Below are 55,806 nucleotides of genomic sequence, written 5' to 3' on the forward strand. Positions count from 1 at the left end.
CCGAGGCTGTCCAGCACCGCGCGCTCAGGCGAAGCGCACGCAGTAGATCGGCGGCAGGTTGGCGGAGAGCTGCTGCCAGTCCTCCCCGCCGTTCTCGCTGAGCCACAGGCCGCCGGTGGTCGAGCCCATGGCCAGGCGCTCGCCGCTGGGGTCGATGTCCAGGCCGTGGCGGTAGACCAGGTCGTAGGCCGGGCCATCGGGCAGGCCGCGCTCGAGGGTCTCGAAGCTGTGGCCACCGTCGCGGGTGCGGGTGACCACGAAACGGGCGTCCCTGGGAATGCGGCATTCGTCCTTGGTCGCCGGGACGAACCAGGCCGTGTCCGGCTGCCGCGGATGCACGGCGACGGCGAAGCCGAAGCTGGACGGCTCGGCGACCACGCCCTGCCAATGCAGGCCGCCGTCGCGGGAACGGAAGATGCCGTTGTGGTGCTGCACCCAGAGGAACTCCGGGCGCGCCTGGCACTGCACCAGGCGGTGCGGGTCCTGGATCGCCGCCTCCTCGCTCTGCTCCGGCGGCATGTAGTCGGCGCGCATGCCTCTGGTGGTGCAGGTCCAGCTGCGGCCGTCGTCGTGGCTCTGCCAGACGCCGCCGCAAGACACCGCGACGGTGAGGTGGCGACTGTCGCGTGGGTCGACGCAGATGGAATGGATGCCGGGATGGTCGTAGCCGCCGCCGAACCACTGGGCGCGTTCGGGTCGTTCCCAGAGTTCGCGGTTGAGGCGCCAGCTGGCGCCACGGTCGTCAGAGCGGAACAGGCCGCCGGGGATGGTCCCGGCCCACAGCGTGCCGGGCCGGTCGGCGCCGCCTGGCTCGAGGATCCACAACTGCTGTAGCGACCAGGGTGGCTCCGCCGCCTGGCCTTCCAGCGGTTCGGCCGCTGGCGGCTGCGGCGGATAGACCGGCACCGCGCATTCCTTCCAGTCCGTCGCGCCGGCGTCGCGACGCCACAGCTTGACGCCGAAATGGCCGAGATTCAGCGCCGCGTAGAGCGCGCCGTCGCGCGGGTCGGCGAGGAGCATGCTCAGCGGCTCGCCGAGGAAGTGGCTGGCCATCGGCAGCCACTGGCCCGCCGCGTTGCGCCGCAGCTCGAACAGGCCCTTGCGGGTGCCGACATAGAGTCGCTCGCTCACCGGATGTCCTCCTCTGTTGGTCAACCGCCGCTCAGCGCCTGCACCACGTAGATCTCGCTATCGTCTTGGAGCGGATCGCCCAATCCCCGGCGATCGCGGACCTGCACGCCATCGACGAACAGCGCCACATGCCGGCGCAGACTGCCCTGGTCGTCGAGCAGGTAGCCGCGCAAGCGCGGCTCGCGGACGAAGGCCGCCTGCAAGGCGGAGGCGACGGTGGCGGCGCCGACGTCCAGCGCGGGCATGGCGACGTGCCGCTGGATGGCCGGGGCGAAGACGATACGGGGCATGCCGAGGCTCGCGGAAATGGCTCTGCCGGAACAGTGTAGAAGCCCTGCAGGCCACGGCTGGCGCGGCCCGCCCAGCGGTCGGCACACTCCGCAGCGACGCTCGTCGGCCATCCCGGCCGCTCGGCGCGGGCCTCCTATACTGCCCCGGCCAGCGAAAAAACCGCCGTCGCCTGTCGATCCGCCGGCCTGCCGTTCGACCAGTTCGGGAGGCGGGCCAGAACGGGCCGTCATTGCGCAGAACAACAAGGAGAACGCAGATGAGATTCATGGTGATCGTCAAGGCCACCCAGGCTTCCGAAGCCGGCGAGATGCCCAGCGAGGAACTGCTCGCGGCGATGGGCCGCTATAACGAGGAACTGGTCAAGGCCGGGGTGATGCTCGCCGGCGAAGGGCTACAGCCCAGCGCCAAGGGCGCCCGGGTGCGTTTCTCCGGCAACGCGCGGACGGTGATCGACGGCCCCTTCGCCGAGACCCGCGAGCTGATCGCCGGTTTCTGGATGTTCCAGGTGGCCTCCCTGGAAGAGGCCATCGAGTGGGTCAAGCGATGCCCGAACCCATTCGACGGCGAATCCGAGATCGAGATCCGCCAGGTCTTCGAGGCCGAGGACTTCGGCGAGGAGTTCACCCCGGAACTGCGCGAGCGCGAGGAGCGCCTGCGCGCCGAGCTGGAAAAACGCAACTGAACCGCCCCGCACTCCGCCAAGAACGAGGAAAGCGCCATGCAAATCGTCCCCTACCTGATCTTCAACGGTAATTGCCGGGAGGCCTTCAGCTGCTACCACCAGCACCTGGGCGGCACCCTGGAGGCCATGCTGCCGTTCGGCGACAGCCCCGAGTGCGGCGACATCCCGGCCGACTGGAAGGACAAGATCATGCACGCACGGCTGGTGGTCGGCAGCTTCGCCCTGATGGCCTCGGACAATCACCCGGCCTATCCCTACGAAGGCATCAAGGGCTGTTCCATCAGCCTTAACGTCGACAGCAAGGCCGAGGCCGAGCGCCTGTTCAACGCCCTCGCCGAGGGCGGCTCGGTCCAGATGCCGCTGGGCCCGACCTTCTGGGCGGCGAGCTTCGGCATGTTCACCGACCGCTTCGGCGTGGCCTGGATGGTCAACTGCGAGCAGGACCGGTAGCGTCCGCTACGCGGGCCCGCCGCCAGGTGAATCAGCGGCGGGCCCGCGTTCCACTGTGCGCGAGTCGCGATCGATAGACGCACTGCTGCGATAATATAGGTTGCATTTTAAAACCAAAATTCCTAGCCTCCGCTTTAGTTTCATATTGAAACCTTACGGAGCGCTTCGCATGCCATCCTCGCCATCCTCCCTCCCCTCCGCGCTGGTGCTGCTGTTCGCCGTCGCCTGCGGTCTCAGCGTGGCCAACGTCTATTACGCCCAGCCGCTGCTGGACGTCCTCGGTGCCGAGTTCGCCATCGGCCAGGCCGGGGTCGGCCTGCTGTTCGGCGCGACCCAGGCCGGTTGCGCCCTGGCGCTGCTGCTGGTGGTGCCGCTGGGCGACCTGCTGGAGCGGCGCCGGCTGATGTTCGTCCAGCTCCTGCTGCTGGTGCTGTCGCTGCTGCTGGTGGGCTTCGCCGGCGATACCCTCGGCCTGGCGCTGGGGCTGCTCGGACTGGGCCTGCTCGGCACCGCCATGACCCAGGGACTGCTGGCCTACGCCGCGGCGCTGGCGGCGCCTGGCGAGCGCGGGCGGGTGGTCGGCGCGGCGCAGGGCGGCGTGGTGATCGGCCTGCTGCTGGCACGCAGCCTGGCCGGGCTGCTCGCCGACCTCGGCGGCTGGCGCAGCGTCTACCTGGTCTCGGCAGCGAGCATGGGCGGGCTCGGCCTGCTGCTCTGGCGGGTACTGCCGGCGGCGCCGAGCAACGAACTGGGGCTGACCTACCGGCAACTGCTCGGCTCGATGTTCGGCCTGCTGGCGAGCCAGCGCGTGCTGCAGGTGCGCGGCCTGCTCGGGCTGTTGATGTTCGCCGCCTTCGGGGTGTTCTGGAGCAGCCTGGTATTGCTGCTCGGCGCGCCGCCGCATTCGCTGTCGCACAGCGCCATCGGCGCCTTCGGCCTGGTCGGCGCGCTCGGCGCGCTGGGCGCGGCGCGGGCCGGCAGCCTGGCCGATCGCGGCCACGCCCAGGCGCTCAGCGGCGGCGCCCTGCTGCTGTTGCTGCTGTCCTGGCTGCCGCTCGCCCTCGGCGCGCATTCGCTGGCGGCGCTGATTCTCGGCGTGCTGCTGCTCGATCTCGCCGGCCAGGCGATCCATGTGCTCAACCAGAGCCTGGTCTTCGCCATCGACCCGCGCGCCCACAGCCGCCTGGTGGGTTGCTACATGCTGTTCTACGCCGCCGGCAGCGGCCTCGGCGCCAGCGCCGGCACCGCCATGTACGCCTGGGCCGGCTGGGACGCGGTGAGCCTGCTCGGCGCGGCAATCAGCCTGGCGGCCCTGGCGTTCTGGTGGTTCACCCGTGGCGTTGGCGGCGAAGCGCGTACGGCCTGCGCCAACGGCGCCTGAGCCGGCTTCAATCGAGTTCGCGCAGGCGCTGCTCGATGAAGCGCCGCTCCGGCTCCTGGCGCGCCAGGGCCAGCGCCGCGCGGTAGGCCTCGCGGGCCTCGCGGCGGCGACCGAGACGGCGGCAGAAGTCGGCACGCGCCGAGTGCGCCAGGTGGTAATCGGCCAGTTCACCTCGCGCCAGCAACGCATCGACCACGGCCAGCCCGACCTCGACGCCATCGCGCATGGCCAAGGCCACGGCGCGGTTGAGTTCGACCACCGGCGACGGCGCCAGGTACAGCAGCGCGTCGTAGAGGGCGACGATCCGTGCCCAGTCGGTGTCCTCGGCGCGCGGCGCCTGGGCATGCACCGCAACGATCGCCGCCTGCAGGGTGTAGGGCCCGACGCGGCGGCTGGCCAGGGCCCGCTCGACCAGGCCGAGCCCCTCGACGATCAGTCCACGATCCCACAGAGCGCGGTCCTGCTCGTCGAGCCGCACCAGTTCGCCGCTGGCCGAGATCCGCGCCTGGCGCCGCGAGTCGTGCAGCAACATCAGGGCGAGCAGGCCGAGGGCCTCGGGGTCGGGCAGCAGCTCGACCAGCAGGCGGCCGACGCGGATCGCCTCGCCGCTGAGATCGGCGCGGGTCAGGCTGGCGCCGGTGGAGGCCGAGTAGCCCTCGTTGAACACCAGGTAGATCACTTGCAGGACGTTGCCCAGCCGCTCGGGGAGTTCCTCCAGGGTCGGTACCTGGTAGGGAATCCGGGCCTCGCGGATCTTGTTCTTGGCCCGCACGATGCGTTGGGCGATGGCGCTGGGCGCGGCGAGGAAGGCGCGGGCGATCTCCTCGGTGCGCAGGTCGCAGACCTCGCGCAGGGTCAGCGCCACCTGTGCCTCGGGGGTCAGCGCCGGGTGGCAGCAGGTGAAGATCAGGCGTAGCCGGTCGTCTTCCACCGCATCGCCCTCCTCCGCCGGCGCCTCGGCCTGCTCTTCCAGTTGCTCGGCGAGCAGTCGCTGCGAGGCGTCGAAACGCGCTCGCCGGCGCAGGTTGTCGATGGCCTTGAAGCGCCCAGCGGAAACCAGCCAGGCGCGCGGGTTGCGCGGGATACCGTCGCGCGGCCACTGCTCGACGGCGGCGATGAAGGCGTCGTGCAAGGCCTCCTCGGCCAGCTCGAAATCGCCGAGCAGGCGGATAAGGGTCGCCAGCACGCGCCGCGACTCCTCGCGGTACAGCGCCTCGATGCGGCTGCGCAACGGCTCGCCGTGCTCCCTCAATGGCTGGCCTGCGCATGGCAGCAGGCGCTTTTCGGCGCCTCGTCGTAGCGGTCGTGGTGACGCAGCCAGTCCATGATCGCGTCCTCGTTGCGCCCCCTGGGCGTCAGGTCGAGGAAGTTGTAGGTGGTGAGCAGGATGTCGAGGCCGCGCGCATAGGCCGAATAGGTGTGGAACACCTCGCCCGCCGGATTGCGCAGGAACACGCTGGCACCCGGCATTTCCTCGCCGGCGTCGGGGGTCGGCTGGTAGTTGTAGTCGACGCTGCCGGCGGCCAGTTGCGCCTTGTCGAAGGACACCCCGAAGTCACGGTTGAAATCGCTGCCGTACGAGGAGTACCAGTCGAAACGCCAGCCCATGCGCCGGCGGAACGCCTGGAACTCTTCCAGGGGCGCGCGCGATACCGCCACCAGGCTGACGTCGTGGTGCGCCAGGTGCCGGTTGGCGCCGTCGATGTGGTCGGCGAGGAACGAACAGCCGACGCAGCCTTCGCTCCAGCCCGGCGCGAACATGAAGTGGTAGACGATTAGCTGGCTATTGCCGCCGAACAACTCGGCCAGCGAACGCTCACCGCGCTCGCCCTGGAAGCGGTAGTCCTTGTCCACCCTGACCCAGGGCAGTTCGCGTCGTTCGGCGGCGACGGGCGTCCAGCCATTGTTCCCGGTTGCTCACCGGGTGGTCCTGCAAAGAAGGATTCATTGCCGATTCTCCACGGAAATTCTCGGTTTTCCAGCCTGCCCGGGGTCGTTCCGCCAGCGGCGCCGGCGCCCGGTCGCCAGGGCGAAGCCGGCCAGCGAAGCGCCGCCGGCGCACACCAGGGACAGGGATGCGATGCACAGGGGGCACATGCTTCACCTCCGGCGCCGGGCGCCCTCACTCCCATTCCTTGACCGGTCGCACCTCGACGCAGCCGAGCCGTCCCGGCGGAATCTTCGCGGCGATCTGCAGGGCCTGGTTGAGGTCACGCGCCTCGATCAGGTAGAAGCCGCCGAGTTGCTCCTTGGTCTCGGCGAACGGCCCGTCGGTCATCGCCAGCCGCCCGCCCTGGTGGCGCAGGGTGGTGGCGGTCTGCACCGACTGCAGGGCGTGCGAGGCGATGTAGTGGCCGGCCTTGCCCAACTGGTCGGAGTAGGTCATGCACTCGTCGACGATGGCGGCAAGCTCCTCGGCCGGCACGGCGGCCAGCTTCGCTTCGTCGAAATAGATCAGGCAGAGGTATTTCATGGCGGTGGGCTCCTGGTGCGGATCGACGATCCGTTCGTTCGGTAGTCGCCCGGCGAGGGCGCCTTTCGACAGTGGCGGGGAAAAAAGCCCGCGGCGCGGACGAACGGTCGGCGCTCGCCGTGGAACGCCGCCGACCGCAGCACAAGCCTAGACCCGCCCGACCACCGGGCGCGGGCCGTCGGTCAGGGCTGACGCGGTGCGTAGGGATTCAGGCGGGGATCGCGCAGCGGGCTTTCCCGGGTCGGCCCGGGATCGTCCTGGCGCAGGCGGAGACTGCCGTTGCCGATCTTCAAGCCGTCCTTGGTCGTCGCCTCCCCGTCGGCGCTGGCCGCGTCGCTACCCGGCAGGTCCGGCTCGGCGGCCTCCGGTTGCGGCTGTGGCGCGCTGCCCATGGGCAACGGCGCGACCGGCGGCGCGGCGGGCAACGCTGCCGGCAGCTCGTCCGGCAGGGGCGCGGCGAGGGTCGGTTGGCCCAGGCCGGCGAGCACCATGGCCAGGAGCAGGAAAAGCACACGCGACATGACAAAGCCTCGATAGGCCTCGGGACTTCCACCATAGCCGCGCAACGGCCCCGGCGAGCGAAGTACGGACCGGTGGCATCGCGCATTGGAAAAAGGGAATTCCTGGAATTGTTCGATAGGACCCTGGCCACCTCCGTCAGCTGTCAATCGACTTTTCGAACAACGCGCCCGCCCCTATTAGAACAGCGCAAAAAAACTCGATCAAAAGTACAGCCTGGGCATGAGGTCGCGGATATAACCTGAAATCGAATTGCGCCCCGGCGTAGTTGCTCCGGTAACACTTCGCAGACGCAGGAGTCGAACGCCACCGAAAAGAAGATAGCACTTGCCAGAGAAACTTCCGCAGGTCCCAACGAACATCCCGGCACGCACTCGCCTCGCCATCTTTCTTCCATTCAAAGACCCGCCCACATGTAAATGAGTGGAGTAGCCAATGACGCTATTGGATATCGAAAAGCTGCTGGACATGACTCACCACATGTCGGTGCACATTCCCATCGAACTGATCATTTCCTGGGAGCAGAGCGAAGAGGCCTGGAGTGTGAAAGACAACTGTCTCAACTTCGTCTATGTCAATCGTCGCTATACCGAACTGATCACCCCGCGGTTCGGCCAGAAGAACTCCCTGCTGTCCCCCTTCAGTGCCAGCATCGAAGAGCACGACAAGCTGGTCATCCAGACCGGCAAGCGCATCGAGGCCCTGGCGCTGCTCAGGCCGGACGACCATCCGGCGCCCTGCTGCCTGTACTTCGAGCGCATGCCGCTGTATGACCGGCGCGGCAACCGCACCGGGGTGATCGCCCATGCCAAGACCCTGACCTCGGTCGCCCCGCGCGGCTTCATCGCCACCGACGGCATCGGTACCTTCACCTTCACGCCCCCCTCGGAGTTGTTCACCTCGCGCGAATGGGACGTGATCTACCTGCTGCTTTCCGGTCTCTCGGAAAAAGAAATAGCCGAACAGATCAGCCGCTCCCTGAGTACCGTCAAGTTTCACAAGAGCAACATCTTCCAGAAGGTCGGTTGCAGTTGCATCGGCGCCTTCAAGGCACTCGCCCGGCAAAAGAAGTGGAACTTCTATATCCCGCCGACCTTCGCCAGCGCCAAGTACATCATCAATCACTAGTCGCGCCTCGCGAGAGCCTTCGGCGTGCCGGGCGACGCTTTTGCCGGCGAAACCGAGCGGTTCGAATGGACAAGGACAACAGCATGTCTCGAAACAATCCTTCGCGTCATTCAATACTCGTCACTTCCAACATAAACGCGGCCAATGATGCGAATCGTCTTTCCGAGCTTTGTCGACAACTGGAAATACGCGGCTATCGGCTCTTCCAGGCGCCAAGCCGCAAGGTCGCCCTGGATTTTCTCGGCAACGCCGCGCACCCCGCCGGCATCCTCCTGCTCGTCGCGGAGCCGACAGGCGAGAACGAAGCCGCACAATTGGCGGCGCTCGATGAACTCCGCCAGGTCGCGCCGTCCATCCCGCTGTTCCTGTTGTTTCGTCAACTGCGCATCGAGCAGTTGTCCAGCCAGCTACTGGACGAGGTCCAGGGATGCTTCAACCTGGCCGCCGGCCCCGCACGCTTCATCGCCGAGCGCATCGACAGCGACCTGCGCGAATGGCGCGCCCCGGCGGGCCCCAGGCGGCTGCGCGACTATGCCCCGCCGGTCCCGCGCACGCCGGTGAGCGCCCGCTACAACGGCCGCGCACGCCTCGACCTGGCGCCGGCCAAGCAGTGGCGGATCGGCTCGGGGAGCACCGCGGAGCGCCTGGCGACACCGCTGAACGACCTCTCCACGGCCTACCGCAAGACGTCCGCGGGAGCCCCGGCGGCGCACGCCGGCGACATCGCCGAGGCCTTTCGCCGGGCGCTCTGGGAAGCCGCCGCGCGGCTCGCCAGGGAGGATGGCGATACGTGGTTCTTCGAGATACTGCGGGGCAACCCGGGGCCTGGCATCGAGGCCGGCCGGGAGACGCCGGCGAAGCGCTGGCACGGGCTCGCCGAGACACTCGACAGCAGTCCTCGGCTGGACCCGCTGCGCGTCGCCCTGAGCGCCCCCGGCCTCGATTCGCGCGGTCGCCCGGCCAGCTTCGGAGTACCCGCCGCGGTGGTCTGCCGCTACCTGCGCCGGCACGGCATCGCCCCGTTGCGCACCGGCGACTATCGCTTCCTGCTGCTGTTTCCCCAGGGCGCCAGGGCGGAACACGCGCAGCCGCTGGTGGACAGGCTGTGCGAATTCAAACGCCGGCACGACGACGATGCGCCGCTGAAGCAGGTGTTGCCGGAGTTGCTCGACAGCTCGCCGCTGTACCGCTACATCGGCCTGCGCGAACTCTGCGCGATGATCCACGAAGCCAGCCTGCGGCTGCACCTGACCGCCCTCGCCGACGCCGCCGCCAGGACTGCCGGCCACGCCGCGCTGGCGCCGGCCACGGTCTATGGGCACCTGGTCAGGGACGAAACCGAAGCGGTGGCGATCGACAGGCTCGGCGGCCGTGTGGTCGCCAGCCTGGTCGGCGTCCATCCGGCGGCCACGCCGCTGCTATTGCCCGGCGAACGGGTGGCCGAGGAATCGCCGGCGCTGATCGACTACCTGCTGGCCTTGCAGGCCTTCGGCGAGCACTTTCCCGGTTTCGCTCCCGAGTTGCAGGGCATCGAGATCGATGAGCGCGGCCGCTACCGGGTCCGTTGCGTCAGGCCGGCCGCCCTCGCCCGCGGCTCCGGCCTGCGCCTGGCCACGCGCCGGCCGGACTGAGGCGCGCCGTTCAGCGCAGCGCCTTGCTCAACTGGCCACGGTGCTTGAGTTCCAGGCGCTGGACGAAGGCCTGGAGGATGCGCCGGTAGAGTTCGTCGCCAAGCTGGCCGTCCTCGACGCCGGCATCGATATTCGGGTTGTCGTTGACCTCGATGACCAGCACCTTGTCGCCGGCCTGCTTCAGGTCCACCCCGTAGAGGCCGTCGCCGATCCGCCCGGCGGCCTCCAGGGCCAGCTCCAGCACCGCCGGCGGCACCTGCTCCAGCGGCACGGCGCGGCACTCGCCGTTGACGTCCTGGCCGTCGGCCTTGTGGTTGTAGATCTGCCAGTGGCCGCGCGACATGAAGTACTGGCAGGCGTACAGCGGTTGGCGGTCGAGCACGCCGATGCGCCAGTCGTACTCGGTGTAGAAGAACTCCTGGGCCAGCAACAGGACCGAGCGCTCGAACAGCTCGCTCGCCGCCGCCAGCAGTTCGCTGTCGTCGTTGACCTTGACCACGCCACGGGAGAAGCAGCCATCGGGAATCTTCAGCACCAGCGGGAAGCCCAGGCGCCGGGCCACCCGCTGCCAGTCCTGCGGGCGTTCCTTGTAGAGGATCTCGGTGAGCGGCATGCCCAGTTGCCGGCAACCAAGCAGGTCGGCCAGGTAAACCTTGTTGGTGCAGCGCAGGATCGATGCCGGGTCGTCCATCACCACCAGGCCTTCGCGCTCGGCCTTCTCGGCGAAGCGATAGGTATGGTGGTCGACCCGGGTGGTCTCGCGGATCAGCAGGGCGTCGAACTCGGCCAGGCGCGCGTAGTCCTTGCGTCCGATCAGTTCGACGTCGATGCCGAGGCTGGCGCCGACCCGTACGAAGTTGGCCAGCGCCTGCGGGTTGGACGGCGGCAGCGCTTCGTCGGGATCGTGGAGGATCGCCATGTCGTAGCGTGCCACCCGCCGCGAACGCGGCATGCGCCAGGCGCGCCGGCTGAAACCGTCGAGGGCGTCGGCGAAAACGTCCTCCTGGTCGCTGCGCAGGCGGTTCAGCACGCCAGGGCGCACGCCCTCGATATGCCAGCCCTGCTGGCGACGGAACTCCACCAGCAGGATCGGACAGGGAAAGGCTTCGAACAACTGGCGGGCGAGGTCGGCCAGCGGCTCGAACTCGGTATGGCCGAAATACAGGGTCAGGGTGAAGCCGTCGGTGGCGCCATAGGGCGTACGGCACAGCGCCTTGTCCAGGGCCTTGTCGAGGCCACCCAGGGCCAGCCCGTACACCGACTTGCGAGCCAGTTCGCTGATGCAGCGCAGCGACGGGATCACCCGGTGGCCACGGGCCTCGGCCAGCAGCGAACAGTAGTAGCCGAGGCCGAGGTACTTGTAGCCGCGGCACAGGTTGATCACCTGCACGCGGCGGCCGCCGTGGTCGCGCGCCGATTGCTCGAGGTATTCCTGGGCGGTGAGTACTTCCTCGCTGGGCAGGTAGGAGGCCCAGTCCTCGCGTCGCTCGACGACGATCATCAGGCGGCTGCCGAGGTCGGCGAGAGCCGGCGGTCGGGGTTGCTCGACGAGGGTCATGCGGAGCGACCCGTCGAGGGTGGCTAACGAGGCTGCTGACATGAGTGGCGGTATCCTCTGAATGACGGTACCTGCCGTTCTAGACCTGCCGGCGCCTCCTGTCGCGCCTCGTTACGCAAGCTTTACGAGCGCCGCCGCCAGACGCCGGCGCGGCAACCGGCCAGGGCCCCCGGGCACCGCGCCGCGAGTGCCGAGGAGCATTTTTACGCTGGCGTTGCGCGCTCGTCAGGCCAGGCTGTCGAGCACCCCGCCGTCGACCCGCAGGGCCGCGCCGGTGGTCGCCGAGGCCTGGGTCGAGCAGGTGTAGACCACCAGGTTGGCGACTTCCTCGGGCGTCGCCAGGCGCTGGATGATCGAACTGGAACGGTGCTGCCGGACAAAGGCGGTGCCGGCCTCTTCTATGCTCTGCCCGGCCTTCTGCGCATCCTCGCGGAGCATCTCGGCGACGCCTTCGGTGAGGGTTGGTCCGGGCAGCACCGCATTCACCGTCACCCCGGTGCCGGCCAGGCGCTTGGCCAGGCCGCGCGACACCGAGAGGTTGGCGGTCTTGCTGAAGCCGTAGTGGATCATGTCCGCCGGGATGTTCAACGCCGATTCCGAAGACAGGAACACCACTCGCCCCCAACCGCGCTCGACCATTCCCGGGACGTAGGCGCGGGCCAGGCGCACCCCGGACATCACGTTGACCTCAAAGAAGCGGCTCCACTCGGCGTCCTCGATGTCGAAGAAGTCCTTCAGCTCGAAGATGCCCAGGTTGTTGACCAGGATGTCCGCCTTCGGCTCGGCCGCAACGAAAGCCGCGCAGCCTTCCGCCGTGCCCAGGTCGCCGGCGACGCCGCGCACCCTGGCATCCGGCTGGCCGTTCCGGATCGCCGCGATCGCACGGTCCACCGCCGCCTGGCTACGTCCGTTGACCACCACGGTGGCGCCGGCGGCGGCGAGGCCGCTGGCGATGGCGAAGCCGATGCCGGCGGTGGAACCGCTGACGATTGCCAGTTTGTCGCTCAGATCGATCTGCATGGGAGTCTCCTGTCGAGTGACGAACCGCTCAGGAACGCGGCTCGGGGAACAGACGACAGCCTAGACCAGCCAGCGTTCCGTGCCCGTTCCTGGCCTCAGAGACGCAGGCCGAGGTTGATCATCGCCGCCGAATTGCCGAGCAGCACCAGCTCGCTGCCCAGCGGGCCGAAGCGAACGCCCACCGAGGGGATGATCGCCGGCGCGACGCCGAAGCGGTTCAGCGGGATCTTGTCGCGGTATTCGCCGCGATAGCCCTGCAACAGGCCGCCGGTGAGCTTCAGGTAGACCGGGTAGCTGTCACTGTCGAAACGCTTGCCCAGGTAGGCGTAGTTGGAGCGCTGGCTGAACGAGTTGCGGAAGGTCGCACCGCCGGCCAGCACGCCATCGGCGCGGTTGTATTCGAGGCCGAGCAGGTCCTGGTGATTGTTGTGTTCAGGGTCCGGGTTGAAATGCCGGGTGTAGACGCTGGTCTGCAGGTACCAGAAGTCGCCGTCGTCGGCAGCCCAGGCAGGTGCGGCGAGCACGGCCAGCAGGCTGAGGATGAGATAGCGCATGGGGACTCCAGGCGGCCGTCGCCAGGGAAGGAAGGCAAGACGTGACGGCTTGCGCCTCGCAGCGTGAATTCTGCTGAACCCGGCCTGAATCGGGCCTGAACGAAGCCTGAACAATTTCTGAACGAACCGTCAGAAAACCCCGGAATGGCTCAAGAACGGACCTCGGCGAAACGTTCGGAAAACCGAACGCCATGCCCCGAAAATATTCGGAAGAGCGGACGAAAGGCCATTTCGGGGCATTTTCATCCAAATTTAATTTCTTTTACTTTCAAACGGTTAGGCTAAAAAAAACCGGATTTCATAAGCTGGCATGCATCCTGCCACTACACTGTTCGGCAAGCACGATACTCTCGTGGCTTCCCCCGCCGGGGAAAACCGCGAAACACCCTGTCCCGGAGAGGCCAGGCGCTCGCGGCTCAATAAAAATCAAAACAAGTCGAGGAAGAAATTCATGCGTATCGCTCCCAGTCTGCTGAGCACCGCCATCGTGGCCGCTCTGTTGTCCGCTCCGGTCGTCGCTGACGAGCTCACCGGCACGCTGAAGAAGATCAAGGAAACCGGCACCATCACCCTCGGTCACCGTGACGCTTCGATTCCCTTCTCCTACCTCGGCACCGAGCCGGGCAAGCCGATCGGCTACTCCCACGACCTGCAACTGAAAGTGGTCGAGGCGGTGAAGAAGGAACTCAACCTCCCCGAGCTGAAGGTCCGCTATAACCTGGTCACCTCGCAGACCCGCATCCCGCTGGTGCAGAACGGCACCGTGGACATCGAGTGCGGCTCCACCACCAACAACGAAGAGCGCCAGAAGCAGGTCGACTTCTCCGTCGGCATCTTCGAGGTCGGCACCCGCCTGCTGTCGAAGAAGACCGCCAACATCAAGGACTTCGACGACCTCAAGGGCAAGAACGTGGTGACCACCGCCGGCACCACCTCCGAGCGCCTGCTCAAGGCCATGAACGCGGACAAGAAGATGGGCATGAACATCATCTCCGCCAAGGACCACGGCGAGTCCTTCATGATGCTCGAATCCGGCCGCGCGGTGGCCTTCATGATGGACGACGCGCTGCTCTACGGCGAAATGGCCAAGGCCAAGAAGCCGGACGACTGGGTCGTCGGCGGCACCCCGCAGTCCTTCGAGATCTACGGCTGCATGGTGCGCAAGGGCGACGCGGCGTTCAAGAAAGTGGTCGACAAGGCCATCACCGATACCTACGCCTCCGGCGAGGTCAACAAGATCTACGACAAGTGGTTCACCCAGCCGATCCCGCCGAAGGGCCTGAACCTCAACTTCCCCATGAGCGAAGAGCTGAAGAAGCTGATCGCCAGCCCGACCGACAAGGCCGCCGAGCAGATGTAACGAGCGCCTGGCGTTCCTCCCGGAGCGCCAGCGCTTCGCGCGTCGCCCCCGCCTCGCGGCGGGGCCTCGGGGACGCGGGAGGGGCCTGCCCCTCCCCAGCCGTCTCCCCCGGAAGAGCAGCGCCGCCGGCCCGCACGGCCGCGCCGGCGCCTGCCTTCCCCGCCAGTGTCTGCAACCGATTGAACCGAGGGGAAACCCCAACATGAATTACAACTGGGACTGGGGCGTGTTCTTCAAGTCCACCGGGATCGGCAGCGAAACCTACCTCGACTGGTACATCGCCGGTCTGGGCTGGACCATCGCCATCGCCCTGGTCGGCTGGATCATCGCCCTGGCGCTGGGCTCGCTGCTCGGCGTCATGCGCACCGTGCCGAACCGCCTGGTATCGGGGATCGCCACCGCCTACGTGGAAATCTTCCGCAACGTGCCGCTGCTGGTGCAGCTGTTCATCTGGTACTTCCTGGTACCCGACCTGCTGCCCGAGGGCCTGCAGACCTGGTTCAAGCAGGACCTCAACCCGACTACCTCGGCCTACCTCAGCGTGGTCGTCTGCCTCGGCCTGTTCACCGCCGCGCGGGTCTGCGAGCAGGTGCGCACCGGCATCCAGGCGCTGCCCTACGGGCAGACCTCGGCGGCCCGCGCGATGGGCTTCCGCCTGCCGCAGATCTACCGCCACGTGCTGCTGCCGCAGGCCTTCCGGATCATCATCCCGCCGCTGACCTCGGAGTTCCTCAACATCTTCAAGAACTCCTCGGTGGCGTCGCTGATCGGCCTGATGGAGCTGCTGGCGCAGACCAAGCAGACCGCCGAGTTCTCCGCCAACCTGTTCGAGGCCTTCACCCTGGCCACGCTGATCTACTTCACGCTGAACATGAGCCTGATGCTGATCATGCGCCTGGTGGAGAGAAAGGTCGCCGTACCGGGCCTGATCTCCGTAGGAGGTAAATGATGGACTTCAGTGGAATCGTTCCCGCCCTGCCGAGCCTCTGGGAAGGCATGCTGATGACCCTCAAGCTGATGGTCCTCGGCGTCCTCGGCGGCGTCGCGCTGGGTACCGTGCTGGCGCTGATGCGGCTGTCGCACAGCAAGTTGCTGTCGAACATCGCCGGCTTCTACGTCAACTACTTCCGCTCGATCCCGCTGCTGCTGGTGATCACCTGGTTCTACTTCGCGGTGCCCTTCATCCTGCGCTGGATCACCGGCGAGGACACCCCGGTGGGGGCGTTCACCTCCTGCCTGGTGGCCTTCATGATGTTCGAGGCGGCCTACTACTGCGAGATCGTCCGCGCCGGCATCCAGGCCATCCCGAAAGGCCAGATGGGCGCCGCCCAGGCACTGGGCATGACCTACGGGCAGACCATGCGCCTGGTGATCCTGCCGCAGGCGTTCCGCAAGATGACCCCGCTGCTGCTGCAACAGAGCATCATCCTGTTCCAGGACACCTCGCTGGTCTATACCGTCGGCCTGATGGACTTCCTCAATTCGGCCCGTTCGCGCGGCGACATCATCGGCCAGGCCAACGAGTTCCTGATTTTCGCCGGCCTGGTCTACTTCGTCGTAAGCTTCACCGCCTCGTTCGCCGTCAAACGTCTGCAGAAAAGGTTAACCGTATGATTTCCATCAAGAATGTCAGCAAGTGGTATGGCGACTTCCAGGTCCTGACCGACTGCTCCACCGAGGTTGCGAAAGGCGAAGTGGTGGTGGTCTGCGGGCCGTCGGGCTCGGGCAAGTCGACCCTGATCAAGTGCGTCAACGCACTGGAACCCTTCCAGAAGGGCGACATCGTCGTCGACGGCACCTCCATCGCCGATCCGAAGACCAACCTGCCCAAGCTGCGCTCGCGGGTCGGCATGGTGTTCCAGCATTTCGAGCTGTTTCCCCACCTGAGCATCACCGAGAACCTGACCATCGCGCAGATCAAGGTACTCGGCCGCAGCAAGGAAGAAGCCACCAAGAAGGGCCTGGCCCTGCTCGAGCGCGTCGGTCTCAAGGAGCACGCGCACAAGCACCCCGGCCAGCTCTCCGGCGGCCAGCAGCAGCGCGTGGCGATCGCCCGCGCGCTGGCGATGGACCCGGTGGTGATGCTGTTCGACGAGCCGACCTCGGCGCTCGACCCGGAAATGGTCAACGAAGTGCTCGACGTGATGGTCCAGCTGGCCCACGAAGGCATGACCATGATGTGCGTGACCCACGAGATGGGCTTCGCGCGCAAGGTCGCCAACCGGGTGATCTTCATGGACCGCGGGCAGATCGTGGAAGACTGCGAGAAGGAGGAGTTCTTCGGCGACGTCAGCGCCCGCTCCGAACGTGCCCAGCAGTTCCTCGCCAAGATCCTCCCGCACTGATGTACCCGCCCTCGCCGGCCCGCCCGGCGGGGGCCTGCTCCACCCTCGCCTGCGATAACAATAAATAGGGAAAGCCCATGCAACCTGTGCTCTTCAGAACCCTGTCCCTCGGCGTCGCCATTGCCGCCGCATCCTCCTCGGCCTTCGCCGCCACGCTCGACGGCGGCGCCGTCGCCGCGCCCGACGAGTACGGCGCCAAGGTCGCCGCGCAGATCCTCAAGGCCGGCGGCAACGCGGTGGACGCCGCGGTGGCCACCGCCTTCACCCTGGCGGTCACCTACCCCGAGGCCGGCAACATCGGCGGCGGCGGCTTCATGACCCTGTACATGGACGGCAAGCCGTACTTCCTCGACTACCGCGAGGTGGCGCCGAAGGCCGCGAGCAAGACCATGTACCTGGACGACAAGGGCGAGGTGATCGAGAACCTCAGCCTGGTCGGCGCCAAGGCCGCCGGCGTGCCGGGCACCGTGATGGGCCTCTGGGAAGCCCACAAGCGGTTCGGCAAGCTGCCCTGGAGCGAGCTGCTGACCCCGGCCATCGGCTACGCGCAAAAGGGCTTCAAGGTCGCCGACAAGCAGTTCCAGTACCGCCAGGACGCCGTCGCCCTGTTCAACGGCAAGACCAACTTCGGCGACTACTTCGGCCACATGAAGGCCGGCGAGGCGTTCCTCCAGCCGGACCTGGCGAAGACCCTGGAGCGTATCGCCGACAAGGGCCCGGACGAGTTCTACAAAGGCCATACCGCCGACCTGCTGGTGGCACAGATGCAGCAGGACAAGGGACTGATCACCCACCAGGACCTCGCCGACTACAAGGTCAGGTGGCGCGAACCGATGCGCGTCGACTGGCAGGGCAACACGCTCTATACCGCGCCGCTGCCAAGCTCCGGCGGGATCGCCCTGGCCCAGTTGCTGGGCATCAAGGAAAACCGTGCCGCCGACTTCAAGGGCGTCGAGCTGAACTCCGCGCGCTACATCCACCTGCTGGCGGAGATCGAGAAACGCGTGTTCGCCGACCGCGCCGACTACCTCGGCGACCCGGACTTCTCCAAGGTCCCGGAGGCGCGCCTGACCGATCCGGCATACCTGAAGCAGCGTGCCGCCGAGGTCAATCCGACGGCGATCTCGCCGACCGAGAAGGTCCGTCCCGGCCTGGAGCCGCACCAGACCACGCACTTCTCCATCGTCGACGCCGACGGCAACGCGGTGAGCAACACCTACACCCTCAACTGGGACTTCGGCAGCGGCGTGGTGGTCAAGGGCGCTGGCTTCCTGCTCAACGACGAGATGGACGACTTCAGCGCCAAACCGGGCGTGGCCAACGCCTTCGGCGTGGTCGGCAGCGACGCCAACGCCATCGAGCCGGGCAAGCGCATGCTCTCCTCGATGAGCCCGAGCATCGTCACCCGCGACGGCAAGGTCAGCCTGGTGGTCGGCACTCCCGGCGGCTCGCGGATCTTCACCTCGATCTTCCAGGTGCTGAACAACATCTACGACTTCCACCTGCCGCTGGAGAAGGCCGTGGCCGCGCAGCGCGTGCACCACCAGTTGCTGCCCAAGGACACGATCTACTACGACGCCTACGCGCCGCTCGCCGGCAAGGTCGCCGAGGAGCTGAAGGCGATGGGCTACACCCTGGAGGACCAGGGCTGGAACATGGGCGATATCCAGGCCATCCGCGTCGACGGCAAGGCCCTGGAGACCGCCTCCGATCCCCGTGGCCGCGGCGTCGGCCTGGTGGTGAAACCCTGACAGGACGGCGGGCGGCCGACGCCGCCCGCGCCTGATTGCGTGCAACGACGATAACCCTACCAACCTACCGACACGAGATATCGCCATGAAGCCATTGCTCCACGCGTTCGCCCCCGGTGTTATGGCCCTGATGCTCCTGCTGCCGCAGGCCGCCCAGGCCAAGGAAGTCGCACCGCAACAGAAACTGTCCAACGTGGTCATCCTGGCCACCGGCGGCACCATCGCCGGCGCCGGCGCCAGCGCCGCCAACAGCGCCACCTACACCGCCGCCAAGGTGCCGGTCGACCAGTTGCTGGCCAGCGTGCCGCAGCTCAAGGACATCGCCAACGTCCGCGGCGAACAGGTGTTCCAGATCGCCTCGGAAAGCTTCACCAACGAGAACCTGCTGGAACTGGGCAAGACCGTCGCCAAGCTGGCCGATAGCGACGACGTCGACGGCATCGTGATCACCCACGGTACCGACACCCTGGAAGAGACCGCCTACTTCCTGACCCTGGTCGAGCACACCGAGAAGCCTATCGTGGTGGTCGGCTCGATGCGCCCGGGCACCGCGATGTCCGCCGACGGCATGCTCAACCTGTACAACGCCGTGGCGGTGGCCGGCGACAAGTCGGCACGCGGCAAGGGCGTGCTGATCACCATGAACGACGAGATCCTCTCCGGCCGCGACGCGAGCAAGATGGTCAACATCAAGACCGAAGCGTTCAAGAGCCCGTGGGGCCCGCTGGGCATGGTGGTCGAGGGCAAGAGCTACTGGTTCCGCGCACCGGTGAAGCGGCACACGGTGAACTCCGAGTTCGACATCAAGCAGATCTCCGCGCTGGCTCCGGTGGAAATCGCCTACAGCTACGGCAACGTCAGCGACACCGCCTACAAGGCCCTGGCCCAGGCCGGCGCCAAGGCGATCATCCATGCCGGCACCGGCAACGGCTCGGTGCCCGCGCGCGTGGTGCCGACCCTGCAGGAACTGCGCAAGCAGGGCGTGCAGATCATCCGCTCCTCGCACGTCAATGCCGGCGGCTTCGTCCTGCGCAACGCCGAGCAGCCGGACGACAAGAACGACTGGATCGTCGCCCACGACCTGAACCCGCAGAAGGCGCGCATCCTGGCCGCGGTCGCGATGACCAAGACCCAGGACAGCAAGGAGCTGCAACGGATCTTCTGGGAATACTGAGTGAACCCTTCCGGCGCCGCCTGCCGGCCGTGCCGGAAAACCGCCCGCTCCGCCGCCCATCGTGGCGGCGGGCTGGCCTAGCCGCGACGACTGTGATGGAATCCCCCGACCCGCCCTGCAGCGTACCTCCGTCACTGACCGTGAAGCCCCGCCTCGTCCGCCAGTTGCTGCTCCCCATTCCCCTGCTCCTGCTGATGCTCGGCTTCGGCTACGGCGGCTACCGGATCAGCGAGAGCGCCGGCATCCGTGCCCTCGCCGAGAATGGCGAACGCCAGCTGGAGCTGCATGCACGGACGGTCGAGAGCGAGATCAGCAAGTACACCTACCTGCCCAGCCTGCTGGAGCTGGAGCGCAGCGTCAGTCACCTGCTCACCGACCCGACGCCATACCGGCGCAACCAGGTCAACGCCTACCTCGAAGGCCTCAACCGCCGCGCCGGCAGCCGCGCGGTGTACCTGCTGGACACCAACGGCCGGGTCCTGGCCACCAGCAACTGGAGCGACCCGGACAGCTACCTCGGCGAGGACCTGTCGTTCCGCGCCTACTGGCAGGACGCGATGAAGGGCAAGCCGGGCCGCTTCTACGGCATCGGCAGCACCCGCGGCGAGCCGGGCTACTACCTGGCCCACGGCCTGGTCCACGGCGGCCGGATCATCGGCGTGGCGGTGGTCAAGGTGAAGATGGACGCCCTCGAGGAACGCTGGGAGAAGGCGCGCCTGGAAGCCTTCGTCAGCGACGAGAACGGCATCATCATCCTCTCCAGCAACCCCGCCCTGCGCCTGAAGGCGGTGCGCTCCCTGAGCGCCGACGACAAGGAGCGCCTGGCGCGCAGCATGCAGTACTACTGGTGGGCGCTGAACGAGTGGCAACCGCTGCAGCGCGAGCCGCTGGCCGCCGGTGTGGAGAAGCTCAGCTTCCCCGCCGATGAGCAGCATCCGCGCGGCGAAGCGGTCACCTACCTGGCGCAGACCCGCGCGCTGAACGACACACCGTGGAACCTGACCCTGCTCAGCCCGCTGGAAGACCTGCGCCGCGACGCGGTACGCAACGGCATGCTGGCCGCCATCGGTTTCGCCCTCCTGGCATTCCTGCTGATCGCCTGGAACGAGCGGCGCAAGGTACTCGCCACCCGCCTCGCCGCGCGCGAGGCGCTGCAACGGGCCAACGGCGAGCTGGAAGTGAAGATCGCCGAACGTACCGCCGACCTGCAGGCCAGCAACGCACGCCTGACCGCCGAGATCCACGAGCGCCAGCAGGCCGAGGACACCCTGCGCAAGGCCCAGGACGAACTGGTCCAGGCCGGCAAGCTGGCGGTGATCGGGCAGATGTCCACCAGCATCGCCCACGAACTCAACCAACCGCTGGCGGCGCTGCGTACGCTGTCCGGCAACACCGTGCGCTTCCTCCAGCGCGGCAAGCTGGAGACCGCCAGCACCAACCTCGCCACCATCAACGAACTGGTCGACCGCATGGGCCGCATCACCGCCAGCCTGCGTGCCTTCGCCCGGCGCAGCGACGACGCCGGCCAGGCCAGCCTGGCCAAGGCGGTGGACGCGGCGCTGCTGATCCTGCACGGGCGCCTGGAGCAGGACCCGCCGACCCTGCACCGGCATTTCGACGACGTGCGCCTGGGCATCGACCAGACCCGCCTGGAACAGATCCTGGTCAACCTGCTGGCCAACGCCCTCGACGCCATGAGCGGGCAGGCCGACCGCCAGCTCTGGCTGGAAGGCCGGCGCGAGGAGGAGCGCTACGTCCTGCGCGTGCGCGACAACGGCCCCGGTATCCCGCCGGCGGCGCGCGTCCACCTGTTCGAACCCTTCTTCACCACCAAGCCCGGCGAACATGGCCTGGGCCTCGGCCTGACCCTCTCGGCCAGCCTGGCCACCGCCGCCGGCGGCAGCCTCAGCGTGCAGCACCCCGAAAGCGGCGGAACCGCCTTCGAGCTGAGCCTGTCCCTGGTTCCCGCTTCCCCGACTGCGAGTCCCGCCCGATGAACGAGCCGCTTTCCGTCCTGATCGTCGAAGACGATCCGCATGTCTTGCTCGGCTGCCAGCAGGCGCTGGAGCTGGAGGACATCCCCTGCATCGGCGTCGGCAGCGCCGAGGAGGCGCTGCAACGGGTCGACCGCGACTTCGCCGGCATCGTCGTCAGCGACATCCGCCTGCCCGGCATCGACGGCCTGACCCTGCTGGAGCGTCTCAAGTCCCTCGACCCGAGCCTGCCGGTGGTGCTGATCACCGGTCACGGCGACATCTCCATGGCGGTACAGGCGATGCACGCCGGCGCCTACGACTTCATGGAGAAGCCCTTCTCTCCGGAACGCCTGGTCGAGGTCGCCCGCCGCGCCCTGGAGCAGCGCGGGCTGGCCCGCGAGGTCAGCGCGCTGCGTCGCCAGTTGGCCGGCCGCCAGGACCTGGCGCAACGGATCATCGGCCGCTCGCCGGCGATCCAGGCGTTGCGCGAGCTGATCGCCAACGTCGGCGACACCTCGGCCAACGTGCTGATCCTCGGCGAGACCGGCACCGGCAAGGAGCTGGTGGCGCGTTGCCTCCACGACTATAGCCGGCGCCACCAGCATGCCTTCGTCGCGCTGAACTGCGGCGGCCTGCCGGAGAACCTGTTCGACAGCGAGATATTCGGCCACGAGGCGCACGCCTTCACCGGTGCCAACAAGCGGCGGATCGGCAAGATCGAGCATGCCAACGGCGGCACGCTGTTCCTCGACGAGATCGAGAGCATGCCGGTCAACCTGCAGATCAAGCTGCTGCGGGTGTTGCAGGAACACACCCTGGAACGCCTCGGCTCGAACCAGTCGATCCCGGTGGACTGCCGGGTGATCGCGGCGACCAAGGCAGACCTCGCCGCCATGGGCAAGAGCGGCCAGTTCCGCAGCGACCTCTACTACCGGCTCAACGTGGTGAGCCTGGAACTGCCGGCGCTGCGCGACCGCCGCGAGGACATCCTGCTGCTCTTCGAACACTTCCTCCAGCAGTCCTCGCTGCGCTTCGACCGCCCCGCGCCGGAACTCGACCGTGCCACCGTGGCCAGCCTGATGGCCCACGACTGGCCGGGCAACGTACGCGAACTGCGCAACGTCGCCGAACGCTTCGCCCTCGGCCTGCCGGTGTTCAACAAGGGCGGCCAGGCCGTACAGACCGGCGGCCCGCGCTTCGCCGAAGCGGTGGAGGCATTCGAGAAGGCCCTGCTCGGCGACGCCCTGGCTCGCCACCACGGCAACCTGACCCAGGCCAGCCAGGACCTGGGCATGGCCAAGACCACACTGTTCGACAAGGTGAAGAAGTACGGCCTGCAATAGGCCGGGGGCCCTCTTCGCCCTGCCCACCTGGCGCAGGGCGCGATGCTTCATCCGACATTTCTCACCCGCCTGCGATTCCGCTCGGCGGATAACGCCGGGGGCGTTATCCGCCCTACCCGCCTGACGCAGCGCGTCATAGGCCATTCCTCCTCCCTCGGTGCGCCCGCGCTATCCGGGCATTCATGAATTGAACTCAAGTGTCATTTTCCCCGGCAGCTGTTTTTCGCACGAATCGTTCCGCCAATAATGCGCCCACCTTCTTCCAGTACGCCGCGCCGCGGCCGGCCTCACGAGCGAGATCGCCATCATGCTGTTCAGCCCCTATACCCTTGGCCACCTGACCCTCCCCAATCGCATCGTCATGCCGCCGATGACCCGTTCCCGCGCCGCCAGTGGCGAAGTCGCCACCGCGCTGATGGCCGAGTACTACAGCCAGCGCGCCGGCGCCGGCCTGATTGTTTCCGAAGGCACCCAGATCAGCCGGCAGGGCCAGGGCTACGCCTGGACGCCGGGCATCCACAGCGCCGAGCAGGTCGCCGGCTGGCGCCAGGTCACCGACGCGGTGCACGCCGCCGGCGGGCGCATCTTCGCCCAGCTCTGGCACGTCGGCAGGGTCTCGCACACCTCGCTGCAACCGGGCAACGCCGCCCCGGTGTCCTCCTCGGCGCTGGTGGCCGAAGGCGTGAAGGTCTTCGTCGATCCCCAGGGCCGCGGAGCGCAGGCCGGCGGCGGCGAGATGGTCCAGCACTCGGCGCCGCGCGCACTGGCAGTGGAGGAAATCCGGGAGATCGTCGCCGACTATGCCCAGGCCGCACGCAACGCCCTCGACGCCGGCTTCGACGGGGTCGAACTGCACGGCGCCAACGGCTACCTGATCAACCAGTTCATCGACTCCCAGGCCAATGCGCGCAACGACCAATACGGCGGCTCGCTGGAGAACCGCCTGCGCTTCCTCCGCGAAGTCGCCGAGGCGGTCACCGCGGTGGTCGGCAGGGAGCGCATCGGCGTGCGCCTGGCGCCGCTGACCACCCTGCAGGGCGCGGTCGACGACACCCCGCAAGCCACCTACCTGGCCGCGGCGCGGCTACTGGACGAGATCGGCGTGGCCTACATCCACATCGCCGAGGCCGACTGGGAAGACGCCCCGGCCATGCCGGCGGCGTTCAAGGAAGCGTTGCGCATCGTCTACCGTGGCAGCCTGATCTACTCCGGCATGTACACCAAGGCGCGCGCCGAGGAAGCCCTGGCCAGGGGCTGGGCCGACCTGATCGGCTTCGGCCGGCCGTTCATCGCCAACCCCGACCTGCCCTACCGCCTGGAGCACGACCTGGCGCTGGCCGACGGCGACCGCTCGACCTACTTCGGTGGCGGCGCCGCCGGCTACACCGACTACCCGAGCCTGCCGCAGGCGGCCGGTTGAACCCCCTAGCCGACCGGACCGCGAGCGCGCGGCCGGTTGGCGAAACATGCCGCCACAACCTCGCCTTTGGTCGACTAGAACCCACGGCTGGCGGGACCTAGACTCAATTCGCCAGATATTCATTATTAATAGGCCTGATTTCCTGGACAGGGGGGACCACCGATAGCATCGAGGAACATTTCGAGGAATCCGCCATGAGCAAGTCCCTGATCGTCTCCCTGGCCGCCAGCCTGGTCGTCCTGGCCGGTTGCGCCAACCCGCCGCGCAGCGTCGAGCGCCCCTACAGCGACGCCGAGATCAAGTCCTACGCCCTCGACAGCCTGGAACGCAGCGACCTCTCGCCGAAGCGCCTCGACCAGTACCGCAGCGTGCTCGGCACGCCGCACCGGCAGACCCTCTAGCGCCTTCAGACGGGGCGCCGCCAGACGCTCGCCAACCAGGGCTGCTGCTCGCGCGGCAGGCCCGGCGGCCGGTAGTAGTGCTCCAGCTCGACGAAACCGGCTTCCTCCAGTAGGCGTTTCCAGGCCGGGTAATCGTGGTGGGCACCGTAGCGTTGGCCATTCCAGCCCTCGCGGTTGTCGCCGCGCGGGTTAGAGCTGAACAGCACGCCGCCCGGTCGCAGCGCTTCGAAGAGTTCGCCGAGCACCCGCGGCAAGGCGCTGCCGGGCACATGGAACAGGCTGGCGTTGGCGAAGATGCCGTCGAAGTGCCCAGCCGGCAGTCGCAGCGCCAGGAAATTCTGTTGCCATACCTCGCAACCGCTGTCGGCCCTGGCCATCTCGACGAAGCGCGGCGTGCCTTCGAGTCCCACCGGCTGGTGGCCGAGGCGGCGGAAGGTGGCCAGGTCGCGCCCGGGACCGCAGCCGAAATCGAGGATCCGGTACGGCGGCGGCCCGTCGATTTGGCGCAGCAGCGCCTCGACGTTCTGGCTCACGTCATGGCCTCGGGTGCCCTCGCGGAAGCCTTCGGCGTTGCGCTGGTAGTCGGCCAGGGTGGTGGCGGTGATCGCGTCGAAATCCTCGGTGCTCATGTCTGCTCGCAGTGGCGGGGTTCTGCCCAGTCTAGCGCCGGCACGGGTTTCGCCTAAGGTTTTGTAATAGTTTCCCGCTGTGGCGAGAGCCCGCGACACAGTAGGATCGACTTCCCTTTGACTCTCAATGGCCATCATGACCACCCTTTCGGAGCCCCCCAGTCGTCCTTCCGGACAACCCTCCCCGCTTCGCCTTCGCCACCTGCGTCCGCCCCTCGACGCCGAATCCCTCGCCTCGTCCCCCTCCGTCACCGCCGGCTGCCGCAGCCGCGCCGTGCAGCGTCGCGCCAGCGCGACGGCCAGCCGGACCGGGAGGTAAGCGCACATGGAATGGATAGCTGACCCGACTGCCTGGCTCGGCCTGGCGACCCTGATCGTGCTGGAGATCGTCCTCGGCATCGACAACCTAGTGTTCATCGCGATCCTCGCCGACAAGCTGCCGCCGCACCTGCGCGACCGCGCCCGGGTCCTCGGCCTGTCGCTGGCGCTGCTGATGCGCCTGGGCCTGCTGGCGAGCATCTCGTGGATGGTGACCCTCACCGAGCCGCTGTTCGAGGTATTCGGCAAGAGCTTCTCCGGCCGCGACCTGATCATGCTGTTCGGTGGCGTGTTCCTGCTGTTCAAGGCCACCATGGAGCTGCACGAACGCCTCGAAGGCCATGTCGCCCAGCACGCCGGCAACAAGACCTACGCGCTGTTCTGGCCGATCGTCGCGCAGATCGTGGTGCTCGACGCGGTGTTCTCGCTCGACGCGGTGATCACCGCGGTGGGCATGGTCGAGCACCTGGAAGTGATGATGATCGCGGTGATCGTCTCCATCGGCCTGATGATCGTCGCCAGCAAGCCGCTGACCCGCTTCGTCAATCGTCACCCGACGGTGATCATGCTGTGCCTGGGCTTCCTGATGATGATCGGCTTCAGCCTGACCGCCGAGGGCCTGGGCTTCCATATCCCGAAAGGCTACCTGTACGCGGCCATCGGCTTCTCGATCCTCATCGAGGTGTTCAACCAGGTCGCCCGCAAGCGCCGCAAGAAGAGCCTGCAGGGCCACCGCCCGCTGCGCGCGCGTACCGCCCATGCGGTGCTGCGCCTGCTCGGCGGCCAGCGCCTGGAGGCCGACGAGGTCGGCGAGGAAGTCGCCGACCTGTTCGAGGAGGGCGACGACCAGGTGGTCTTCGACCGCCGCGAGCGGGTGATGATCAGCGGCGTGCTGCAATTGGCCGAGAAGCCCATCCGCAGCCTGATGACGGTACGCGCCGAGGTCGACTGCATCGACCTCGACAGCGGCCGCGAGGCGATCCGCGCGGCGCTGCTCGAATCGTCCTACTCGCGCCTGCCGCTGGTGCGCGACGGGCGCGTCGAGGAGCCGCTGGGCTACGTGCACAAGAAGGAACTGCTCAAGGAGCTGCTCGCCGGCGCCCAGCCGGACCTGGAAAGCCTGGCCCGCCAGCCGCTCAACCTGTTGCAGGACTGCTCGATCCTCAACGCCCTGGAGCAGATGCGCGAGGCCTCGACCCACGTGGCCTTCGTGGTCAACGAGTTCGGCGAGTTCATCGGCCTGCTGACCCTGACCGACATTCTCGAATCCATCGCCGGCGAGCTGCCCGACGCCAGCGAGATCGACGGTCCGGACGTGGTCGAGGAGAACGACGGCTACCTGGTCAGCGGTGCCATGAACCTCAGCCAGGTGCGTCGACGCGTGGGGTTCGACGCGCGCGCCACGGAGGACTACCAGACCCTCGCCGGGCTGGTGATGAGCCTGCTCGACCGCCTGCCGGTGATCGGCGACCGCCTGCAGTGGCAGGACTGGGAACTGCGGGTGGTGGAAGTGGAAGAACGCCGGGTGACCCGGGTCCTGCTGCGCAGGGGCTGAGCGAAGCGGCGGCCGCCGATCCGGCCGCCGTCCTCCCCGGCGCAGCGGCAGACCGCTACAGGCGGCGCTGCCAGGCCTGCGCCTGCTCGTCCTTCACCACCTCGACGAAAGCTTGCGGCAACAGGGTGCGGAACGGGCCTTCGTCAGCCTCGGCCAGCTCGACCATCCGCGCGATCATTTCCTCCGGATCGTACTGCTCGAAGGGAAAGCGCACGCCGCTGTGGTCGGTGAAGTGGCGCTGCGGGTCGTACCAGCGTTTCCAGGTTTCCATCATGCGATCGTTGAAGCCGGTCTGGTACGGGCCGGGATTGATGGTGCCAACCTGGATGCCGAACGGCTTCAGTTCGGCATGCAGGGCCTCGGCGAAGGACTCCAGGGCATGCTTGGAGGCGCAGTAGGGGCCGGTATAGGGTCCGGTGATCAGGCCGGCGATGGACGACACGAAGAGCACCTTGCCGCCACGCTTCTGCTCGACCATGCGCCGGACGAAACCCTGGGTCAGTTCCAGGTTGGCGAACACGTTGGTCTCGAACAGCGCGCGCACCAGTTCCAGCGGGATCTCCGCGCTGGCCCCGGCCTCGGCGCTGCCGGCGTTGTTCAGCAGCACGTCGATATCCCATTCCCAGGCGCGTTCGCGATCGGCGGCGACGGTGATGTCGAGGGTTTCCACCCGCAGCGGAACGCCACGCCGCCCGGCCTCTTCGCGCAGGTCGGCGGCCTGCCCGGCGCCGCGCACGCCGGCGATCGTCCGATGGCCGCGGGCGGCCAGGCGCAACGCCACTTCCCGACCGAAGCCGCTGCCGGCCCCGGTCACCAGGATTCGCTTCTGTTTCATCTCGATTACCTCTGGATTGTTGCCATGGCCACGGCGGCCTCGGCGATGGATTGGTCCTGGGCCGCGCTGGCGCCGGAGACGCCGACGCCACCCAGGCAGGAACCGCCGGCATCGCCCAGCGGCATGCCGCCGGCGAAGCAGGCCAGCCCGCCGTTGCTCTGCTCGATGCTCCACAACGGCTGGCCCGGCCCGGCGAGTCGGCCCAGCTCGCCGCTGGGCAGGCGGAACAGCGCGGCGCTGCGCGCCTTGCGCTGGGCCAGGTCGATGGCACCGGGAACGCTGTCGTCCATCCGTACGAACGCCAGCAGGTTGGCATGGGCGTCGACCACCGCGACGCAGACCGCCAGGCGCTGCCGCTGCGCTTCGGCAATGGCCGCCGCGATGCAGCGTTGGGCATGTTGCAGAGACAGGTGGGTAGACATGGCCGGCGTCCTCATCGAGTGCTTGCGGGCCAGTCTAGAAAGGTCGAAGCTTTAACAGAACCGGCCTTCTCCTACGTAGACTTTCAAGTTTTTCTAACAATGAATCGACGCGATCCCCTCGCCGGCCTGCATGTCTTCAGGCAGGTCGCCGACACCGGCAGCTTCACCCGCGCCGCCGCCCTGCTCGGGGTGACGCCGGCAGCGGTGAGCCAGGCGATCAACCAACTGGAAGCCGAGCTGCGTCTCAAGCTGTTCCACCGCACCACCCGCGGGGTCAGCCTGAGCGAGGCCGGGCAGCGCTACCACGAACAGACCGAACAGCCCTACCGCGACCTGGTGCGCGCCCGCGAAGCGCTCGGCGAAAGCCTCGCGGAACCCTCCGGGCAGCTGCGCATCAGCGCCCTGCACCTGGCGAAGAACCTGGTGATCGCACCGATGCTCAACGAGTTCGTGCGACGCTACCCGAAGGTACAACTGGAGATCCGCTACGAGGACCAGTTGGTGGATATCGTCAGGGAACGACTGGATGCCGGCATCCGCCTGGCCGACGCCCTGCAGCCGGGCATGGTCGGGGTGCAACTGACAGCGCCGCTGGCGTGCCTGCTGGTGGCCACTCCGGCCTACCTCGCCGAGTACGGTACGCCGGCCAGCGTCGCCGACCTCGATGGGCATGCCGCCGTGCGCTTCCGTTTCCCGCGCAGCGGCCGCCTGCACAAGTGGCGCTTGCAGGAAGACGGGCGGGAACTGGAAGTGGACCTGCCGGCACGCTTCGTCAGCACCGACACCGAGGCGATCATCGAGGCGGCCCGCGCCGGCGCAGGGATCGCCCAGGCATTCATCCGCGAGCGGGTCGCCGCGGACCTCGCCGCCGGGCGCCTGGTGGAAGTGCTGCCTGGCAGTTGCCTGCCGCTGCCGCCGATGTGGCTGTATTACCTGAACCGCCGCCACGTACCGGCCAAGCTGCGCGCCTTCATCGAACTGCTACGCGAGTGGCGGCAGCCGGCCTGAACCTCAGCGGCCCTTGCCGGCCGGCCCCGGCCGGCTCAGCAGGAGGTCGTCCGGTCCGTCGATCTCGATGAAGCGACCGCTTTCCAGCGCCTCCTCCAGCGGCGTGCCGGCGAGCACGTCGGCCTTGCGCAGGGCGCTGGAGAAACGCAGGTCGGCGCTGGCCTCGACCTTCGCCAACGGCACTTGGTAGGTCTTGAACGCACCGTAGCGGAAGCCTTCGCTGGGCATCATCCCTTCCTGCCCCAGCAGGTAGGCGGACACTCCCAGTTCGCCGCTGTCGGCGTCGATCATCGCCACCACCTTCCAGAACTCCAGCGGCACCTGCACGCCCTGGTAGAGCGGATCGTCGTCGCGGAACACCGGGCCGGTGAACACCGAGATGCGGAAGCCCTCGCTCCTGGCGTTCTGCAGCACGTAGTCCTCCAGCGACAGCCAGCTGCGCTGGTTGAGCTGCGCCACCTGGGGCACCGCGTTGGTGTAGACGAAGGTGTCGTCCTCAGCCTGCCGGGCGACGGCATCGCTGTCGCCCCAGCCGGGATCCTCGCGACGCACCATGTGGCCCTTGTCGAACGAAGCCGGGCCGTAGAAGTCCTTGTGTCCGACCTGCGCGGCCGCCTCGATGCGCGGGTCGAAGCCCCAGGAATCCTTGCGCTTGAGCGAACGCTTGAGCGCGCCGTCGATATTCACCGCGGTGAGGATCGGCAAGCGCCGGCTGGCGCTCATCACCACCGAGAAATGCAGATAGTCCAGGCGCGTGCCCTTGCCCACCGGCAGCACCTGGTGGCTCTTGCCCGGCTTGGGCAAGGCCGCCTTCGGCCCGAGGAAGGCCTCGTCGAAACCCTTGCGCTCGGCCAGGTCGGTGACGCTGCGCTGCTTTTCCTGGAAGCGCGGCACGCCGCGCTTCAGCTCCGCCCCGGCCACCGGCACCCAGGCGCGACGCGCCAGCAGGCTGCGGATCACGCTGGCCTTCACCGCATAGTTGGTCTTGCGGAACTGGCCGCCGAAGTGCAGGCCGACCACCTCGCCGCCGTCGATCGAAAGCACCGCCGAGCCGGAATTGCCGCCCAGGGTCGAGCAGTCGTGGGTCAGGTACCAGGCGTCATGGGGCAATCCCACGACTTCGCCGGGAGCGAAGCGCTTGACGTCGTAGATGTTGCCGAAGATATCTTCCATCGCCCCGGCGTCGTTGCGGCTGTCGCGCGCCGGATAGCCGACCACCGCCACCGCCTGGCGCGGCTCGGCATCCTGGCGCGCGAGGACCAGCGGCGGCGGCAGCAGGTCGCCCTTCACTACCTGGAGGATCGCCATGTCCGGCGCCTCGGAGACGTCCGGGGCGATCCACAGGACCCGCGCGATCACATGCTCGTCGCTTTCCGGCTGGCGGTATTCCTCGCGGAAGTCCACGCGGGTGCGCACCTGCTTGCCGGCCTGGTTGAGACGGAAGCGGAACAGGCTGCCCTGGCGCTCGGCGAACAGGCTGGCGACATGCCGGTTGGTGACGATCAGGTCGTCCTCGATGCGCCAGCCGGTACCGCACCAGTCCATGCTGTCGTGGTCGATCAGTTCCAGCCGACCGACCGAGCGGATCGGCGTGGCCAGCGCGGCGCGATGCTTCTTCAGGCGCTGCTCCAGGCCGGCCAGCGGCGCTTCGTCGAAGATACCGTTCTTCACCAGCAGCACCGGCCGGCTCTTGAGCAGGACGATCGCCTCGCTGAAGCGCCGCGAGTCGAAGAACGAGGCGTCGGATTCCGGCGACACGCTCTTGCCCAGGTGGTCGGCGATCTGCTCGCGGCTGGCGTTGTACGCCGGCACGTTGCTCCACTCACCGCGGGCGGCGAGGTGGGCGAGTTCCTCGCGGGTGCCCTTTTCCTTCAGTACCGAGCAGACCCGCAGTTCTTCCGGCGTGGCCCGCCGGGGGTTGCGCTTGCGCATGGCCATGTCCCTCGCTGGGCGGATATCCCAGGCAGGAGTCTAGCCGAGGGACATGACAGGGCCATGTCCCGCTGGCGCACCGCCGCGCAGCTCAACCGGCGAACAGCCGGTAGGCCGGGTTGTGGGTTTCCTCCCAGTACGGATAGCCGATGGCTTGCAACGCCGCCTCCAGCTCGCCGCGCTCCTCGTCCGGCACCTGCAATCCGGCCAGCACCCGACCGTCGGCGGCGCCGTGGTTGCGGTAGTGGAACAGGCTGATGTTCCAGCGCGAGCCGAGCTTGTCGAGGAAGTTCAGCAAGGCCCCGGGGCGTTCGGGAAACTCGAAGCGGAACAGCCGCTCGCGGCGCACCTCGGTACCGTGGCCGCCGACCATGTGGCGGATGTGCAGCTTGGCCATCTCGTTGTCGGTCAGGTCGAGTACCGGGAAGCCCTGCTCGCGCAGGCCGGCGAGCAGGTCGGCGCGGCTGTCGATGAGCGGATGGGTCTGCACGCCGACGAACAGGTGGGCCTGGCGGTCGCTGTGGTAGCGGTAGTTGAACTCGGTGATCTGGCGCCGGCCCAGCGCCGCGCAGAAGGCCTTGAAGCTGCCCGGCCGCTCGGCCACGGTGACGGCGATGATCGCTTCGCGCTGTTCGCCCAGTTCGGCGCGCTCGGCAACGTGGCGCAGGCGGTCGAAGTTGATGTTGGCACCGGAGTCGATGGCCACCAGGGTCTGCCCCTCGGTGCGTTCGCGGGCCACGTACTTCTTGATCCCCGCTACGGCCAGGGCGCCGGCCGGCTCGGTGATCGAACGGGTGTCGTCGTAGATGTCCTTGATCGCCGCGCAGATTTCGTCGCTGCCGACGGTGATCACCTCGTCGACATGGTCCTTGCAGACCTCGAAGTTGCAAGCGCCGATCTGCGCCACCGCCACCCCGTCGGCGAACAGCCCGACCTGGCCCAGCACCACCCGTTCGCCGGCGGCCAGCGCCGCCTGCAGGCAGTTGGAATCCTCCGGCTCGACGCCGATCACGCGAATATCCGGACGCAGGTGCTTGACGTAGGCGGCGATCCCGGCGATCAGGCTGCCGCCGCCGACCGGCACGAAGATCGCGTCGAGGCGGCCGCTGTGCTGGCGGAGGATCTCCATCGCCACCGTGCCCTGTCCGGCGATCACGTCCGGATCGTCGTAGGGTGGGACGAAGGTCATGCCTTCGCGCTCGGCCAGTTGCAGGGCATGGGCCAGCGCATCGGGGAAGGCGTCGCCGTGCAGCAACGCCTCGCCGCCGCGCGCCAGCACGCCCTTGACCTTGAGCTCGGGAGTGGTGCGCGGCATCACGATCACCGCCCGCACGCCCAGGCGCTGCGCCGCCAGGGCCAGGCCCTGGGCATGGTTGCCGGCGGAGGCGGTGATCACCCCGCGAGCCTTCTGCTCGTCGCTCAGGCGCGCGACACGGGTGTAGGCGCCGCGGATCTTGAAGGAGAACACCGGCTGCAGGTCCTCGCGCTTGAGCAGCACCCGGTTGCCCAGGCGCTGGGACAACTGCGGCGCGACCTGCAAGGGGGTTTCCACGGCGACGTCGTACACCGGCGCGGCCAGGATGCTTTCCACGTAGCCGGCCAGCAGGGGTTTGCTTGCGCTGAGGGTCGAGGCGCTCATCGGCTGGCCTCCGCGCTCGCCGCCACCGAGGCCAGCAGGTCGGTGCCGTAGGAGTTGTCCACCGCGCAGCGCCACTGGCCATCGGCCTCCTGGCGGAACACGTAGGTGGCCCGACGTTGCAGGCGTCCGGCCTTCGACTCGATCACCGCCTCGGCCATGACCAGCGCCGTATCTCCCGCCTCGATCACCCGTAGGTCGTGCTGGCGCACTCGCAGGCTGTGCTCGAAGTGCCGGGCGATGGCGTCGAACGCCTGGCGGATCTGCGCCTTGCCGCAGGCGTTGAGGCCCGGCTTGACCACCAGGGTGGCGTCGTCGCAGTAGAAATCCATCAGGGCATCGAACTGCCCGGCATTGATCAGGGCGTCGGCCCGGCCAACGAGGTTCTGGAGGGTCTGGTGCTGCATGCTGTTCTCCCGGTTCGGTGGTTTTGGCCCAGGAGACAGAACGAAGAACCCGCCTCGAGGGCGGGTTCGGAGTGGACGCTGGCTAACCCGCCATAGCTGGAATGGCGGTAATAATGCTGCGGCGGGTAAGCAGGGTCGCGAAGGTCATGGGTATCGAAACTACGGCGCAGGCCCGTTGGCTGTCAAGCGGTCCGGCCGCGCCGGCAGGAAAAAGCCCCTGCCGCGATGGCAGGGGCTTGCCGTTTTGGCCGAACACCGCCGGAGGTCAGCGGGTCAGCAGCACCTTCTGCGGCTGCGAGCCGCTCACGGTGACCAGCTTGGTGACGGTGCCGCCCTCGGTGATGGTCTTGCCATCGCTCTGGGCGCTCCAAGTCAGCTCGCTGGAAATGTAGTAGGTGCCGTTGGGGATGTGGTCGAAGTCGAAGCGACCGTTCTGGTCGGTGGTCGCCTCGCGCACGTAGGTGGCGCGTCGCGGGTCGAGCACCGGCGGTTGCACGTCGGGATCGCGCTTGGCGGCATCGAGGTTGCCGAACTTCGCGTAGTAGGCCTTCATGTAGCTGGTCGCAGGCTCCAGGGTGACCTTGGTGTTGGTCCCCTTCTGGATCGCACCCGACGCACTGGTCAGGTACAGGTCGCCGTTGATCACGCCCTCGCCCACCTGCTGGGTCGCCGCGTATTCATGCTCCGGGAAATCCGGCAGGTCGTTGGGGTTGGAGGCGCAGGCCGCCAGGGCCGCGGTCATGGCCAGGAGGCCGAGGTTCTTCTTGATCGAAAGCATGGGCAATTCCTTTTTTCAAGCGAAGGTAACGAGTCCGTTGTGCGGCACCGACCGCGTGCTCAGGAGCGACGCCCGAGCAGGAAGCCGGCGAGCAGGCCCACCGCGGTGGTGATGGCCACGGTCTGCCAGGGATTGGCGCCGATATAGCTTTCCGTCGCATCCACCGCGTGGCGGCTGCGTTCGGCCACGGCGCTACCGCCCTTGCCGAGGGCATCGTTGGCCTTCTCCAGCAGCGCGCCGATCCGCGCACGGGCGCTATCGGCCTTGTCGCCGGCGAAGGCGGCGCTGTCGGCGAGCATGCTGTTGGCTTCGGAGAGCAGTTCCTGCAGCTCGCTGTAGCTCTGGTGCTGGATCTGCTCGAGGTTGTCTTTCACTGCGTTCTTGCGTGCCATCGAAGAGGCTCCCTGAAAAATGACTTGCAAAGGAGTTGATAGGCGCCGCAGTGAAAAAGTTCAGAGGAAATCGCCGGGAAGAACCGACGCCCAGGCAGTGGGCGCCGGCTTCCGTGGCCTGCCTGCCGTCAGAACGCGTAGATCGCCGAAAGAATCGCCGTGCGACCGTCGCCGTACTCGATGGCCGAGGAGCGCGACTGGTTGCCGTACACCTGGCGCACCCGCTCGACGTAGGCCTTGTCGAACAGGTTGTCGAGGTTGAGTTGCAGTTTCAGGTCGCGCGTCGCCTGGTAGCCGAGCATCATGTTGTGCACCCAGTAGGCATCCAGCTTGCCGTTGTCCACCGAGGTGACGTTGCGCTGGCTGACGTAGCGTGCGCCATAGCCCAGGGTCACGCCCTCGGGCAGTTCGTAGGTGCTCCAGAGGCTCAACGAGCGCGGCGGGGTATTGCCCAGGGCCTGTCCCTCACGCTGCGGGTTGCTGGATTTCAGGGTTTCGCTGTCGAGGTAGGTGTAGGTGGCGAAGAGGTCCCAGTGCTCGTTCAGCTTGCCGCTGGCGCTCAGCTCCAGGCCACGCACGCGCTGTTCGCCGGCAAGCACGTAGCTGCCGTCGGCCAGGCGTTCGCGAGCGTCCTCCTTCTTCACCTGGAACAGCGCCGCGTCCAGCTCCAGGCGCCGTCCGAGGAACTCCCACTTGGTGCCCAGCTCGTAGGTGCTGTTCTTCTCCGGCGCCAGGCCTCCGGTCGCCTCGGTCACGCCCGAGCCGGTGGTGACCAGGTGTTCCGCCGAGGGGTTGAAGGAGGTGCCGTAGGAGAAGTACACCCGCCCGTTCTCCAGCGGCTTGAATACCAGCCCCGCCCGTGTGCTCAGCTTGCCGTCGGAACTGTCGGCGCGCACCGTCGGCTTGCCTGAGGGCGTGCTCCGCGAGGTGCCGTCGATCCAGTCGTAGCGCAGGCCCAGGCTGAGGTCCCAGCGCTCGTCCAGGGCGATGGTGTCGAAGGCGTACAGCGCCTTGACCTCCAGTTCGGTCCGGTTGCGCGCGCTGTCGCGCTTGTCGGTGGGGCCGTTCCAGTAGCCCGGCGGGTTGTGCAGGTCGAAGCCGTTGGCCGGGTAGAACTTGCCCAGGTTGTAGGAGTAGGTGGTGCGGTCGTAGGTCTCGCGGGACAGCTCGAAGCCGCCGATCAGCGTATGCGCCAGGCCGAAGGTGTCGAAGCGGCCGGTGAGGTTGGTCTGGTTGATCCACATCCGCGTCTTCGAATCGCGCCCATAGGCTTGCGGTCCCGCCGGCAGGTAGCGACCCGGCGGCAGGCCCTTCTGGTTGACGTGGGAGGCGGAGATCACCGTGTCCCGATGCAGGTGGGAATAGCGGATGAGGTTCTGCAACTGGAAGTCGTCGCTGAAATCGTGTTCGAGCTTGAGGGTGGCGACGTCGTTGTCGATCCGTTCCTCGTCCAGGTTGCGCCAGCCAAAATAATCGTGGCGGCTGACGCCGTCCAGCTTGCGCCCGTTCAGCGCCGGCACGCCATAGTCGGGAAGGTTGTCGTCGCGCTGGTGGAAGTAGCTCAGGGTCAGGCGGGTCGGGGTGTCCAGGCCGAAGGTCAGGGATGGCGCGATGCCCCAGCGCTGCTTGTCGATCTGTTCGCGCCCGGCGACGTCGTTGTGGTGGGCCATGAGGTTGAGGCGGAAGGCGGTCGATTCGCCAAGCCCTTCCAGCGGCTGGTTGGTGTCCAGGGTCAGGCGCCGGTAGCGGTCCGTGCCCAGTCCGGCGCCCAGGTGGGTGAAGGCTTCGGCCTTGGGCTGCTTGCTGACCATGTTGATGCTGCCGCCGCTGGTGCCGGCGCCGCCGAACACCGAGTTCGGTCCCTTGATCACTTCCACCGCCTCCAGGTTGAACAGGTCGCTGCGGCTGGTCTGGGCGCTGTCGCGCAGCCCGTCCACCTGCATGTTGGCGTTGGCGCTGAAGCCGCGGATGTTGATGCTGTCGCCGGAACCGCCGCCGCCCTCGCCGGCGTTGAAGGTGATGCCGGAGACGTTGGACAGCACCTGGCGCAGGCTCAGGGCGTTCTGCTCCTGGATCACCTTTTGCGGCACCACCGTGACGGTCTGCGGGGTATCCAGCAGCGGCACGGCGTACTTGGCCGAGGCCGAGCGTTCGACCCTGGACGACGCCTGCTCGCCGGTGACCGTGTCGGCTCCCAGTTCCAGGGGATCGTCCTTGCGCGCCGCGTCCTCGGCCAGGGCCGGCGAGGAGCAGGCGGCCATCAACAGCATCAGCGGCGCCAGCGGGCGTTTGGTGGGCAAGGGGGACGGCTCGTTGCGACGATCCATGAAGTACTCCATCTTGGTTATTGAGAATCATTGGCATTTGATTGATGGAGGGTTTTTTTCACAAGCCGGACAGCTCCGAAAAAGCTCCCGGAAAAATCTGATAACCAACGGCAGAGTCCCGGAACAGAGGGCTCGCCGCGCGGCCCTTCTGCCAGGCGGCGACCGCATCCCTGCCATCGCGCAGACAAAAAAAAGCCCCGCCAATCGACCGGCGGGGCTTTCCCTAAAGCGTGTCGCCTCAGAACAGCGAGGCGACCAGATGGGTGGCGGGCGCCACCTGGAAGTCGATGGACATCATCACGCTCAGCGCGGTGATGGCGACGATGGAGAAGGCGAACAGCTTGCGCGCCCAGACCCGGTCGTCGGCGGTCCAGTAGCCGGTCAGGGCGATGGCCAGCCACCACAGGCTCACCGCCACCGCCACCAGCAGGTAGCCGTAGCCGGCGTAGCCGCCCAGGCACAAGGCGAGGGTCGCCGCCATGAAGGCGAGGATGTAGAGCACGATGTGGATCTTGGTCACCGCGATGCCGCGCGCCACCGGCAGCACCGGGATGCCAGCCGCCTCGTAGTCCTTCAGGCGGAAGATGGCGATGGCATAGGAGTGCGGCATCTGCCACAGGCAGAAGATCGCCAGCAGCGAGGCGGCGCCGGCGTCGAACTGGCCGCTCACCGCGCAGTAGCCGACCACCGGCGGCATCGCCCCGGAGAGGCTGCCGACCAGCGTGCCGTACTGCGAACGACGCTTGAACCACAGGCTGTACAGGCCGACGTAGACGAAGTAGCCGAAGCCGGCCAGCGCGGTGGTCAGCGGGTTGGTCCGCCACCACAGCAGGCCGAAGCCGGCGACCCCGAGGACCAGGCCGTGGGCCAGGGCAGCCTTCAGCGAGATCTGCCCGGTCACGGTGACCCGCCCGCGGGTCCGCTCCATGTGCCGGTCGATGTCGCGGTCGATGCAGTTGTTCAGCACGCACCCACTGGCGACCACCAGCGACAGGCCGATGACCGTGGCCAGCAACAGCATCGGCTCGACGCTGCCGCGGGCGGCGAGGAAGTATCCCCCCGCCACCGCGATCAGGTTGCCGAAGATGATTCCCGGCTTGGCCACCAGGAGATAGCGTTTCAGCTTCACGTCATGGCCCTCAGGGCATCGGCATCATCAGCATGTCGGCGCTGAAGATGATCCACAGCGAGAGACCGACCACCAGCAGGATGACGATCACCGTGAAGATGAACGCCATCACGTTCCAGCGCCCTTCCGACGACATGTTCATGTGCAGGAAGCAGATCAGGTGCACCACCACCTGCACCAGGCCGAGGACGACCATGGTGAGGATGGTCGCGTGGCGCGAGAAGCCGCCGTCCATGACCATGTAGAACGGGATCGCGGTGAGGATCACCGAGAGCACGAAGCCGATCGCGTAGGAACCCAGGCTGCCGTGGCCGGCGCCGTGGTTGTCGTGTGCAGCGCTGCTCATTACAGGGCCCCCATCAGGTAGACGACGGTGAAGACGCAGATCCAGACGATGTCGAGGAAGTGCCAGAACAGGCTCAGGCACATCATCCGGGTGTTGTTCTGCGCGGTGAGGCCGCGGGTCCAGATCTGCGCCATCAGCACCAGCATCCACAGCAGACCGGCGCTGACGTGCAGGCCGTGCATGCCGACCAGGGTGAAGAAGGACGACAGGAAGGCGCTGCGGCTCGGGCCGAAACCTTCGGCGATCAGGTGGTGGAACTCGTTGATCTCCATCCCGATGAACGCGGCGCCGAGCAGGAAGGTGACCCCGAGCCAGGCGATCGCCTGGCCCTTGGCGCCCTTGTGCGCAGAGAGCATGGCCAGGCCGTAGGTGCAGCTGGAAACCAGCAGGATGGCGGTTTCCACCAGCACGTAGGGCAGCTCGAAGATGTCCTTGCCGCTGGGGCCGCCGGCGGTGTGGTGAACCAGCACCGCGTAGGTGGCGAAGACGCTGGCGAACAGCACGCAGTCGGTCATCAGGTAGAGCCAGAAACCGAATACGGTGTTGCCGCCGCTATCGTGTGCATGATCGTGGTCGTGGCCCACTTCGTGGGCGTCGGCCAGATGCTTGTTCAATACTGCCGTCGACATGGTTCAGACCTGCTTGGCGAGTTGCTGGAAACGGGCGCTTTCGATCTTCTCGATCTCTTCGGGCTGGACGTAGTAGTCGACGTCCTGGTTGTAGCTGCGCACGATGAAGGAGCCGATCATGCCGACGAAGCCGACCGCCATGAGCCACCAGATATGCCAGATGGCGGCGAAGCCGAAGACGAAGGCGAACACGGCGATGGAGAAGCCCGCGGCGGTGTTCTTCGGCATGTGGATCGGCTGGTAGGCCGGCAGCTTGCGGTAGGCGGTGCCGGCCTTCTTCATGTCGTGGAAGGCATCCACGTCCTGTACCTTCGGCAGCTCGGCGAAGTTGTAGAACGGCGGCGGCGAGGAAGTGGCCCATTCCAGGGTGCGGCCTTCCCACGGGTCGCCATTGACGTCGGCCAGTTGCTTGCGGTTGCGGACCGAGACGAACAGCTGGATCAGTTGGCAGGCGATGCCGCAGAAGATCAGCACGGCGCCGAAGAACGCGACCACCAGGTAGGGCTTCCACAGCGGGTTGTCGTAGTGGTTCAGGCGACGGGTCATGCCCATGAAGCCGAGGATGTAGAGCGGCATGAAGGCCATGTAGAAGCCCACCAGCCAGCACCAGAAGGAACGCTTGCCCCACTTCTCGTCGAGGGTGAAGCCGAACGCTTTCGGGAACCAGAAGGCGAAGCCGGCCAGGTAGCCGAATACCGCGCCGCCGATGATGGTGTTGTGGAAGTGGGCGATCAGGAACAGGCTGTTGTGCAGCAGGAAGTCCGCGCCCGGGATGGCCAGCAGGACGCCGGTCATGCCGCCGATGGTGAAGGTCACCATGAAGCCCAGGGTCCACAGGATCGGCGTGCTGAAGCGCAGGCGGCCCTTGTAGATGGTGAACAGCCAGTTGAACAGCTTCACCCCGGTGGGGATCGAGATCAGCATGGTGGCCACGCCGAAGAAGCCGTTGACGTCACCGCCCGAACCCATGGTGAAGAAGTGGTGCAGCCACACGGTGAAGCCGAGGAAGGTGATCGCGGCGCTGGCCCAGACCATCGACTTGTAGCCGAACATGCGCTTGCCGGCGAAGGTCGCGGTGACCTCGGAGAAGATACCGAAGGCCGGCAGGATCAGGATGTACACCTCGGGATGGCCCCAGGCCCAGAAGAGGTTGATGTACATCATGGCGTTGCCGCCGAGCTCGTTGGTGAAGAAGTGCATGTCCAGGTAGCGGTCGAGCGACAGCAGGCCCAGCGCAGCGGTGAGGATCGGGAACGAGGCGACGATCAGGATGTTGGCGAAGGTGCAGGTCCAGGTGAAGATCGGCATCTGCATCAGCTTCATGCCCGGGGCACGCATCTTGAACACGGTGACCAGGAAGTTGATCCCCGTGAGCAACGTGCCCATCCCGGATATCTGTAGCGCCCAGATGTAGTAGTCCACCCCTACCCCGGGGCTATAGGCCAGCTCCGACAGCGGCGGATAGGCCACCCAGCCGGTACGGGCGAATTCGCCCAGGCCCAGCGACACGTTGACCAGCATGGCGCTGACCACGAGCAGCCAGAAGCTCAGCGAGTTGAGGAAGGGGAACGCCACGTCGCGCGCGCCGATCTGCAGCGGCACGGCCAGGTTCATCAGGCCGGTCATGAACGGCATGGCCATGAAGATGATCATGATCACGCCATGCGCGGTGAAGATCTGGTCGTAGTGCTCCGGCGGCAGGTAGCCGTGGTTGGCGCCTTCGGCCAGGGCCAACTGGCCGCGCATCATGATCGCGTCGGCGAAGCCGCGGACCAGCATGACCAGGGCGACGACGATGTACATCACGCCGATCTTCTTGTGGTCGACCGAGGTCAGCCACTCGGTCCACAGGTAGGTCCACTTGCGGTAGTAGGTGATCGCACCGACCACGCCGAGGCCCAGCAGGGCGACGACGGCCAGTGTGACCATGACGATGGGCTCGTGGTAAGGCACGGCCGAGAGTGTCAGTTTCCCGAACATCTGCGCTTACTCCTGGGTACTCGGTTGCATGTGCATGTCCTTCATGTCTTTCATGCCCTGCATGGCTTGCATGTCCATGTCCTGCATGTCGTGACCGGTCATGGCGGCTTCGTGCTCAGCCCCGGCGTGCTCGCCGTGCGCGGCACCCTTGGCGTCGCCGTGGTGCTCGTACTTGGTGAGGATGTGGCCGAACAGTTCCGGGCTGACCGAAGAGAAGTAGGTCGGCGGAACGTTCTCGCTCGGCTTGACCAGTTCCGGATAGGTGCCGATCGACAGGCTGGCCGGTGCCGCCTTGACCTTGGCGACCCAGTCCTGGAAGCCCTGCTCGGAGGTGGCGATGGCCTTGAAGCGCATGCCGGAGAAACCGCCGCCGCTGTAGTTCGCGGAGATACCGTCGAATACGCCTTCTTCGTTGGCGATCAGGTGCAGCTTGGTCATCATCCCGGCCATCGAGTAGATCTGGCTGCCCAGCTGCGGGATGAAGAACGAGTTCATCACCGAATCCGAGGTGATCTGGAAATTCACCGGGGTGTCTTTCGGGAAGGCGATCTCGTTGACCGTGGCGATACCCTGCTCCGGGTAGATGAACAACCACTTCCAGTCCAGCGAAACGGCCTGGATGGTGACCGGCTTGACCTCGGAGTCCAGCGGACGGTACGGGTCGAGCTTGTGGGTGCTTTCCCAGGTGATCCAGCCGAGGATCGCGATGATCACGCAGGGCACCAGCCAGACCACCGCCTCGATGCGGTTGGAGTGGTGCCAGTCCGGCTTGTACTCGGCCTGGGTGTTCGAGGCGCGGTACTTCCAGGCGAACGCCAGGGTCATCACGATCACCGGGATGACCACGATCAGCATCAGCAGGGTCGCGGTAATGATCAGGGTGCGCTCGTCCATGCCCACCTGCCCTTTCGGGTTGAACAGGGTCATGTCGCAGCCGCCGAGCAGCAGCGCGGGCGCCAGGGAAAGCCATTTCAATGCGGCAAACGGGTTTGCTTTGGTCATCTTCCGGCCTTAATCGATGGAAGGAGCGAGTGGTCGCTCATGGATGTCTCCTTGCAAGGCTTGTGGCGGAGACCGCTGGCTTCAGCCAGTTCCAGACATGCAGTCGCCGCCGGGGTACGGAACGGCCATTGCCCGGCCACGGGAGAAGGCAAGCGGATACCTTTCCCGATTCCGGTGGCGGACTCGTTCCACGCGCTGAGTCGTTCCTTGATGAACAGCGTTTTCGAAGCTGTGCCGGAAGAGGCCAAGGGCGGCCAAGGCACGTGCATGCCTGGGCGAGAAGGATTGCCCTTCCCGCCGGGTGATCAGGTCGCAGTTATCGGTCGGCTATTTGTTGTGCAACAGGCAAGGCAGGAACCCATTTATCGCGATGCGGAGCAGAGACTCGCGCGACGCTCGTTGGACCGAAACTGAGCGTCAGTTATTACAATTCATTTCAGCTGAGGAGCCTATGACACATCTTGCAATAGACTTTCTCAAACATAGATAAAGTAGGGCTTTTACCTGCCTGCGACAGGTTGTCGCAGGCCATACCCTAGCACAACAGTTGGAATACGCGAATATTCTTCGCTTCGAGCAGCATAACGCAAGGAAATCGCCCCCACGCCAGCATCGTGACCCGAGAGTCAGTGTCTATCGGCCTGCAACTGTACCCCTGCCGTTCGTCCAGATGCGCCAACTGTATCCGCCGCCGGGCCGGCGCTAACGCGCAGGCGCCAGAGCAGCGCGGCGGCCAGCAGGGCGCTGGCTCCGGCCACCAGCATAGCCAGACGGAAGCCCTCGGCCAGCGCGGCCGGCAGCTCGGCGTCGAGCCCCGCCAGGGAACCAGGCAAGCGATGGGCCGTGATCGCCTGGGTGGCGAGCCGTTGCGCATCGGCAATCCCCAGCTCCTCCAGCCGATCGCCCAGGACGACGATCGCCCGCCCGCTCAGCAGCGCTCCCAGCAACGCGATGCCGACGGCCATGCCGGCCTGGCGCAGGGTATTCATGGTCGCCGAGGCCATCCCGGAACGCTCGCGGGCCACGCTCGCCATGACCGCCAGACCGGTGCCGGGAACGGCCAGGCCCATGCCCAGGCCGAGCGCCACCAGCAACAGGCCGACCCAGGGATACGCGGTTCCCGTACCGCAAGCGGCCAGCGCCAGCATGGCCAGGCCGATCACCAGGTAGCCCAGCACCAGCAGGCGTCGCAGCGGTACGTGCCGCTGCAACCGGCCGAACAGCATGGACAGTGCGCCCATGGCGAGGAACTGCGGCGCCAGGTAGAAGCCGGCCTGCTGCGCCGAGGCACCCTGCACCTGCTGGAAGAACAGGGAGAGGAAGAACAGGCTGGCGTAGCCGGAAAAACCGAGGACGAACGAGGCCAGGTTGCAGACGGCGAACCCGGCCTGGCGGAACAACCCCAGGGGCAGCAGCGGTCGGGCGGTCCGCCGCTCGACGAAGAGGAAGCCAAGCAGGCCGACCCCGGCCAGGAGCAGCGCCGGCCAGGCCGTGGGAGACAACCAGCCGCCCTCTCCCGCGGCGATCAGGGCGTAGGTCAACGCTCCCAGCCAGACCACGCTGAGCAACTGCCCCAGGGGATCGAAGGCGGCGTGCTCGGGGTGCGCGGTTTCCTCGATGCCCCACAGGCCCAGGGCGAGCGCCAGCAGGCCGAGCGGCAGGTTGATCAGGAAGATGCTCTGCCAGCCGGCATGCTCCACCAGCAGGCCGCCGAGCAGCGGGCCAAGGATCAGCGACAGCGCGCTGAAGGAGGTCCAGCCGCCGATCACCTGGGCGCGCTGGCCGGGATCGTGGAAAGCCTGGGTAAGGATCGACAGCGCGCCGGGTATCAACAGCGCCCCGGCGATGCCCTGGACCGCGCGTCCGAACAGCAGCAGCGGCAGCGAGGTGGCCAGCGCGCAGAGCAGCGAACCGAAGCTGAACAGGCCGACCCCGAGCAGCCAGGTCAGCTTGCGACCGTAGCGGTCGCTCAGCGGTCCGGAAGACAGCATGAAGGCGCTCAGGCACAGCGCATAGGCGTCGACCACCCACTGCAGGCCGGCCAGGTCGGTATCCAGGGCGTACTGCAGCGTCGGCAGGGCGAGGTTGACGATGCTGATGTCGAGCGAGGCGATGAAGGTTCCCAGGTAAATGGCGGCGACCAGGGCGACACGACGCGAAGGGTTCATGGAGTACTCCGATGAGAGGGCGCTGGCCCAGGAATAATCCATTGACCGACGGTCAGTCAATAAATATCGCGAAACATTCTCATCTTCCTGTCATGCCTCGTCTTCCCCTCCACGCTCTTTTACACTGCGGCCAACCCAACCACCGGACCCGCGCTCCATGCCCGATCGCCACGCCGAACAGCCTGCCCGCCAACCGCGCACCAAGCCTGCGGAGGTTCGTCTCGAGGAACTGATGGCGGCGGCGCAGCAACTGTTCCTAGACAAGGGTGTGGACGCCACCACCATCAGCGACATCGTCGCTGCCGCGGGGGTCGCCAAGGGTACCTTCTATCACTACTTCCAAGCCAAGACCGACATCCTCCTGGCCCTGCGCGAGCGCTTCACCCAGGCTTTCCAGCAGCGCATCGCGAATGCCGTCGAGGCCTGTCCGGCGAACGACCATCCCGGCCGCCTGCGCGCCTGGACCGAGAGCGGCCTGGCGGGCTACCTGGAGGGCTACCGGCTGCACGATGTGGTCTACAGCGAGCACCATCACCACCAGCGCGGCAACCAGGAGCGCGACCGCGTGCTGGAGCAATTGGCGGAGCTACTGGAGAACGGCGCGGCGGCCGGCGCCTGGCCGCTGCGCAACCCACGGCTGAACGCCCTGCTGCTCTACTCCGGGCTGCATGGCGCCGCCGACGACGCCATCGCCGGCGGCCGCCTGGATACCCAGCCGCTGGCCGGCGAACTCGCCGATGCCTTCCTGCGCCTGCTCGGTGCCAGCGACTGAAGCAGGCTCAGCCGCAGAAGGTTTCCTGCAGGTGGCGCCAGTACAGCCGCCCTTCGTCGTCACGGTGCAGGACTACGGTGGACAGGCGCTCGCTGCGACCCGCCGCGTCGGACTGGATTTCCCGATAGGCCAGGGTCGCGCCATCCACGCCTGAAGCCAGCAGACTCTCGCCGTCGATCTCGATGCGCAGCCCAGGACGGGTGCCGCCCTTGCTGCGGAACAGCTCGCCCAGAGCAGTCTTGTCCAGGACCACGCCATGCGGCGTGACCATCGAGAAGTCCTCGGCGAAACGCGCCATCAACGCATCCAGCGCGTCAGCCCGTGAGTCGCCGGCCAGCCAGTCGCGGATCGCCACGTGGGCATGGTGGATTTCCCGGCGGTAGGCACAAGTCATGGTGTAGCTCCTTTCAGGTCTGGACCAGGGCGCGAACCCCGGCGGAATCGATACGCCTCACCCACGGCAGAGGCAATAGCGTGAAAGCGGCGGCGAACAGGAAGCAGTGGACGAAGGCCGCGGGGTCGGCCCGCGCCTGCAACAGGTTGAGCAACCCACCGAGCACGGCCATGCCCAGGCAGAACGCCAGTTGCCGATTGATGTTCCACAAGGCGCTGGCATGGCCCATGCGCGCCGCCGGGACGTCGAGCAAGGCCATGCCCTGTGCCGCGCTGCTACACAGGCTGCCGCCGAATCCCATGGTCGCGTAGGCCCCCGCCAGTTGCCAGAAGCCGCTCCCCTCCCCGCTTCGAGCCAGCCACAGCAGGCCGCCGGCCTGTATCGCCATGCCCGCCAGCAGCAAGGATTTCGGCCCCCAGCGATTGAAGCGTCGCCGGGTCAGGCCGATGGCCAGGCCGGCCGCCAGCGCCCAGGGCAGCATCAGCGCACCGGCACGGCTCGCGCTGAGGCCGAGGGGGCGTTGCAGATAGAGCATGGCGACCAGGTTGGCGCCCATGAAGGCTCCCGGCACGCAGAGATAGACCAGCATCGCCGTACGCAGCAATGGCGCCTCCAGCAAGCCAAGGTCGAGCAGCGCGTCGGTACGAGCGCGCCCGTCACGCCAGTAGCAGCAGCCCAGCACGCAGGCCAGCAGCGCCAGGAGCAGGCCACGCCCGCCGCCGCCGGGCGATCCCAGCCAGGCGAGCGCCACCAGCAGCGTGGCCAGCGCCGCCGAGCCGAGCAGCAGGCCGCGCAGGTCCAGGCGCTGCGCCGCATGCTTGTGCCTGGGCAGCCAGCGCATCGCCAGGGCCAGCACCAGCAGCGCCGGCGCCACGCTGGCGAAGAAGATCCCACGCCAGGACAGGCTGTCCACCAGCCAGCCGCCGAGGGCAGGCGCCACGGCGGGAACGATCAGCGCCACCAGCATCACCCGTGCGGTCAGGCCGGCCCGTGCCGACGCCGGGACATTCCGATAGGCCATGGCCTGGCCGAGGGGGATCAGCAACCCGCCGGCCAACCCCTGGCACAGGCGCCAGACGATCAACGTCGCCGCCGATCCAGCCAGGCCGCAACCCAGCGAAGCGCTGGCGAAACCGGCCAGTGCCAGCAGCATCAGTCGCCGTTCTCCCAGGCGCGAAGCGAGCCAGACGCTCAACGGAATCACCAGGGTCAAGCCGAGCAGGTAGGTGTTGCCGATCCACGCCAGGGTCGCCACCGAAGCGCCAAGGGAACGCCCGATGTCCGGGTAGGCGACGCTGGCGATGAAGATGTTCACCAGGTCCAGGGCGAACCCCAGCAGGTACAAAGTGGCCAGGCGGGACGGTTGATTCATGGGCGCTCCGGAGGTTTGCCGGGGAGCATAGCGAGGCGCTCGCGCTATCTGGAGAGGCTAATCGCGCATAGACTGTCAAATCGAATTTGACAATAGGGACGCCTTCCATGGTCAGCCTCGACCGCTTCGAAACCTTTCGCGCCGTGGTCGACTGCGGTTCCCTCAGCGCCGCCGCCGACACCCTCGGCCAGACGCGTGCGGTAGTCAGCTTCAACCTCAAGCGGCTGGAGGCCGAGCTGGGCGTTTCTCTGCTCAGCCGCAGCACCCGGCGGATGGCCCTGACCGATGCTGGCGAACGCTTCTACCAGCGCTGCGTGAAGGTGCTCGACGAGGCGCGCCTGGCCATCGACGACGCCCGCGCCGAGCATGGCGAACTGCGTGGCAGCCTGCGCGTCACCACCACCCAGGAATACGGCCTGCGCCAACTGGTGCCGGCCCTGCAGGCATTCGCCCGGCTGCACCCGGCGTTGCAGGTACAATTGTCGACCTCATCGCTGCATGCCGACCTGATTGGCGAACGCTTCGACGTCGCCATCCGCCTGGGGCGCCTGGAGGACTCCACCCACCATGCGGTGCAACTGGCCAGCTTCGAGGTCCTGGCGGTGGTCAGCCCGGCCTGCCTGGCGGCGCTCGGCGAACCGCCGCCGACCGACCTGGAGAGTCTGGAGCGCCTGCAGAATCTCGGTCACAGCCGGCTGGCGGACTCCCTGCCCTGGCAAGTACGCGCCCCCGACGGCGCCCTGCGCAGCTACCGCGGACCGCGCCATCCCATGCTGCTGGCCGACAACGCCGCGGCCCTGCGCGCCTTTGCCCTCGACGGCCTGGGTATCGCCGTGCTGCCGGACTGGCTGGTGCAGGCCGACTTGCGCTGCGGCGCACTGCAACGCCTGCTGGCGGACCACGGGTTTCCGCTCCAGGGCGTGCATGCCGTTTATCCGCCGACCCGCCACCTGCCGTCGAAGGTCCGCGCGTTCATCGACTTCCTCAAGACTCGCCTGGGGCACCCGGACGCCGGTTAGAAAACCGAGGCCGCCGCGGTTGCCCGCGGCGGCCTCGGCACAGACGTGGCTCAGTTACCCTGCGGCATCTCGCCGCGCGCCAGGCGCGCATTGATGTCGCGGACCACCGCCGGCAGCTCGGCGATGGTCTCGATCAGGTAGTGCGGACGCGAACCTTCGAACATCTGTTCGATACGCGTCCGCTCGCGCTCCAGTTCGGCCGCCGGCAGCGCCTTGTACTGCTCGTAGGTGAGGCCCAGGGCATTGCCCGAGCAGGTCAGCGCCACCGTCCACATCCCGGCGCGGCGCCCTTCGAGGATACCCGGCCAGGTGTCGTCGACCTTCACGCAGGCCGCCACATCGTCGATCCCCAGGGCGATCACGTTGGCCAGCGCCTGGGCCGGCCATGGCCGGCCGTTGGGCACTTCGTCGGTGGCCACCACGTGGTCGGCGACGTAACCGTTGGTCTCGGCCAGGGCTACCACCTTCTCCATCACCACCGCCGGATAACCGGAACAGGAACCGATCTTCAGGCCCATCCCGCGGAGTTCGGCGATCGCCTGCAGGGCGCCGGGGATCAGCGCCGAATGTTCGGCGATCTTTTCGATCTGCAGCGGCATGAAGCGCTCGTAGATGGCGGTGACATCGTCGTCGCTGGGCAGGCGGCCGAAGACGGCGCGGTAGCGCTCGGCGATCGCCGGGATGTCGCAGAGGGTGCGGATGTGGTCCCACTTGCCCATTCCCATCGGACCGCGCGCTTCCTCCAGGCTGACCTGGACGCCGAATTCGGCGAAAGCCTCGACGAAGATCTGGGTCGGCGCGAAGGAGCCGAAATCGACCACGGTTCCCGCCCAGTCGAGGATGGCGGCCTGGAGGGTGGCTGGCTGGTTGTAATTCATTGTCGTGAACCCTTTTCTGCTCGTTGTCGTTCAGTTCAGATCTCGAGGACTTCCAGTTCGCGCAGCGCCTCGCCGATGGCGGCGACCGCCTGCCGCATCTCCGCGGCGTCGACGTGGCCGATGCAGCCGACGCGGAAGGTTTCCACCTGGGTCAACTTGCCCGGATAGAGGATGAAGCCCTTCTCCCGCACGCGTTGGTAGAAGTCGGCGAAGCGGTAGCGCGGATCGCGCGGCGCGTGGAAGGTAACGATGATCGGCGCCTGGATTTCCGCCGGCAGGAAGCTGCGGAAACCGAGCCGGGCCATCTCGCCGAGCAGCGTTTCGCAATTGCTCGCGTAGCGCCGCTGGCGCGCCGGCAGGCCGCCCTCCTCTTCGTACTGGCTGAGCGCTTCGTGCAGGGCGGCGACCACATGGGTCGGCGGGGTGAAGCGCCACTGCCCGGTCTTGCGCATATAGGCGTGCTGGTCCTGCAGGTCCATGGCCAGGGAGTGGCAGTTGCCGGCGCTGGCTTCCAGGGCGGCGCTGCGGGCGAAGACGAAGCCCATCCCGGGGACGCCCTCCAGGCACTTGCCGGAGGCGGCGATCAAGGCATCGAACGGAACTTTCCGGGCATCGATCCCGATCGCCCCGAAGGAGCTCATGGCATCGACGATCAGGCGCTTGCCGTGACGCTCGACGACCTTGGCGATGGCCTCGAGCGGATTGAGGATGCCGGTGCTGGTCTCGCAGTGGATCAGCGCCACATGGCTGATCGCCGGATCGGCGGCCAGCAGACGCTCGACGTCAGCGGCGGTGGTCGGCACGTTCTCTTCGGTCTCGAAGGTGCTGAAGGGCCGTTGCAGAACCTCGCAGATCTTCGCCAGGCGCTTGCCGTAGGCACCGTTGATCAACACCAGGACCTTGCCGTCGCGCGGCACCAGGGTGCCGATCGCCGCTTCCACGGCGAAGGTGCCGCTGCCCTGCAACGGTACGCAGGTGTGGCTGCCTTCGCCGCCTACGATCTTCAGCAGGCGCTGGCAGACGCTGGCGGTGAGTTCGTTGAAATCGCTGTCCCAGGAGCCCCAGTCGACCATCATCGCCCGACGGGTACGGTAGGAGGTGGTCAGCGGACCGGGGGTCAGCAGGATGGGTGCGCGTTCGGCAGTGCTCATGCTCATTTCCTCTGCGGGAATCGGCCAAAGAAACCGGATCGGGCTTCGCGGTCCGGGCGGTCGTTCCGCGCCGGCGTTCCAGGGAAGCCTGGAGACATAAGGTGAGCGCCGCGCTACTATCGTTCAAATTGTTTGTTCCGATGCCAGCCATAAGCCAGGCCGATACCATGAATCTCTTCCAGCTCCGCGCCTTCGACGCCGTCGCCCGCGAAGGCAGTTTCACCCGCGCCGCCGAGCGCCTGTGCATCAGCCAGCCGGCGGTGACCGGACACGTCAAGGCACTCGAGGAGCACTACCAGGTCACCCTGTTCCGGCGCACCGCCCGGCGCATCGAACTGACCGAGGAGGGCTCGCGCCTAGTGGCGATCACGCGCACCCTGTTCGCCCTGGAGGAAGAAGCCGAGGCCCTGCTCGACGCCAATCGACAATTGGTCTCCGGCCGCCTCGAAGTCGCCGCCGACGGCCCGCACCTGGTGATGCCGATGCTCGCCCGGCTGCGCGCGAGCTATCCGGGAATCACCGTCAACCTGCGTCTGGGCAACGCCCAGGAGACCCTCGCGGCGCTGCTCAGCGAACACGTCGACGTCGCCGTGCTGACCGAGGTCGAGGCGCGTCCCGGGCTGTTCCTGGAGGAGTTGGTGAATTCGCGCATCTGCGCCCTGTTGCCTCGCCAGCATCCCTGGTGCGAACGCAACGAAGGCGTACCGCTGGAAGAGCTCGACCAGCAGATCATGGTGCTGCGCGAACCCGGTTCGATCACCCGCCGCACCTTCGACCGCGCCTGTGCCGAGCAGGGCGTGCAGCCACGGGTGCTGCTGGAGCTGGACAGCCGGGAAGCGGTGACCGAAGCGGTGGCCGCCGAACTGGGCGTCGGCGTGGTGTCTTCCCTGGAGGTCGGCAACGATCCGCGGGTTCGCGCGGTGCCGCTGGTCGGTCCCGAGCTGACCAACCGCCACCTGATCGGCTGCCTGGAGAAGCGCCGCGGCCTGCGGGTGATCAGGGCATTCCTGGAACTGGCGGCGGCCTGAGTCGCGCCTCAGCTCCAGTGACGCTCGCGGGTGCGGCGGTCTTCGCCGAAGCCGAACAGCGAGGCCAGCGAATACACGATCAGCTCGGCGATCCAGGCGACCAGCAAGGCGCAGCCCAGGCCCCAGGCGATCACCTCGGGCTTGAGCAGGACCTGGTAGCTGTAGCTGGCATAGGTTTCCATCAGCAACTCATGGTTCGGTGCGCGCAGCATGTGCCAGGCGCGGGCGTACCAGGGACCCTGCATGGCCTGCCACTCAGCGTCGAGCATGCGCGCGCGACGCATCAGGCGGTCGAGGTTCTCGCCGTCGCGCTGGAACACCGGATCGCTGTTGCTGCGGTAATGCCTGACCAGTTCCTCCAGGCTACCGTTGAAGAACTGCCCGGCGGTCTGCTGGAAGCCCTGGATGTTCTGCGCGGCCTCCAGGCGATGGGCGTCGACGCGCTTGGCGTAGTCGTCGATGAAACCGGGCACCTGCACCCCGAGCAGCAGGCCCAGGGTGAACAGCAGCAGTCTCAGGTAACTGCGGAACATGCGCTCTCCTCGTTCACGGCGGCGATTCAGACCCGCCCCTTGGCCAACACCTCGCCGCCCCACCAGAGGACCCACTCGCCGCTCTGCTGCAAGGTCCAGTTCTCGTTGTCGGTGAGCGGCTCGGTGGCGATCACCGTGACCACATCGTCCGGCGTGGTTTCCGCATGGAAGTCCACGGTCAGGTCGGCATCCTTCAACCGCGCCGGGCCGAATGGCGCACGGCGGGTAATGTAGGCGAGTTTGCTGGAGCAGAAGGTGAACAGCCAGTCGCCGTCGCTGATCAGGGCATTGAACACACCTTTCTTGCGATATTCGTCACAGGCCGAGATCAGCACCGGCAACAGCACCTCCACCGGCACCGGCTCGGGGAAAGCCCGGCGCACGCGGTTCAGCAGGTCGCAGAAGGCCGCCTCGCTGTCGGTCTCGCCGACCGGGCGGTAGAAACCGGGCTTGGGCTGGAAGTCGGCCAGTTGGCCATTGTGCGCGAAGGTCCAGTAGCGCCCACCGAGTTCGCGGATGAAGGGGTGGGTGTTGCTCAGCCCGACCTTGCCGACGTTGGCCTGGCGGATGTGCCCGATGACCGTCTCGCTCTTGATCGGGAAGCGCTGCACCAGCCGCGCCACCTCCGAATCGACGCTCGCCAGCGGGTCCTGGAACAGCCGCACGCCGCGTCCTTCGTAGAAGGCGATGCCCCAACCGTCGCGGTGCGGGCCGGTACCGCCGCCGCGCTGCATCAGTCCGGTGAAGCTGAAGACGATGTCCGTCGGGACGTTGGCGCTCATGCCCAATAGTTCACACATGGCTCAAACCTCCCTGAGCAAGGCTGTACGTAGTAGTTCTCGTTCCCGCTGCAGACGCGCCTGCAGGCTCGCGCGACCGACCGGCAGGAAACGGGTCAGGGCGCGCCAGAGCAGTCGCGGCAGGTCGCCGCGACGCCGGGGAATCAGGTGCAGATGCAGGTGCGCCACGTGCTGGTTGGCCGCCACGCCATCGTTGAGCAACAGGTTGATGCCTTCCACGCCGAAACCGGCCCGGCGCAATGCGCGACCGATACGCTCGGCGAGCGCCAGGAGGGCGTCGCGGGCGGCGGCGGAAAGATCGCTCAGGTGCGGGGCGTGCTCGCGGGCTACGATCAGCACGTGCGCCGGTCGCAGCGGAAAGATGTCCAGCAGGACGATGAAATGCTCGTCCTCGAAGAGTCTGTGCGCCGGCTCGCGGCCACCCGCTATGGCGCAGAACACGCAATCCATGGGAAATCCCGACATAGGCCTCGCCTCATGCTGAACGCCTGCCGGGCGTAGCGCAAGAATGGATTTCGTCGCGAAAGGCTACAGGCGCGGCTCGATGCGCATGCGCCGGTCGCCGTGCTCGTCGGTGCGGGTGTCGACGTCCGGCATCAACTCGGGCTGCAACATCTGCCGCAGGGTCGGCTCGTCCTCGGCGTCCTGCGACGGATGCCGACGATTCTTCCAGGCCCGCTCCAGCGGCCAGCGGATGGCGGCGATCAGCAGGTACAGGCCGAAACCGAGCAGCGCCACCAGGGCCAGGTCAGAGACCGCGCGCCAGGCGTTGTTGCCGACCTTGAACACGACATCCAGCGCGGTGATGGCGATGGCCGGGGCGTAGAGGTCGTTCTGCGGGTCCACCGGAGTCGGCGTGAACAGCAGGATGAAGACGATCAGCCGCAGGGGTTCGCGCAGCCAGCGCCACATCCAGCCGGTCATCAGCCAGAACACCAGCATCAGACCAAGTCCGGCGATGGCGTAGGCGCCCCAGGCGATCAGATAGTCTTGTTCATTCATGCGGCGTGCGTGGCGATAGCGGTGATGGGGGGCTTATGATAGCCGCTTTTGCATGCCGACGCGCCTACCCACCGATGGCGGGCGCCGCGCCGCCAGTTTTATTCAGATTTCCCGGCCTCGCGCATGGCCGGATCGACGAGGATTCCCGATGCCCCATCCGCAGCCCCCCATCGCCCGCCGCGACGCCGGAAGCGACCCCTACGCCTGGCTGGAGGAGCGCGACGCCCCGGAGGTGCTCGACTACCTGAAGGCCGAGAACGCCTACCTGGATAGCGAACTGGCCGACCAGGCCGGGTTGCGCGAGACCCTGTTCGAGGAGATCAGGGGACGCATCCGCGAGACCGACCTGTCGTTGCCCAGTCCGTGGGGTCCGTGGCTGTACTACCAGCGCACCACCGCCGGCGACGAATACCCGCGCCACTACCGCTGCCCACGTCCGGAGGACGGCAGCCTGGCGGTCGACGAAGGCGCCGAGCAACTGTTGCTCGATCCCAACCAGTTGGCCGACGGCGGCTTCCTCTCCCTCGGCGCCTTCAGCATCAGCCCCGACCAGAGCCTGCTGGCCTACAGCCTGGACACCAGCGGCGACGAGATCTACCGCCTGTTCGTCAAGGATCTCGCCAGCGGCGCGGTGCAGGCCCTGCCCTTCGAGGACTGCGACGGCAGCCTGACCTGGGCCAACGACAACCGCACGCTGTTCTTCGGTGAACTGGATGACACCCACCGCCCGCACAAGCTCTATCGCCACCGCCTGGGCGAGGCCGGCGCCGAGCTGGTGTTCGAGGAAGGCGACGGGCGCTTCTTCCTGCACTGCTACCGCTCCAGCTCGGAACGCCAGCTGATCCTCCTGCTCAACAGCAAGACCACCAGCGAGGCCTGGGTGCTCGACGCCGACCAGCCGCAGGGAACGTTCCGTTGCCTGGCGCCGCGCGAGGAAGGCCACGAGTACTACCCCGACCACGGTCGCCTCGACGGCCGGGGCCTGTGGCTGATCCGCAGCAACCAGGCGGGGATCAACTTCGCCCTCTACCAGGCCGAGGAGCCGCGGTCGACTCGCGAGCACTGGCAACTGCGCGTGGCCCACGACCCGCAGCGGACCCTGGAAGATGTCAGCCTGAACGCCGAGGCGGTGATCCTCGGCCTGCGCGATGGCGGCCTGCCGGTTATCGAGGTGCAACCGCAGGGCCTGCCGGCCTACCGCGTGCAGTTGCCGGACGCCGCCTACAGCCTCTACGTGCAGGACAGCCTGGAATTCGACAGCCCCTGCGTGCGACTGCGCTACGAGGCCCTGAACCGTCCGGCGCAGGTACGCCAGCTGAACCTCGCCGATGGCACGCAGACCGTCCTCAAGCAGACCCCGGTGGAAGGCCCATTCGACGCCGACGCCTACGCCAGCCGGCGCATCTGGGCCAGCAGCGGCGACGGCACGCAGGTGCCGGTCAGCCTGGTGGCGCGCAAGGAAGTCCTCGACGGCATCGCCGCCGGGCGCCCCGCGCCGCTCTATCTCTATGGCTACGGCGCCTACGGGCATAGCCTCGATCCCTGGTTCTCCCACGCCCGCCTGAGCCTGCTCGAACGCGGCTTCGTCTTCGCCATCGCCCATGTCCGTGGCGGCGGCGAACTGGGCGAAGCCTGGTACCGGGCCGGCAAGCTGGAACACAAGCAGAACAGCTTCGACGACTTCATCGCCTGCGCCGAGCACCTGCTCGCCGAGGGCTACTGCCGTCCCGAGGGTCTCGCCATCAGCGGCGGCAGCGCCGGCGGGCTGTTGATCGGAGCGGTGCTCAACCAGCGCCCGCAACTGTTCGGCGCGGCCATCGCCGAGGTGCCGTTCGTCGACGTGCTGAACAGCATGCTCAATCCGGACCTGCCGCTGACCGTCACCGAATACGATGAGTGGGGCAACCCGCAGGAGCCCGAGGTGCATGCGCGGATCGCCGCCTACGCGCCCTACGAGAACGTCAGGGCCCAGGACTACCCGCACCTGCTGGTGGTCGCCGGCTACAACGACAGCCGCGTGCAGTACTGGGAAGCCGCCAAGTGGGTGGCGAAACTGCGGGCGACCAGGACCGACGCCAACCTGCTGCTGCTCAAGACCGACCTCGGCGCCGGCCACGGCGGCATGAGCGGCCGCTACCAGGGGCTGAAGGACGTGGCGCTGGAATACGCCTTCCTGCTCAAGGTCCTCGGCCTGGTATGACCACCGCGGGGGCCGGCGACGCCGGCCTTCCGCCACGAAAAAGGAAACTTCGTGAAACGACGCTTCTGGCCCGCCATGGGCCTGCTCGCCGCGATCATGCTGGCCGTCTACCTGGCGAATCCGTTCGGCACCGCCAGTCTCGACCCGCGCGCGCGGCTCCTCGGCGTGGCGCTGTACAAGATCCCTTCGCGCTCGATGGAACCGACCTTGCAACAGGGCGACTTCATCCTCGCCAACGCCGCGCGCTACGCCTTCGCCGACCCGCAGGTCGGCGACCTGGTGGTGTTCCGCTTCCCGCCGCAGCGCAGCATCGCCTATGTGAAGCGCATCGCCGGAATACCCGGCGATCGCGTGCGGATCGATGGCGGCCGGCTCTACGTCAATGAGCGCCCGGTGACGGAGCCCTACCTGGCGCAACAGGCGCTGCGCCAGCCGGACTCCCTGCGCATGGCCGAGCGGACCGTCCCCGCCGGCCAATACTTCATGCTCGGCGACAACCGCGATAACTCCAACGACAGCCGCTACTGGGGCTACGTACCGCGCGCCGACCTGGTCGGCCGGGTGTTCGCCGTCTGG

53 protein-coding genes and 1 pseudogene (1 of these 54 cut by a window edge) are annotated in these 55,806 nt (G+C 67.2%); 22 read left to right on the top strand and 32 right to left on the bottom strand.

Annotated elements, in window-relative coordinates:
* Positions 1-24 precede the first annotated feature (24 nt).
* On the bottom strand, positions 25-1,131 hold the full coding sequence (locus tag ACYAF3_RS29400) for a WD40/YVTN/BNR-like repeat-containing protein (protein WP_003123007.1): 1,107 nt from the start codon (positions 1,129-1,131) through the stop codon (positions 25-27).
* 20 nt (positions 1,132-1,151) lie between these two features.
* A complete protein-coding gene (locus ACYAF3_RS29405; RefSeq protein ID WP_023090681.1) occupies positions 1,152-1,421 on the bottom strand; it encodes a MoaD/ThiS family protein in 270 nt (89 codons plus the stop codon).
* Between the two features lie 257 nt (positions 1,422-1,678).
* Here ACYAF3_RS29405 and ACYAF3_RS29410 point away from each other — a divergent pair, with 257 nt between their 5' ends.
* From ACYAF3_RS29410 to ACYAF3_RS29420, 3 genes are all read left to right on the top strand, one after another.
* Complete coding sequence (locus tag ACYAF3_RS29410; RefSeq protein ID WP_003086910.1) at positions 1,679-2,104, top strand: YciI family protein; 426 nt, start codon at positions 1,679-1,681, stop codon at positions 2,102-2,104.
* Between the two features lie 36 nt (positions 2,105-2,140).
* Positions 2,141-2,554, top strand: coding sequence for a VOC family protein (locus ACYAF3_RS29415; protein ID WP_003082839.1), 414 nt, complete (start codon positions 2,141-2,143; stop codon positions 2,552-2,554).
* 169 nt (positions 2,555-2,723) lie between these two features.
* Complete coding sequence (locus ACYAF3_RS29420) at positions 2,724-3,935, top strand: MFS transporter (RefSeq protein WP_016253673.1); 1,212 nt, start codon at positions 2,724-2,726, stop codon at positions 3,933-3,935.
* Between the two features lie 7 nt (positions 3,936-3,942).
* Here the strand turns inward: ACYAF3_RS29420 and ACYAF3_RS29425 are convergent, their stop codons facing one another.
* From ACYAF3_RS29425 to ACYAF3_RS29440, 4 genes and pseudogenes are all read right to left on the bottom strand, one after another.
* Positions 3,943-5,166: an RNA polymerase sigma factor gene (locus tag ACYAF3_RS29425; RefSeq protein WP_003082803.1), complete on the bottom strand. Its 1,224-nt coding sequence runs from the start codon at positions 5,164-5,166 to the stop codon at positions 3,943-3,945.
* Positions 5,167-5,183: 17 nt separating this feature from the next.
* Positions 5,184-5,883: pseudogene (locus ACYAF3_RS29430) on the bottom strand (DUF899 domain-containing protein).
* 174 nt (positions 5,884-6,057) lie between these two features.
* The gene (locus ACYAF3_RS29435) at positions 6,058-6,408 is read right to left on the bottom strand and encodes a YciI family protein (protein WP_003082795.1); all 351 of its coding nucleotides are present in this window, start codon (positions 6,406-6,408) and stop codon (positions 6,058-6,060) included.
* A 182-nt stretch (positions 6,409-6,590) separates the two neighbouring features.
* Entirely contained in the window at positions 6,591-6,929 is a 339-nt protein-coding gene (locus ACYAF3_RS29440) for a hypothetical protein (protein WP_003112384.1), read from the bottom strand.
* 433 nt (positions 6,930-7,362) lie between these two features.
* Between ACYAF3_RS29440 and ACYAF3_RS29445 the strand changes: the two genes are divergently transcribed.
* Together ACYAF3_RS29445 and ACYAF3_RS29450 are read left to right on the top strand one after the other, a co-directional pair.
* Complete coding sequence (locus tag ACYAF3_RS29445; protein WP_003082787.1) at positions 7,363-8,055, top strand: helix-turn-helix transcriptional regulator; 693 nt, start codon at positions 7,363-7,365, stop codon at positions 8,053-8,055.
* A 65-nt stretch (positions 8,056-8,120) separates the two neighbouring features.
* A complete protein-coding gene (locus ACYAF3_RS29450; protein ID WP_017002034.1) occupies positions 8,121-9,686 on the top strand; it encodes an aminotransferase class I/II-fold pyridoxal phosphate-dependent enzyme in 1,566 nt (521 codons plus the stop codon).
* A 10-nt stretch (positions 9,687-9,696) separates the two neighbouring features.
* On the opposite strand, the gene ACYAF3_RS29455 is transcribed toward ACYAF3_RS29450, so the two are convergent.
* From ACYAF3_RS29455 to pagP, 3 genes are all read right to left on the bottom strand, one after another.
* Complete coding sequence (locus ACYAF3_RS29455; RefSeq protein WP_023087633.1) at positions 9,697-11,286, bottom strand: RimK family protein; 1,590 nt, start codon at positions 11,284-11,286, stop codon at positions 9,697-9,699.
* Positions 11,287-11,469: 183 nt separating this feature from the next.
* Positions 11,470-12,264: an SDR family NAD(P)-dependent oxidoreductase gene (locus ACYAF3_RS29460; RefSeq protein ID WP_003082773.1), complete on the bottom strand. Its 795-nt coding sequence runs from the start codon at positions 12,262-12,264 to the stop codon at positions 11,470-11,472.
* Between the two features lie 95 nt (positions 12,265-12,359).
* Positions 12,360-12,818 carry a palmitoyltransferase PagP gene (gene pagP / locus ACYAF3_RS29465; protein WP_003082771.1) on the bottom strand — a complete coding sequence of 153 codons (459 nt, stop codon included), beginning with the start codon at positions 12,816-12,818 and terminating at the stop codon, positions 12,360-12,362.
* A gap of 451 nt (positions 12,819-13,269) precedes the next feature.
* Between pagP and ACYAF3_RS29470 the strand changes: the two genes are divergently transcribed.
* The 10 genes from ACYAF3_RS29470 (at position 13,270) to ACYAF3_RS29515 (ending at position 24,588) form a co-directional block, all read left to right on the top strand.
* Complete coding sequence (locus ACYAF3_RS29470; protein WP_003082770.1) at positions 13,270-14,178, top strand: glutamate/aspartate ABC transporter substrate-binding protein; 909 nt, start codon at positions 13,270-13,272, stop codon at positions 14,176-14,178.
* 202 nt (positions 14,179-14,380) lie between these two features.
* Complete coding sequence (locus ACYAF3_RS29475) at positions 14,381-15,127, top strand: amino acid ABC transporter permease (protein WP_003082767.1); 747 nt, start codon at positions 14,381-14,383, stop codon at positions 15,125-15,127.
* Entirely contained in the window at positions 15,124-15,792 is a 669-nt protein-coding gene (locus ACYAF3_RS29480) for an amino acid ABC transporter permease (protein ID WP_003082765.1), read from the top strand. Before ACYAF3_RS29475 ends, ACYAF3_RS29480 begins: the two co-directional genes overlap by 4 nt.
* A complete protein-coding gene (locus ACYAF3_RS29485) occupies positions 15,789-16,523 on the top strand; it encodes an amino acid ABC transporter ATP-binding protein (protein WP_003082761.1) in 735 nt (244 codons plus the stop codon). Before ACYAF3_RS29480 ends, ACYAF3_RS29485 begins: the two co-directional genes overlap by 4 nt.
* Before the next feature lie 77 nt (positions 16,524-16,600).
* Positions 16,601-18,274, top strand: coding sequence for a gamma-glutamyltransferase (gene ggt, locus ACYAF3_RS29490; RefSeq protein ID WP_003082758.1), 1,674 nt, complete (start codon positions 16,601-16,603; stop codon positions 18,272-18,274).
* An 85-nt stretch (positions 18,275-18,359) separates the two neighbouring features.
* Positions 18,360-19,448, top strand: a complete 1,089-nt coding sequence (locus ACYAF3_RS29495) for an asparaginase (RefSeq protein ID WP_003104093.1) — start codon at positions 18,360-18,362, stop codon at positions 19,446-19,448.
* A 95-nt stretch (positions 19,449-19,543) separates the two neighbouring features.
* Entirely contained in the window at positions 19,544-21,445 is a 1,902-nt protein-coding gene (locus ACYAF3_RS29500; protein ID WP_116680143.1) for a sensor histidine kinase, read from the top strand.
* Positions 21,446-21,489: 44 nt separating this feature from the next.
* Entirely contained in the window at positions 21,490-22,767 is a 1,278-nt protein-coding gene (gene aauR, locus ACYAF3_RS29505) for a two-component response regulator AauR (protein ID WP_003123072.1), read from the top strand.
* Positions 22,768-23,074: 307 nt separating this feature from the next.
* Positions 23,075-24,187: an alkene reductase gene (locus tag ACYAF3_RS29510; RefSeq protein WP_014603102.1), complete on the top strand. Its 1,113-nt coding sequence runs from the start codon at positions 23,075-23,077 to the stop codon at positions 24,185-24,187.
* Positions 24,188-24,381: 194 nt separating this feature from the next.
* Positions 24,382-24,588: a hypothetical protein gene (locus tag ACYAF3_RS29515; protein WP_003086874.1), complete on the top strand. Its 207-nt coding sequence runs from the start codon at positions 24,382-24,384 to the stop codon at positions 24,586-24,588.
* Positions 24,589-24,593: 5 nt separating this feature from the next.
* On the opposite strand, the gene ACYAF3_RS29520 is transcribed toward ACYAF3_RS29515, so the two are convergent.
* The gene (locus tag ACYAF3_RS29520) at positions 24,594-25,217 is read right to left on the bottom strand and encodes a class I SAM-dependent DNA methyltransferase (RefSeq protein WP_033992298.1); all 624 of its coding nucleotides are present in this window, start codon (positions 25,215-25,217) and stop codon (positions 24,594-24,596) included.
* Between the two features lie 325 nt (positions 25,218-25,542).
* Here ACYAF3_RS29520 and ACYAF3_RS29525 point away from each other — a divergent pair, with 325 nt between their 5' ends.
* Positions 25,543-27,090, top strand: coding sequence for a TerC family protein (locus tag ACYAF3_RS29525; RefSeq protein WP_003082751.1), 1,548 nt, complete (start codon positions 25,543-25,545; stop codon positions 27,088-27,090).
* A 55-nt stretch (positions 27,091-27,145) separates the two neighbouring features.
* Here the strand turns inward: ACYAF3_RS29525 and ACYAF3_RS29530 are convergent, their stop codons facing one another.
* Both ACYAF3_RS29530 and ACYAF3_RS29535 read right to left on the bottom strand, forming a co-directional pair.
* A complete protein-coding gene (locus ACYAF3_RS29530; RefSeq protein ID WP_088002649.1) occupies positions 27,146-27,925 on the bottom strand; it encodes an SDR family oxidoreductase in 780 nt (259 codons plus the stop codon).
* Between the two features lie 5 nt (positions 27,926-27,930).
* Positions 27,931-28,362: a GlcG/HbpS family heme-binding protein gene (locus ACYAF3_RS29535; protein ID WP_003082743.1), complete on the bottom strand. Its 432-nt coding sequence runs from the start codon at positions 28,360-28,362 to the stop codon at positions 27,931-27,933.
* Between the two features lie 84 nt (positions 28,363-28,446).
* Here ACYAF3_RS29535 and ACYAF3_RS29540 point away from each other — a divergent pair, with 84 nt between their 5' ends.
* On the top strand, positions 28,447-29,355 hold the full coding sequence (locus tag ACYAF3_RS29540) for a LysR family transcriptional regulator (RefSeq protein ID WP_003123074.1): 909 nt from the start codon (positions 28,447-28,449) through the stop codon (positions 29,353-29,355).
* 3 nt (positions 29,356-29,358) lie between these two features.
* On the opposite strand, the gene ACYAF3_RS29545 is transcribed toward ACYAF3_RS29540, so the two are convergent.
* The 12 genes from ACYAF3_RS29545 to ACYAF3_RS29600 all read right to left on the bottom strand — a co-directional run bounded on the left by ACYAF3_RS29545 (position 29,359) and on the right by ACYAF3_RS29600 (position 44,081).
* Complete coding sequence (locus ACYAF3_RS29545) at positions 29,359-31,287, bottom strand: DNA/RNA non-specific endonuclease (protein ID WP_031756150.1); 1,929 nt, start codon at positions 31,285-31,287, stop codon at positions 29,359-29,361.
* 91 nt (positions 31,288-31,378) lie between these two features.
* Complete coding sequence (gene ilvA, locus ACYAF3_RS29550) at positions 31,379-32,926, bottom strand: threonine ammonia-lyase, biosynthetic (RefSeq protein WP_003159875.1); 1,548 nt, start codon at positions 32,924-32,926, stop codon at positions 31,379-31,381.
* Positions 32,923-33,330, bottom strand: coding sequence for a YybH family protein (locus ACYAF3_RS29555; protein ID WP_003082737.1), 408 nt, complete (start codon positions 33,328-33,330; stop codon positions 32,923-32,925). The genes ilvA and ACYAF3_RS29555 overlap by 4 nt, the downstream gene beginning before the upstream one ends.
* A gap of 265 nt (positions 33,331-33,595) precedes the next feature.
* On the bottom strand, positions 33,596-34,108 hold the full coding sequence (locus tag ACYAF3_RS29560; RefSeq protein WP_003123080.1) for a hypothetical protein: 513 nt from the start codon (positions 34,106-34,108) through the stop codon (positions 33,596-33,598).
* A gap of 59 nt (positions 34,109-34,167) precedes the next feature.
* A complete protein-coding gene (locus tag ACYAF3_RS29565) occupies positions 34,168-34,500 on the bottom strand; it encodes an ElaB/YgaM/YqjD family protein (RefSeq protein ID WP_003082731.1) in 333 nt (110 codons plus the stop codon).
* A gap of 128 nt (positions 34,501-34,628) precedes the next feature.
* Entirely contained in the window at positions 34,629-36,827 is a 2,199-nt protein-coding gene (locus ACYAF3_RS29570) for a TonB-dependent receptor (RefSeq protein WP_003082728.1), read from the bottom strand.
* Between the two features lie 238 nt (positions 36,828-37,065).
* Entirely contained in the window at positions 37,066-37,956 is an 891-nt protein-coding gene (gene cyoE, locus ACYAF3_RS29575) for a heme o synthase (RefSeq protein WP_003082726.1), read from the bottom strand.
* A gap of 10 nt (positions 37,957-37,966) precedes the next feature.
* Positions 37,967-38,302: a cytochrome o ubiquinol oxidase subunit IV gene (gene cyoD / locus ACYAF3_RS29580; RefSeq protein WP_003109258.1), complete on the bottom strand. Its 336-nt coding sequence runs from the start codon at positions 38,300-38,302 to the stop codon at positions 37,967-37,969.
* Complete coding sequence (cyoC, locus tag ACYAF3_RS29585) at positions 38,302-38,931, bottom strand: cytochrome o ubiquinol oxidase subunit III (RefSeq protein ID WP_003086858.1); 630 nt, start codon at positions 38,929-38,931, stop codon at positions 38,302-38,304. Before cyoC ends, cyoD begins: the two co-directional genes overlap by 1 nt.
* A 3-nt stretch (positions 38,932-38,934) precedes the next feature.
* The gene (gene cyoB, locus ACYAF3_RS29590; RefSeq protein WP_003082705.1) at positions 38,935-40,911 is read right to left on the bottom strand and encodes a cytochrome o ubiquinol oxidase subunit I; all 1,977 of its coding nucleotides are present in this window, start codon (positions 40,909-40,911) and stop codon (positions 38,935-38,937) included.
* A gap of 6 nt (positions 40,912-40,917) precedes the next feature.
* Positions 40,918-41,913: a ubiquinol oxidase subunit II gene (cyoA, locus tag ACYAF3_RS29595; protein ID WP_003082702.1), complete on the bottom strand. Its 996-nt coding sequence runs from the start codon at positions 41,911-41,913 to the stop codon at positions 40,918-40,920.
* A gap of 626 nt (positions 41,914-42,539) precedes the next feature.
* Positions 42,540-44,081, bottom strand: a complete 1,542-nt coding sequence (locus tag ACYAF3_RS29600) for an MFS transporter (protein WP_003100101.1) — start codon at positions 44,079-44,081, stop codon at positions 42,540-42,542.
* A 157-nt stretch (positions 44,082-44,238) separates the two neighbouring features.
* Between ACYAF3_RS29600 and ACYAF3_RS29605 the strand changes: the two genes are divergently transcribed.
* On the top strand, positions 44,239-44,853 hold the full coding sequence (locus ACYAF3_RS29605; RefSeq protein ID WP_003082696.1) for a TetR/AcrR family transcriptional regulator: 615 nt from the start codon (positions 44,239-44,241) through the stop codon (positions 44,851-44,853).
* A gap of 7 nt (positions 44,854-44,860) precedes the next feature.
* Here the strand turns inward: ACYAF3_RS29605 and ACYAF3_RS29610 are convergent, their stop codons facing one another.
* Together ACYAF3_RS29610 and ACYAF3_RS29615 are read right to left on the bottom strand one after the other, a co-directional pair.
* Positions 44,861-45,247, bottom strand: a complete 387-nt coding sequence (locus ACYAF3_RS29610) for a DUF4440 domain-containing protein (protein WP_003082694.1) — start codon at positions 45,245-45,247, stop codon at positions 44,861-44,863.
* Between the two features lie 13 nt (positions 45,248-45,260).
* Positions 45,261-46,619, bottom strand: a complete 1,359-nt coding sequence (locus ACYAF3_RS29615) for an MDR family MFS transporter (RefSeq protein WP_023085059.1) — start codon at positions 46,617-46,619, stop codon at positions 45,261-45,263.
* A 107-nt stretch (positions 46,620-46,726) separates the two neighbouring features.
* On the opposite strand from ACYAF3_RS29615, the gene ACYAF3_RS29620 reads away from it, so the two are divergent.
* Positions 46,727-47,638, top strand: coding sequence for a LysR family transcriptional regulator (locus ACYAF3_RS29620; RefSeq protein ID WP_023089941.1), 912 nt, complete (start codon positions 46,727-46,729; stop codon positions 47,636-47,638).
* Positions 47,639-47,688: 50 nt separating this feature from the next.
* Here ACYAF3_RS29620 and phnX read toward each other — a convergent pair whose 3' ends face one another.
* Positions 47,689-48,516 (bottom strand): phosphonoacetaldehyde hydrolase, encoded by an 828-nt coding sequence (phnX, locus tag ACYAF3_RS29625; protein ID WP_003100114.1) that lies wholly within the window; start codon positions 48,514-48,516, stop codon positions 47,689-47,691.
* A 35-nt stretch (positions 48,517-48,551) separates the two neighbouring features.
* On the bottom strand, positions 48,552-49,667 hold the full coding sequence (gene phnW / locus ACYAF3_RS29630; RefSeq protein ID WP_003086851.1) for a 2-aminoethylphosphonate--pyruvate transaminase: 1,116 nt from the start codon (positions 49,665-49,667) through the stop codon (positions 48,552-48,554).
* A 167-nt stretch (positions 49,668-49,834) separates the two neighbouring features.
* Between phnW and ACYAF3_RS29635 the strand changes: the two genes are divergently transcribed.
* The gene (locus ACYAF3_RS29635; RefSeq protein ID WP_003082684.1) at positions 49,835-50,695 is read left to right on the top strand and encodes a LysR substrate-binding domain-containing protein; all 861 of its coding nucleotides are present in this window, start codon (positions 49,835-49,837) and stop codon (positions 50,693-50,695) included.
* Positions 50,696-50,703: 8 nt separating this feature from the next.
* Here ACYAF3_RS29635 and ACYAF3_RS29640 read toward each other — a convergent pair whose 3' ends face one another.
* The 4 genes from ACYAF3_RS29640 to ACYAF3_RS29655 form a co-directional block, all read right to left on the bottom strand.
* Entirely contained in the window at positions 50,704-51,228 is a 525-nt protein-coding gene (locus ACYAF3_RS29640) for a DUF2937 family protein (protein ID WP_003082681.1), read from the bottom strand.
* A gap of 26 nt (positions 51,229-51,254) precedes the next feature.
* Positions 51,255-52,028 (bottom strand): class II glutamine amidotransferase, encoded by a 774-nt coding sequence (locus tag ACYAF3_RS29645; protein ID WP_003082680.1) that lies wholly within the window; start codon positions 52,026-52,028, stop codon positions 51,255-51,257.
* Between the two features lie 3 nt (positions 52,029-52,031).
* Positions 52,032-52,493, bottom strand: a complete 462-nt coding sequence (locus tag ACYAF3_RS29650; RefSeq protein ID WP_003082677.1) for an HIT family protein — start codon at positions 52,491-52,493, stop codon at positions 52,032-52,034.
* Between the two features lie 63 nt (positions 52,494-52,556).
* A complete protein-coding gene (locus ACYAF3_RS29655; RefSeq protein ID WP_003082675.1) occupies positions 52,557-53,030 on the bottom strand; it encodes a hypothetical protein in 474 nt (157 codons plus the stop codon).
* Between the two features lie 148 nt (positions 53,031-53,178).
* On the opposite strand from ACYAF3_RS29655, the gene ACYAF3_RS29660 reads away from it, so the two are divergent.
* Both ACYAF3_RS29660 and lepB read left to right on the top strand, forming a co-directional pair.
* The gene (locus ACYAF3_RS29660) at positions 53,179-55,230 is read left to right on the top strand and encodes a S9 family peptidase (RefSeq protein WP_003082674.1); all 2,052 of its coding nucleotides are present in this window, start codon (positions 53,179-53,181) and stop codon (positions 55,228-55,230) included.
* Between the two features lie 75 nt (positions 55,231-55,305).
* Positions 55,306-55,806, top strand: partial view of a signal peptidase I gene (lepB, locus tag ACYAF3_RS29665; protein WP_003082673.1) — the 5' portion only. Its footprint extends 39 nt past the window's final position; the window shows 501 of its 540 coding nt (coding positions 1-501); it begins with the start codon at positions 55,306-55,308; its stop codon lies beyond the right edge, outside the window.

Source organism: Pseudomonas sp. TZ252, assembly GCF_056110345.1.

Coding starts and splice junctions, on each gene's coding strand:
- ACYAF3_RS29405 (WP_023090681.1), bottom strand. CDS start 1,421: ATGCCCCGTATCGTCTTCGCCCCGGCCATCCAGCGGCACGTCGCCATG.
- ACYAF3_RS29410 (WP_003086910.1), top strand. CDS start 1,679: ATGAGATTCATGGTGATCGTCAAGGCCACCCAGGCTTCCGAAGCCGGC.
- ACYAF3_RS29415 (WP_003082839.1), top strand. CDS start 2,141: ATGCAAATCGTCCCCTACCTGATCTTCAACGGTAATTGCCGGGAGGCC.
- ACYAF3_RS29420 (WP_016253673.1), top strand. CDS start 2,724: ATGCCATCCTCGCCATCCTCCCTCCCCTCCGCGCTGGTGCTGCTGTTC.
- ACYAF3_RS29435 (WP_003082795.1), bottom strand. CDS start 6,408: ATGAAATACCTCTGCCTGATCTATTTCGACGAAGCGAAGCTGGCCGCC.
- ACYAF3_RS29440 (WP_003112384.1), bottom strand. CDS start 6,929: ATGTCGCGTGTGCTTTTCCTGCTCCTGGCCATGGTGCTCGCCGGCCTG.
- ACYAF3_RS29445 (WP_003082787.1), top strand. CDS start 7,363: ATGACGCTATTGGATATCGAAAAGCTGCTGGACATGACTCACCACATG.
- ACYAF3_RS29450 (WP_017002034.1), top strand. CDS start 8,121: ATGGACAAGGACAACAGCATGTCTCGAAACAATCCTTCGCGTCATTCA.
- ACYAF3_RS29455 (WP_023087633.1), bottom strand. CDS start 11,286: ATGTCAGCAGCCTCGTTAGCCACCCTCGACGGGTCGCTCCGCATGACC.
- ACYAF3_RS29460 (WP_003082773.1), bottom strand. CDS start 12,264: ATGCAGATCGATCTGAGCGACAAACTGGCAATCGTCAGCGGTTCCACC.
- pagP (WP_003082771.1), bottom strand. CDS start 12,818: ATGCGCTATCTCATCCTCAGCCTGCTGGCCGTGCTCGCCGCACCTGCC.
- ACYAF3_RS29470 (WP_003082770.1), top strand. CDS start 13,270: ATGCGTATCGCTCCCAGTCTGCTGAGCACCGCCATCGTGGCCGCTCTG.
- ACYAF3_RS29475 (WP_003082767.1), top strand. CDS start 14,381: ATGAATTACAACTGGGACTGGGGCGTGTTCTTCAAGTCCACCGGGATC.
- ACYAF3_RS29480 (WP_003082765.1), top strand. CDS start 15,124: ATGATGGACTTCAGTGGAATCGTTCCCGCCCTGCCGAGCCTCTGGGAA.
- ACYAF3_RS29485 (WP_003082761.1), top strand. CDS start 15,789: ATGATTTCCATCAAGAATGTCAGCAAGTGGTATGGCGACTTCCAGGTC.
- ggt (WP_003082758.1), top strand. CDS start 16,601: ATGCAACCTGTGCTCTTCAGAACCCTGTCCCTCGGCGTCGCCATTGCC.
- ACYAF3_RS29495 (WP_003104093.1), top strand. CDS start 18,360: ATGAAGCCATTGCTCCACGCGTTCGCCCCCGGTGTTATGGCCCTGATG.
- ACYAF3_RS29500 (WP_116680143.1), top strand. CDS start 19,544: ATGGAATCCCCCGACCCGCCCTGCAGCGTACCTCCGTCACTGACCGTG.
- ACYAF3_RS29510 (WP_014603102.1), top strand. CDS start 23,075: ATGCTGTTCAGCCCCTATACCCTTGGCCACCTGACCCTCCCCAATCGC.
- ACYAF3_RS29515 (WP_003086874.1), top strand. CDS start 24,382: ATGAGCAAGTCCCTGATCGTCTCCCTGGCCGCCAGCCTGGTCGTCCTG.
- ACYAF3_RS29520 (WP_033992298.1), bottom strand. CDS start 25,217: ATGAGCACCGAGGATTTCGACGCGATCACCGCCACCACCCTGGCCGAC.
- ACYAF3_RS29525 (WP_003082751.1), top strand. CDS start 25,543: ATGGAATGGATAGCTGACCCGACTGCCTGGCTCGGCCTGGCGACCCTG.
- ACYAF3_RS29530 (WP_088002649.1), bottom strand. CDS start 27,925: ATGAAACAGAAGCGAATCCTGGTGACCGGGGCCGGCAGCGGCTTCGGT.
- ACYAF3_RS29535 (WP_003082743.1), bottom strand. CDS start 28,362: ATGAGGACGCCGGCCATGTCTACCCACCTGTCTCTGCAACATGCCCAA.
- ACYAF3_RS29540 (WP_003123074.1), top strand. CDS start 28,447: ATGAATCGACGCGATCCCCTCGCCGGCCTGCATGTCTTCAGGCAGGTC.
- ACYAF3_RS29545 (WP_031756150.1), bottom strand. CDS start 31,287: ATGCGCAAGCGCAACCCCCGGCGGGCCACGCCGGAAGAACTGCGGGTC.
- ilvA (WP_003159875.1), bottom strand. CDS start 32,926: ATGAGCGCCTCGACCCTCAGCGCAAGCAAACCCCTGCTGGCCGGCTAC.
- ACYAF3_RS29555 (WP_003082737.1), bottom strand. CDS start 33,330: ATGCAGCACCAGACCCTCCAGAACCTCGTTGGCCGGGCCGACGCCCTG.
- ACYAF3_RS29560 (WP_003123080.1), bottom strand. CDS start 34,108: ATGCTTTCGATCAAGAAGAACCTCGGCCTCCTGGCCATGACCGCGGCC.
- ACYAF3_RS29565 (WP_003082731.1), bottom strand. CDS start 34,500: ATGGCACGCAAGAACGCAGTGAAAGACAACCTCGAGCAGATCCAGCAC.
- ACYAF3_RS29570 (WP_003082728.1), bottom strand. CDS start 36,827: ATGGATCGTCGCAACGAGCCGTCCCCCTTGCCCACCAAACGCCCGCTG.
- cyoD (WP_003109258.1), bottom strand. CDS start 38,302: ATGAGCAGCGCTGCACACGACAACCACGGCGCCGGCCACGGCAGCCTG.
- cyoC (WP_003086858.1), bottom strand. CDS start 38,931: ATGTCGACGGCAGTATTGAACAAGCATCTGGCCGACGCCCACGAAGTG.
- cyoB (WP_003082705.1), bottom strand. CDS start 40,911: ATGTTCGGGAAACTGACACTCTCGGCCGTGCCTTACCACGAGCCCATC.
- cyoA (WP_003082702.1), bottom strand. CDS start 41,913: ATGACCAAAGCAAACCCGTTTGCCGCATTGAAATGGCTTTCCCTGGCG.
- ACYAF3_RS29600 (WP_003100101.1), bottom strand. CDS start 44,081: ATGAACCCTTCGCGTCGTGTCGCCCTGGTCGCCGCCATTTACCTGGGA.
- ACYAF3_RS29605 (WP_003082696.1), top strand. CDS start 44,239: ATGCCCGATCGCCACGCCGAACAGCCTGCCCGCCAACCGCGCACCAAG.
- ACYAF3_RS29610 (WP_003082694.1), bottom strand. CDS start 45,247: ATGACTTGTGCCTACCGCCGGGAAATCCACCATGCCCACGTGGCGATC.
- ACYAF3_RS29615 (WP_023085059.1), bottom strand. CDS start 46,619: ATGAATCAACCGTCCCGCCTGGCCACTTTGTACCTGCTGGGGTTCGCC.
- ACYAF3_RS29620 (WP_023089941.1), top strand. CDS start 46,727: ATGGTCAGCCTCGACCGCTTCGAAACCTTTCGCGCCGTGGTCGACTGC.
- phnX (WP_003100114.1), bottom strand. CDS start 48,516: ATGAATTACAACCAGCCAGCCACCCTCCAGGCCGCCATCCTCGACTGG.
- phnW (WP_003086851.1), bottom strand. CDS start 49,667: ATGAGCACTGCCGAACGCGCACCCATCCTGCTGACCCCCGGTCCGCTG.
- ACYAF3_RS29635 (WP_003082684.1), top strand. CDS start 49,835: ATGAATCTCTTCCAGCTCCGCGCCTTCGACGCCGTCGCCCGCGAAGGC.
- ACYAF3_RS29640 (WP_003082681.1), bottom strand. CDS start 51,228: ATGTTCCGCAGTTACCTGAGACTGCTGCTGTTCACCCTGGGCCTGCTG.
- ACYAF3_RS29645 (WP_003082680.1), bottom strand. CDS start 52,028: ATGTGTGAACTATTGGGCATGAGCGCCAACGTCCCGACGGACATCGTC.
- ACYAF3_RS29650 (WP_003082677.1), bottom strand. CDS start 52,493: ATGTCGGGATTTCCCATGGATTGCGTGTTCTGCGCCATAGCGGGTGGC.
- ACYAF3_RS29655 (WP_003082675.1), bottom strand. CDS start 53,030: ATGAATGAACAAGACTATCTGATCGCCTGGGGCGCCTACGCCATCGCC.
- ACYAF3_RS29660 (WP_003082674.1), top strand. CDS start 53,179: ATGCCCCATCCGCAGCCCCCCATCGCCCGCCGCGACGCCGGAAGCGAC.